Genomic DNA, 57,671 nt, shown 5'->3' with positions numbered 1-57,671 from the left:
TGGCGCCAGATTTTGTGGCTGTGCGCGTCGTAAGCCGACAACAACAATATTTTCACCGCGACTTCACTTTTACCGGGACTCCGCGACCTGGTTCTGAGGGTGCAGTCGCTCGGCGTCTTTTAAGATGACGGCATCCAGCCCGGCCTGCAACAATAATTGGGCGGCCACGCAGCTGCGCCGCCCACCGTCATCGGCAACCACGTAGGTGGGGCCGGCTTTTAGCTCGGGAAGCGCCTGACGCAGCCTGCCCAAGGGGATATTGCGACTTTCTGGCACCAGGCCCATTCGCCGCTCCAAAGGCAGACGAACATCCAGCAGAATGGCGCCGGAGGGTTCAGCGGCCAACTTCTGCCACTCTTGCGCATCAACGACGCGCATCATCGGTTCTTGCAGCAAAGCCTGGAAATCCGCCTTTTCCAACTTCATCAGAGTGCCGTCCGTGAGCATTTCCACGCTGGCGTTGCGGGTAGTTTCCCCAACCAGCGCCTCTTCACCAAAATATTCACCGGGGCCCAGCTCCGCGAGCACCACTCCGCCCTTGTCCTTAACCAGCGCGGAGCCACTTTCCAGGACGTAAAAATAGTCGCCCGGCTCGCCCTCTCGCACCACCAGCTGACCCGCCTTGATTTCCTCGGGGACAAAACGCACGAACAACTGCTGAATGTTGCCGGGGGGCACTCGAGCAAACAACGGTGCTTCCAACAGGCAGGACATCCAGTCGTGCTCGTCCGCCCCGCTGGTTTTCTTTTCAACCGGTTCCTGACTCTTTTGGTCGTGGCTCTCGCTCCAGGCCATAACCAGATCGACAAAATCCTGTCCAAGACGTAACAGGCGAACGTCTGTAGTGGCAACCGCGGAGACTTGCGTGGGTAAGGTGTTGTTGAGCGGCACACGGCTGGCTTCGCTGCCGGCTTCGCGCGGCTCGCGCTCAAAATTTGCCGACACTAGGTCAACCTGACCTTCGAGCAAGTACAGGCTTTCGGAAAGCGATTTACCGCGCGGAAAAATGATTTTGCCTTTCGGTACGTCGCGAACTTGGGCTTTGTCCAGCACCTTATGCAGGTACTCTTCCGAGAGAGTATCAAAGGGACTAAAGAAGCTCAGCTGGTCGCGGGTAATGGTCATAGCATACCTTTTAGACACTGGGTGTTGGAGTAAGGCTGGGGTTGGTTGCCGGTCGCTGCGGACAACTGCATACAGTACTGCTTGAACCGAGACACGACAACGGGCGAAATGTGCCGCCCGTCGCAAGCTCGAGTTTTAGAGGTAAAAATCCGTCAATGACGATCAGAAAAAGCGCGGAATGTTTAAACCGATCGTGAAGATGTTGTCGCCGGGACCCGTATCGTGAGCGACCCCCAGATCCATTGTCCAGCGGGTGGCACCTACTCGGAAACGGGCGCCGGCAGCTATCAGAGGGTCGTAGCGATCATCGTCCGAGTACTCCATGATCAAAACCGGGCCATTGACGGTTTTCACTGTTGCCGCCAACCCCCAGGTGGCGTAGGTGTCCCGGGCATCCGGTTCGTGTCGAGCGCCGGTATTCAGGTGCAGCGTCAGATTTTCCAAGGCTTGAAAGCTGGCGGGAATGTTGATGTAGTATTCCTCAAAATCTCTCGCCAAGCGGTTGTACATAAACCCGGCATCAAACGCCAGTGCGGGTCCACGGCCCGTGTCCAACCAGACAGTCTTGTATTCCAGGCCCATATAGGCCAACTCGCTCCCCTCGAGGTTGTAAACCAACGGCAGCGTCCACTCAGAGCCGCCGGTAAAATTACACATCGGACTCAAAGTAGCGGTATTGGTGGAATCAACACGGCTTATCCACGATTCCATTCCACAACTACCACCGGGGGCGATACCTGCATCATCCACCGCGAAGTGCCCGCCGTTGGCCCAAGCCAAATTCGCTCCAAGGCAAGCCGCGGCCGCCAGGCACAATACTTTTATGTGTTTCATTATTATTCCTCTATCACTACACCTAGGGCTTACTACACCAACGGGTGCGGGTAGCCGTAAAACTGTTTCAGGACTTGATACAAATAGCACGCATCTTGGCTGCCGGCCAGTTCCCGGATCGAATGCATGGCGAAAGTGGGTACGCCCACATCCAGCGTTTTCACCCCTATCTCGGCTGCCGTAACCGGCCCTATAGTACTGCCGCACTCCATGTCGGTACGGGAAACGAACGTTTGCACTGGCACCGACACTTGGCGGCACAGTTCCCGGAACAGGGCGCTGGTGGCACTGTTGGTGGCGTAGCGTTGATTGGCATTAACCTTAATGACCGGGCCAGCATTCAAAAGCGGCCCATGGTTTTCATCATGCCGGTCTGAAAAATTGGGATGCACGCCGTGGGCATTGTCGGCGGAGATCATCAAGGAGCGATCGAGCACCCGAACGCGACTATCCGGGTCCGGTAACAAACGCTCAAGAAACTGCTGAAGCATAGGGCCTTTGGCACCGCAGGAGGACGCGCTGCCCACTTCCTCATGATCGTTGCAGACCAGCAAGCTGGTAACCTCTGGATCAGCCTCAAGCAGGCTGCGCAGGCCCACGTAACAGCTGAGCAAATTGTCCAGCCGAGCGCTGGCAATAAAATCTTGTTTCAAGCCCACCAGTGCGGGTGCCTGAGTGTCGTACAGGCTAATTTCATAATCCAACACCTCGGCCACGGTTAGCTCTGGGTGTTGGCTGCGCAGCTGATCGTGCAGCAACGCGCGGAAGTCCGGTGCCTTGTCGCCGCCACTTAACTGCAACAGCAAAGGGGGTAACTCTTTTTGCGGGTTAATGCAGCGCTGCCGGTTGGCCTCCCGGTCTAGATGGATGGCGAGACTGGGCACTACGGCCACAGGTGCGACAAAATCCACCAGGGCACTGGCAATTCGATCATCGTCACCTCGAAAGCTAACCCGCCCAGCCATCGATAGATCCCGATCAAACCAAGGCGCCATCAAAACGCCGCCGTACACTTCCACTCCCAACTGAGCGTAGTTTTGCCGGGTAAGTTCGGGCTGAGGTTTGACTTTCAAGCAGGGACTGTCGGTGTGGGCGCCCACCATGCGAATGCCCGTTTCAAGCATTGGGCGCTTGCCGTAGACGAAGGCGATCACTGAGGAGTCATTGCGCGTGAGCCAGTAGCGACCGCCCGCTTGCAAGTTCCAGGCATCGCCCTCGCGCAACTCGGTGAAGCCTGCAAGGCTGAGCTGTTGGACAATAGTGTCAGTAGCATGAAAGGGCGTGGGAGAAGCTTGTAGAAAGCTCAAAAGATCGGTATTAAAGGACTGAGTATCCATGACATCTTTGCTCATAAAACTACCTTTGGCTGTGACTGACCAGCGCGCCGCCCCAGTTGGGCAAAGCGACGCCGCAATCAGCTCCGAATTCGGGTGCGTTTTTTCCAGGAAACCGTGTCTCGCAAGTACACAGGACGGGCCTCTTGTACAGGCACCGCTTCTCCTCGGGTAAAGGCTTCGACAGCAAGACGAGCAATGTCTTCCGCCGCCGGATAGCACGCTTGCTCTATGGTGTGTGGATCCAAAGAACGGAGCTCGTCGTAATGCCAGCCCTGCCCTATTCCGTCAAACGCCTCCTCCCAGTCGTTCATGGCTGAGGCCGCAGAGGCGGGCGAGATCACTTGCTCTTCAATAACCTGCTCGGGAGTCTGCTGCCCAGAGCACGCCCGATAGACGCTCCAATAAACTTCATTCATTCTAGCATCCAGGGACGTGAGCACAGGCCGAACCGCCGCGTCGGGATTCCGCCGCCAGTAGCCCGCAGCCATGGCAGCGAGGGTAGACACCGGGATGACGGGGAGGCGGCGCGCGAACGCCAGCCCCTGGACCACGCCCAGACCGATGCGCAGGCCGGTAAATGATCCAGGCCCACGTCCAAACGCAATGGCGTCCAGATTTTCCAAGCCACAATGACATTGGTGCAGCAGCTCTTCCACCATGGGCAACAGACGCTGAGTATGGCTTTTTGCCGCCAACTCAAACAGTCCAGTGACGGTGCCGTTCGCACTCAGAGCTACAGAGCAGGCATCCGTTGAGGTATCTATGGCGAGAATATGGGTCATGAAGGAAGTGGGCCCAAGGCTAATGAAATTGGCGACCATTTTGCCAGAATTCCACTAGCGGATATAGCACTGGTACCCAAAACACAAAACCCCCGGTGCGTGAGTACCGGGGGTTTTTAATCAACGCTGTTTACCCTAGTGTCAACTCTGGGGTAAAAGCGCTGGACTGGCCTTACCTTTTCGCCGCGCGGCGTTTGGCCGTGGCCTTACGAGCGGTCTTCTTGCGCGCGCTGGTTTTGCGCGCAGGCGCTCGCTTAGCGGTAGCTGCCGTGCTCGTACGCTTTTTAGCGGTCTTTTTCCGAGCCTTGCCCTTGGCCTTAGCCTGAGCCTTTTTCTCTGCAGCCTTAGCTTTTGCGGCGGCTTTGCGTTCGGCGGCGGCAATTTTTGCATTGGCTTTCTTCTCTGCGGCTTTAGCCTTAGCGTTGAGCTTCTTCTCGGCCGCCTTCACCTTGCGATCATCTGCTTTGGTGCGGCTCTTTTTCCAGCGTTGCTCAAATGCGGCTTTAGCTTTCGCCAAGTCTTTCTCGGCGCGTTCAGCCAGGTTCGCGCGCAGGGCTTCAACCTTAGCCTTGGTAGCCTCTTCAACGGCTTTAGCGGCTGCCAGAGTCTTAGCTTTGGCCAGACTCGCCTTGGCCTCGGCAACTTTGGAGCGCACGGCTTTAGCTTTCTGAGCGGCTTTAGCCACGGCATTAGTGGCTGTTTTGGCTTTGCGCTTGTCCACGGCTTTACCGGAACTGGCCGCTTTGGCTTTGGCGCTAGCCGCTTTTTTACGCGCGGCATCCACGTCCTTAGCCTGAGCCTGAACGTCTTTTTGCAATTTTTCGAGGGTGGCTTGTGCCTTGATTACGGCGGGGTCGGCGGGTTGGGCTACGGTGCGTTTAGTGTTTGCTCGCTTGGCTGTGGCTTTGCGAGGCGCTTTTTTTGCAACGCGCTTTTTCGTAACTCTGGCCATAAGAATGTTCTCCTCAACTTCCTATCATGATAGGTCATGCGCTGATCCGTGCATGCATACAACCAACATGCACGCTAAGCACATGGTTCACTCAAACCATAGCACACTTTTTGTGCAGCAAGGCTTCGTAGCGCATATTATTTAAAAAATTATCTCAATGCACGTTTTTGCGGCCGTTTTTTCAAAATTTTTTGGATTTTTCCAAAAGTTTTTTCTGTTTTTCGGCTGAATCGAAAGCTAAACAACAGAAACAACAACGGTAGGCGTGCGCACCGTTAAAAAAATCGGCACTTTAAACCACGCTTTCGAAGATTTTTTTCCAACCGAAATCCAACAGGAGAAAGAACTCAAAACACGGACAAATGAGCAGGGTAAAACTACGCCTGCGAACAGCAGAAACAAAAACAGGCCCCGTGGGGCCTGTTTGAGTACGTCAGTTTTTATCAGTTATTTAGCGCAATGCGGCTTTCATCCGCTCACGAATTTCATCGACGTTACCTACGCCTGAAATTCGGGTGTAGGTGGGGGCATTGGGTGCACCCTCCTGCTCAAGAGAGCGATAAAAGTTAACCAGCGGTTTGGTCTGCTCGTGATACACAGCGAGGCGTTTGCGCACGGTTTCTTCTTTGTCATCTTCGCGCTGAACCAGCGGTTCACCGGTAACGTCGTCCTTTCCGGGTTCGCGCGGAGGCTGATGCGCCACGTGATAAACACGTCCAGAGCCCTCATGTACTCGACGCCCACTCAGGCGTTCGACTATTTCCTCATCACCCACATCAATCTCGACCACGTAGTCAATCTTAATACCGGATTCTCTCAGTGCTTCCGCTTGCGGAATGGTGCGAGGAAAACCATCGAACAAGAAGCCGTGCTCACAGTCGGGCGCCTGAATACGCTCTTTTACCAAGGCGATGATCAAATCATCGGAGACCAAGCCCCCAGAAGCCATTACATCTTTGGCCTTCAATCCCAGAGGCGTGCCTGCTTTTACAGCAGCCCGTAACATGTCACCGGTGGAGATCTGTGGAATACCGAACTCCTCCATAATCAGCTTTGCCTGGGTGCCCTTTCCGGCACCGGGGGCGCCTAACAAAATAATTCTCATATTGGGTAACTCCTCTCTGGGATTCGATCGTTGCTAAGCCCACCGACGCTTTGCTGACCCGTTCCGAAAAACCAGGTCCAAACTAGGCCGGTCTTTGTATGGATGCCAAAAAACGGGCGCAGTGGGCAACAACAGGCAGACTGAGAGCCCTGTCCAACAGCTCTATCCGGCAGCCCTGTGACGGACAGCGAACCGAGTTAGTGAACCGATGGTGACTAAGCAAAAGGGGGCGGAAAAAAGGGCATACCATACACGGCCCGCCAAACGAGCACAACACGGCTGCCTCGCAGAGCCGGAAGACCGGCATAACTTATTGTTTTTAAAGGAGTTTACTAAAACATATGGACAATCGGCAAAGCCCGATCTCAGACTTCAGGGAACCCAAAGGCCCTTTACCTGATCCACATGTGTATGCGCGGAATTAGCCTCCTTATACTATGTTTAATATAAGGACTTACCGCGAGGGGCTTACAGCAGGGGGTTGGAGACATCCGCTTCGCGGCCCTTTCCGCGCCAAGCTCGACAAGGATATTTGGCACTCACTGATAGTTAAAAGAGGTTTTGTATGAAGGTCAGTAACCTGATACAGCATTGGGAACAACATGCCGGCGGTGGACTCACGGAAGCAAGTTACTCGGTTCGCCTGCCTCTGGAGGATGCCGCCAAATTGGCTGCTCTGCACGAAATGTTTCCCAAAAAGCGTACGGAAGAATTGATTACCGATTTATTGCACGCGGCCCTGAATGAGCTTGAGGGCGGCCTTCCCTACGTACCGGGATCGCGCATCATCTCGGAAGACGAACAAGGCGATCCACTTTACGAAGATGAGGGACAAACACCGCGCCTTCTTGCTTTGAGTCAAAAACATTTACGCCGGCTGAAAGCGGAGCAGATGAAATCCGAGGAAACAGCGGAAGCAAGCTAAGCGCTGTTCGCGCGTCTTCTGTCCGAAAGAGGTACCCGCAACCCAGGTGAGATCGAACGCATGGTGGCTTCTGTAGAACTGGATGAGTTTGATCGCAGGATACTGCGCGCTTTACAAGCTAACGCCGATCACTCCATGGCCGACCTGGGCGGCCTGATCGGTCTCTCCCACACTCCTTGCTGGCGGCGCTTGAAGCGGCTTGAGGCAGAGGGCGTTATCCAGAAAAAAGTGACTCTCTTGGACCCCAGCAACCTGGACTTGGATGTGATTGTGCACGCACAGGTCAGAATGAAAGATCACCAACCCAACGTCCTGGAGGCCTTCGAAGCTCAAATTCAGACACTACCCCACGTGCTTGAATGCTACGCGCTCAGTGGCGATTATGATTATGGCCTGAAAATCGTGGTCAAAAGTGTGGAGCACTATGAGCGCTTGTTGAAACGGAACCTTTTGCCGTTACCCAATGTGGCCTCTATCAACTCCACCTTCGCCCTTCGGCAAGTCAAATACTCGACTCAGTTACCACTGTGATTCAAGCGTCCACTTCAGCGTACCACTCGCCACTTTCATAGATAATGTCGGACACCAAGTCACTTGGCGGCCGTGCGCCGCATTCGATGGTGATATCGGCGTAGCGGCGGTAGAGCGCACGACGCTCATCGTACAACTGTGCCAGGGTTTGGCCATGCGGCGCCGCAATGCCCCGCGCCGCGTAGTTAGTCACACGCATTTGCAACTCATCCAGCGGTACATCCAGAAAAACCACCCGCCCATAGGTCCGGAGGTGATTCATACCGGCGTCGCTATACACCGCGCTGCCACCAGTGGCAATGACGTGATTGGGAAAATCCGTGGCCAACAGAACCTGCTCCTCTATATTTCGCAGGGCCTGAAAGTCCGCGTTGTTGATGATTTCCTGCAACGGCTGACCTTCTCGCTCCTGGATAAGCAAATCTGTGTCTACAAAACCCTTTACCAACTCCTTGGCCAGGAGAATCCCCACCGTGCTTTTGCCGGAACCGGGCATGCCAATCAGAATTAAGCTGTCGCCTCTGGGATTCATCGCAGGACCTCCAATTACAATATGCTATTTATGCAGTTTCAGGCTTATCTTGGTCAGGCGGGCATCATCCATCGCCAGCACAACGAACTCCACTTGCCCCAAGCGCACCCGGTCACCCACCACCGGCTGCTTGTACTTATTATAGATGTAGCGGGCGATACTCCAGTTCGCTTTGTCTTCTGGAACCGAAAAGCCATACAAGGTGCCCAAATCCGCGAGCTTGGCTCGAGGCGTTACGGCAAACTCACCAAAGAACGCCAGGGCGGACAGCCGTTCCGGCTCCTCGACGCCCACGAAGGCCTTGTCCAGCGCGACCAAGTCCGCCGCAGTCGCCAGTAAGTAGACATGATCACCCGGTTTAAAAGCGTGTCCCTGCCCTAATGGCAGGGGCTGATCATCACGCAACACACACAAAAGAGACGTTTGCGCTGGCAGTGAAAGGTTATCGGTGCTCAAGCGCAGTGCCGGGCTACCGTCGGCAATTTTGTAGCCGACAAATTCGTAGCCTACCTGACCCGGCACACCAAGTTCCACCCGTTGCACCCTCGATGAGCTCGAAGGAACATCCAGGTTTAACCAGCGAGCCATGGGCGCCACAGTCCAACCCTGCAGGACCAGGGATATGAGCACCATAAAAAACGCGATATTGAAGAAGAAGGGCCAGTGCTCAAAGCCGGCCAGCCAGGGAAACATGGCCAGTACAATCGGCACAGCGCCTCGAAGCCCAACCCAGCTGATAAACGTCTTCTCCTGCCAGGAGAACTGGAACGGCAGTAAACAGAGCCAGACGGCAACGGGGCGCGCCACAAAGATCAGAAACAAACTCACCAAGAGCGCACTGGGTGCGTAGGCCAGCAGCTCCCGCGGTGAAACCAGCAACCCCAGCATTAAAAACAGGCTAATTTGAGCCAGCCAGGCAATGCCATCGTGAAAGCGCTGAATATTGTACAGCCCGCGAGAGACCCGATTACCCACGACCAACCCGGCGAGATACACCGCCAAAAAGCCACTAGCCTGAGCCACAGCCGCGAGGCCATAAATGGTAATACCGCCAAACAGTGCGAGCAGAGGATAGAGCCCGGGGCTAAGGGCCAAACGCCCAACACCGTAGGCGAGCAGTCGGCCGCCCGCGAGGCCAATCAGAGCGCCCAGCCCCATCTGCCAGCCAAATTGGCCAAACATTGTCCAACTGACGCCGTCCTCCCCACTGATCATGAATTCGATCATGATAATGGTCAGAAAGATGGCCATGGGATCGTTGAGCCCGGACTCGATCTCCAATGTGGCGCCAACCCGTTTTTTAAGCGCCAGCCCCTGCATGTTGAGTACGGAAAAAACCGCAGCGGCGTCCGTTGAACCGACGATCGCTCCAATCAGAAACCCCTGCTCCCACTTCAGTCCCAGCATCCAAGCCGCGAAGGCACCACACAAAGCGGCGGTGGCAATTACGCCCAAGGTTGCCAAGGTCAAAGCGGGTTTAAGGCCAACCCGGAAGTTGTGGCTGTCCGTGCGCAAGCCACCATCAAACAGAATTACGGCCAGGGCCAGTGTCGCCAAAAGATAAGCCGACTGTACGTCGTCATACTGCAAGCCGCCCAGGCCATCAACCCCCGCCAGCATGCCGATAATTAGGAATACCAGCAGCAGTGGCATCCCCACACGCGGCGATAGGCTGCTGGCCAGAACGCTGACGAGAAACAGCGCTCCGCCGAATAAAATGACTTGATTCAGGAGATCCATGACACAAATAGTACTATAGATTCACTTCTGCCGCTGCAGTGAAACGCCCCGAAAGCCGGAGCAGACGCGGCCTCGGTAACGCAGAGGACAGAATCCTGTTATGATTCCGGTTTCGCCGGCCCCTACCCATAAGTTGTGTTCATGTTCGACAAAAATGCCCTACAGCAGCTCACCGCACTAAAATCCAGTTTGCAATCGCAAAAGAATCTCTCTCAGGGTCTGGTTCGTACCACGACCAAGCGTTTCGCGTTTGTCAGACTCGATGACGGCAAAGATGCCTTTCTCGCGCCGGACGAAGCGCAAAAGGTCCTGCCCGGAGATCGGGTGGAAGTGTCGCTGACCACCAACAAAAAAGATCAACTTGAAGCTACCCTGGAAAAATTGCTCGACAGTGAATTCTCGCGCTTTGTGGGCCGCTACCGTGTGCGCGGCAAGGCGCACTTTATAGAGCCCGATTTCCCCCAGTTTAATCGTTGGCTTTTTGTCGCGCCGCAAGACCGGGGCGAATACCGCCACGGTGATTACGTGCAAGGTAAATTGACCCGGCACCCTTTTAAAAATGACGGCAAAGGGCAGGTAAAACCGACCGCCCCGCTTGGCAGCCCGGGCGAACCCGGCGTTGAAGCCCGCTACCTGACGGCGAAATTCGAACTGCCTACCGAGTGGTCCGTACGAGCCCAGGAGCAAGCCCAGGCCATTAATCTCACGCCCATTGTTCTGGCGGAGGAACAGGAAGATCTTACTCACCTGCCCTTCGTGACCATAGACTCGGAAAATACACGGGATATGGACGACGCCGTGTATCTGGAAGCAACAGAGTCCGGTTGGCATCTAAAAGTCGCCATCGCCGATCCGACCCGTTTCATTGCTCCTGGAACACCCCTGGACCAGGAAGCTCAACGGCGCGCCAGCACCGTGTATTTGCTGGGGCAAAGCATCACCATGCTGCCAACGGAGTTGTCCCATGACACCTTTTCCCTGGTCCCGGATCAGCAACGCCCGGCACTGATTTGCACCCTGCATGTTGGGCAGGATGGCAGCATCGGCGAATTCAGTTTCACCGAAGCCATGATACGCTCTCACCACAAACTCAACTATCAAAGTGTTTCCGAGTGGCTGGAGAATCCAGAGTGCTCAACCGTGCCTGCCCCTGTGCTGGCAATGCTGAAAGAGTTGCAGGCGTTTGCAGCAACCCGCGCTCAACATCGCCAGGATCACGCCCTGGTAATGGAAGATCGGGCCGATTACTACTACATACTGAACGACCAGAAGAAAATCGAACGCATTGAAAAGCGCGAACGCACACCGGCGCACCGCATTGTTGAAGAGGCCATGCTCGCCACCAATATTTGTGCGGGAAAACTTCTCACGCAACACCCCGGCCTGGGTATATTTTCCAATCACGTAGGGTTTCGCCCCGAACGCCTGGAGGATGCCCTCAGTCTGCTTGAAGAGGATTCCCCGGAATACTCTGTTGGCGACTTACAGAACCTCCCCGATTTTCAACGTCTATTGCAGGATCTGCGCCTGAACCCGGACGGAGACGAGAGCTTCACCCAATTGCTGCCGATTTTGCAACGGATGCTTCAGGCCAGTGCTTTGTCACTCGATTCCAGCGAGCATTTTGGTTTGGGGTTTCAGCATTACGCCACGGTCACCTCACCTATTCGGCGCTATCACGATTTTCATAATCATTTGGCGATTAAGCAAATACTGCACGGCAACCTGGAGCCCCGTATCGACCCAGCATTGGTGGAGTCTTTACAGCAGCAACTGACCAAGGGCCGTCAGGCTTGCCGGCAACAGGAACAGTGGTTAGCGTGCGAATACTACCGTGACAAAATCGGTAGTGTGCACCTGGGTACCATTGGACTGGTGACCTCCAACGGCGTGGGCGTGCGCTTGGACGAGTCCGGTTTCGAAGGCTTTGTTATGCTCGCCTCTAAAGATGCACCCAAGCCACGCTTTGACGCCCGCCGCCTGAGCCTGACCCTTGACGATCAGCGTTATCAGCTGGATCAAAAACTGATGGTGGTGATTAGCGAAGTGGATTTAGAGCAGCGCCGTATATCCTTGGAGCTGGTAGACCCGCAGATGGCCGAACGACTGAAGGCTTGGCACCCAGAGACATAAACGACTACTGATAACTCGCACAGGAAGTGGCCGATGCGAAGCCCACAACACAAACCCATTGAAAATATTGTCATTGTTGGGGGCGGCACCGCTGGCTGGATGACGGCTGCGGCGTTGGCCAATTTTCTGCGTGAACGGCCAGTCTCAATTACCCTGATCGAATCTTCCCAGATCGGTACCGTGGGCGTCGGTGAAGCCACGCTGCCGGGCATCCGCGACTTTAACAATAGCCTGGGCATCGATGAGCTGGATTTCGTAAAAAAAACCCAGGCGACTTTCAAACTCGGCATCGAGTTTGTTGACTGGTGCAAGCTCAACACGCGCTTTTTTCATCCGTTCGCGGATTACGGTTTACCTTTGGGCGGCGCGGATTTTCATCACCTTTGGCACAAACTTCAAACGCTGGAACAACCCCACTCCATCGAAGAATACTCGCTGCCGGCGATCATGGCGCAATTGGGCCGCTTCGCACAGCCCAATCCAAATCCGCCCACACCTTTGGCCCGGTACAACTACGCGTTTCATTTCGATGCTGGACTGTACGCGCAGTATTTAAGCAACTGGGCGACTGAGCGAGGCGTGCTCAAGCAAGATGGTGTGATTGAGCAGGTTTCCCTAGAGCCGGACACAGGATTTATTCAGTCCGTTACATTGGACAACGGCGAGTCTTTTACAGCCGATTTGTTTGTGGATTGTTCTGGGTTTCGAGGCCTTCTGATAGAAGAAGCCCTGCAGACCGGCTACGAAACTTGGACCCACTGGTTGCCCTGTGATCGTGCTCTAGCCGTGCCCAGCGAGTCCGGAGCCGAACCACCCGCGCCCTTTACCCGCTCCACCGCCCGTGAGGCGGGTTGGCAGTGGCGCATACCCCTGCAACACCGCACCGGTAACGGCTATGTGTATTGCAGCGATTTAATCAGTGAAGATGAAGCCTGTCAGACGTTGCTGTCACACCTGCCCGGTAAAGCACTCAATGATCCCAAACCGCTCAGATTCACTACTGGCATGCGCAAAAAGTTCTGGCACAAAAACTGTGTCGCCATCGGTCTGGCTTCCGGCTTCTTGGAACCGTTGGAATCCACCAGTATTTCTTTAATACAGACGGCCATCTCCCGGCTGTTGTATTTCTTCCCGGACCAAAGCTTCAATCCGGCCTGCATCGAAGAGGCTAACCGCCAATCCCGAAACGAATACGAACGCATCCGGGATTTCATTATTCTCCATTACAAAGGCACACAGCGGGACGACACACCGCTGTGGCGCCTTACCCGTGACATGTCCGTGCCCGACACGCTTGCGCATAAGGTCGCCCTATTCAAGGACCGAGGGTATCTGGTGAGCTACGAAGGAGAGTCTTTTGAAGAGGCCAGTTGGGTCACCATGTATCACGGCTTCGGCATACTGCCACAACACTATGACCCGAGAGCGGACTGGATTGACGAGGCGCAATTAAAACAACAGCTGGCACAAATGCGCACGGCCATTCGCGCCGCCGCCGAGCAGGCGCCCACGCACCAGGAATTCATCCGCCGCCATTGCTCAGCTGATGACTCCTGAGCCGCGGCTAACGGTTCAGCACACCGCGTAAATAGTTGCGAACATAAGCCGCCACTCGTGGTGTCATCTTGCCCAAGGGGCCGCGACGCTCAGGAGGAATATGCTCAGCGGACTGCTGTTCGCGTTCAAACACGTAGTGATCGAACATACTCTTCCAAGCGGCTACCTTTTCCGGCGGCAAACTGGACGTGGTAAGAGTCGAATGTACCAGTGCATCGAAGGGCGACCCTACTCCCGGCACTGAGTCTTCCCACCAGTAATTGATCAGAATATTGAAATCTTCCGTTGCCTCTACGTTGTGCCACCACAATGAAGGTATATAAATCGCGTCGCCCGGCTCAAGCTCAGCTACTTTGGCCGCCGCCAGCGCTTGTCTAAAGCGCGGAAAACGCTCAAAGTCCGGCTCCTTTACCGACACCATGCTGATAGGCTGTCCCGCCGGCGTGAAGTCAATAGGACCTACATACAGGTTGGACACTTGCTCGGGAGGAAACAGGGTGAACTTACGCCGGCCCGCAACCACGCAGGCGATGTTGTCAGACGTATCAAAATGAGCAGAAATGGTGACCTGATTACCCAGCCAAATGTTGGGAATAATTGCTTTATCCACCAACGGCGAAGGATTTTCGTGGGCAAATCCCGGCAGGGAATCTGCGACTGAGGTAGCACCCACATAGAGTGCCGGAGGCCGTTCCTCCCCGCTCAGGGACAGGATGCGATTTAACGTGGGCCTGAGTTCGGCCTGCACCTGTTGGAAGTTCATTCCGCTCAGGTCGCGGTTATAAAAAAACCGACCTTCGATGGATGGCTCACCCACCCAGGAGAGTACCGGTCTGCCGCTGTCAAACTGGGATACATAGCGTGCTGCGGATTCAGCAGACTTCAGGCTCTGGCGGGTCACCGGCCAGTCCTTCACATGCCCCCTGAGTATCGCTGGCTCATAGCGCGGCACAATTTCCTGTTCAAACATTTCCCGAGTGACATTGTGCCACTCTTTTACTCTCGGCAAGGACATAACAACATCAAAGTCTGGATTAATCTGGCACCAGGCATTTCCTGGCGAAAAACGATGCGTCGCCAAGCAACGCTCCCAGCCATGGTACCAGCTCAAAAAGTAAAGAAGTGTTGATGGACTGATGACTTACGGTAAAGGTTCACCTCACATCCCTCACCATGCCCGCATGTCGAGTAGCGTAACGGTGTCGGCCCACCATCAGAGGCAGGCGCTTAGCGGTAGTAGCAATTTTTCCGAATAAATTCTCCATGGCTCGGTAGCGGCTCCATAGCCGATTGTAGGGACTTTTTCATCTCCGCCAGGCTTTTTCTGACGTAGTTCATGTCAAAGGTGTCCACTCTGGGATCGTACATTTCCGGGTAAATATTGTTGCCGGAATAGAGCGCGAGCCAACTGGCCGGTTGAAAAATTTCCCAACGGTACTTCACCAAATGACCGCGCTGTTTAAACAGTTTCATTTTATGGGCCAGGGGCTCGGGAATCTCCATGGTACGGCAGTGATTCCACAAAGGCGCATCGGTACGGGCGGTGGCGTGGTAGTGCAAAATAATAAAGTCCCGAACCCGTTCATACTCCAAACGGGTCATATCATTGAACTCATCAATGCACCCCTGGGGCATGCTTTTGTCCGGAAACAACAGCCGAATTTTTTCAATGGCGGTTTCCACCAGCGCAATGGCGGTGCTTTCCAGAGGTTCAAGAAAGCCGGAGGCCAGGCCAACGGATATACAGTTCTTGTTCCAGGCTTTTTTTCGACGCCCCGGTACAAAGCGGAACATTTTCGGATCACTGCTCAAAGGGCCGTCGATGTTGCGCATAAGGACTTCCGTGGCCTCATCGTCACTGATGTACTCGCTGCAATACACATGGCCATTCCCCTGTCGGTGCTGTAGCGGGATGTTCCATTGCCAGCCCGCCTCATGAGCTGTAGATACCGTGTAGGGGTGCGGCTCGCCCACGGATTCGCTCTGCACGGCTACGGCACTGTCGGTGGGCAGCCACTGGCTCCAATCTTCATAGCCCGTCTTTAAAGCACCTTCAATCAATAAAGCTTTAAAGCCCGAGCAGTCGATAAACAAGTCCCCTGCCAGGGGCGCATCGTGCCCCTCCAAGGTCACAGAATCGATAAAGCCATTATCGGGATTCAGATTTACGTTGGAGACCTTGGCGTCCACTCGGCGCACACCCTTGTCAATCGCAAAATCACGCATCAGATGGCCAAACAAGGTAGCGTCGAAATGCAGAGCCCAATCAAATACTGAAAGGCTCGACGGCGGATTGGGACTGGGCGTGGTGAACTTATCGTGCATTGCCAAGGTGGTGCCGAGGCAATAATCATCGAGTGGGGTCTGATCACCCATCTCGCGCATTTTTAGCCAGAAATGGTGGAACTGAACCTGCCGAACCTCTTGGCCGTATACGCCAAAAGGGTGGAAATAAGAGTGGCCTTTCTGATGCCAGTTGTCGAAGCGAATTCCCAGTTTGCAAGTGCCCTGGGTGGCCCGAAGCACGTCAAAATCGGTCATGCCCAGGCGGCCGTAAAATCGCCGAATGGTGGCGTTGGTGGCTTCGCCCACACCGACGGTGCCGATCTCAGAGGACTCCACCAAGGTGATTTTTAGACGTTTGCCAAATAAGTTGGACAAACTGGCCGCGACCATCCACCCGGCTGTACCGCCACCTACAATTACAACGCTTTCTACTGGATTATTGGACATATTCTTATCCCTGTAGCAAAAACGAAAAAAACCGCCGGAGACTCGCCTTGCAGCGTAACTTCCGGCGGCTTCACCTAAACCAAAACGCGGTTCAGGCTTTCACACGGCTTAGAACCGAGCTCGAACACCCAGAGAGTAACGCGGCTCAAAGTAACTCTGAAACGCCAACTGATCGTCCCACTCGAAGTAGTACTCTTCGATTTCGCCGGTAATGTTAGAGCCGTGGAAGAAGACACTAATATTATCGTTGATATCGTAGGTAGCAGAAAGGTCGATGTAATTGGTGGCTTTCTGATACACGTTCAGAGCACCCCACGCGGCACCAGTCGCAGCCAGACGTTCACTGCGATAGTTGTGCGCAATACGCGCCTGGAAGCGATTGCTCTCGTACCACAAAGAGAAGTTAAACTGCTCTTTCGAGTTGTCCGGGAAGGGGTTGGTATTGCCTTGAATATCTTCCCCTTCACCCTCACTGGGCGAATAGGTAAAGTTGGTATCTATACCGAAGTCAGCAATCCACCCATCCAGGAAGTCGCCAAACGCGATCTTCGCGCCCAACTCAATACCTTCCAGGGTACCACCACTGCCTTGCCCGGTCGTGTTAATGGGTACAGATCGACGCACCACACCATCGGCGTCGGGCTGCTCCATCTGCACAGTCTGACCTTCGGTAAAACTGTCGATCTCAACCCGGAACAAACCAACGTTTAACATAGACGCCGGCCCGACATACCACTCGAGAGAGAGGTCATAGTTGTCTGAACGCCAGGGATCCAACTGTGGGTTACCGCTCAAGCTACCACCAGAGACGATAAAGTCACCTTCAGTGGGGCTGCCTTCGGCTGAATCGATGGTGTAGTTCAGCACCAAACCGTCACCGTACTGGTTCAGGTTCAAGGGAACCATGGCCTGCGTGTAGGCTGCACGCAGTACCAAGTCATCGGTCAGGTTGTAAGCCAGGTTAACGGAGGGAAGCACATCAGTGTAGCTGCGGGCAGTGAATACATCACCGGCGTCTTCGTTCAAGTTACCGAACGGAATACCGGGACCAGCGATGTTTTGCTGAACCAGAAGGTCAGTTTCAATCACCTTGACGCCGACGTTACCCGTCAAAGCACCAACCTCAAAGTTACCCTGCAAGTAGTAGGACAACTCTTCCATTTCTACGTAAAAGGTAGAGCCCGGTACCGGAACTCGGCTACCTTCACCGAAAGTGCGCTCCATAAAGGCGACGGGATCATCATAGTCACGCGGATCTGTGGCCCAAACGCCGGGGATGCCGGTCACGGACCCAAAGTCGTCAACCCAAATAGCGTTGTTGTTTTCATCCAGACGGGTATTGCCCAGCGCGATGTAGGGAACAAACTCGCCATCCACTGTCTCGCCTGCGCTGCACACGTCTGACTCCAACTCAACGTCGGTGGCCAACCACTGAGCTTCACACTCGGTGTTATTGGCCGGTGCCATATAGTTCCAACGAGAGTAATCCGCCGTACGGGTGCTCAGGCGGACACCGGCGTCCACACTGGTAAAGAAATTGTTTTCAATTTCATAGCTACCCGCAAGGCTCAATGCCGTTAGCGTACCTTTGGCGTCTTCGTTGTTCTCGGACGCGTAGGCACCAACATTGTAGCTATCGAGGTTGCTCATATAGTCGGCAGTGGTGTTACCCGCGCCCAAGCCGCCAGCCAGCTGACGGTCAAAACCGCTCCAATGGGGGTGAGAACCGCTGGTATCGTATGTGATGTGCGGGTTTTCAGAGTAACCCAGAGGATTGATGGCCTGGAAGCAACCACCTTCATCACCGACAATCTCCTCGCCGTTGGTGCACTGCTCACCGGGTACAAAATTGGTGGTGCGACCCAAGGTGGAGGAGGCGTTGGTCAGATCACCTTCGTTGAAGGCCATGCGACGAGTCTGCTCGGCACTACCAAACACACCACGGAATGTCGCTGTGAACGGACCACCATTGTCGTAATCCAATTGGACATTGACGTTGCGCGACGTGTTATCGAAGACGTCGTTCTGAGTCAACGATGCCAAACGCTTGGGTGCCATCTCGCCAACCTGCCAAGTGTGGAAATCGTTTCCGTCCAACTCTTCGCCCGTATCACGCGAAGCCGTGGGATAGGACCAATCATTACCTTGCCATTTGTTGGTGGCAGCAACGCCCACTTTACGGTTGTACTCCTCACGGTTCGCATAGAACCAGTCACTGGTCAGGGTCCAACCTTCACCTAGGTCGGCCTGAAACGATGCATTTAGCCCGATACGCTCACGCTCTGTAACCTGATGCCAGGCCAGTATGCCTTCCTGTGACAGGTAGCTGCGACCCTGATCTACCAGGTCAACACCGCCCAGGTTGGCCAGCGGATCTCCTGTGATATTGCCGATCACATTCCCATCGTTGCTACGACCAGTCCAGCCCGCCGCACCCCCAGCGTCCGGACTACCCGCGCTAACGCCAGCGTAAGTATTGGCGAGATTTACGTTGGAGTATGTACCCGCGAGCATGAAGCCAACGCGGTTGTTTTGCCAGTTAACCAGACCGGAAATCATCGGATCGAACTCACCCGTCTCTTCGCCCGTGCTGACTTCAAAACTGCCTGCAGCCGTGAGGCCTTCATCAAAATCGAACGGTCGGTAGGTTTTCAGATCCACAGTACCGGTAATACCGGCACGGTTCAGGTCGGCGGTGGCCGACTTATAGACGTCCGCGCCACGGAACAACTGTGAAGGGATTTCGTTGAAGTTGGGTTGAACAGAAACAACGGAGCTTGAGCCCAGGAACTGCTCGCCGTTGAGTTGGGTTACCACTTGGGGCAAACCACGAATGTTTACCGATGAACCTTCACCCGCACTGCGGCGAATCTGAACGCCGGAAATCCGCTGCAAAGAGTCAGAAATGGTGACGTCGGGTAGCTTACCGATGTCTTCAGCGGTGATGGCGTCCACTACGGTCGCCGCGTCACGCTTGGTGTTGATGGATGTCTCAATTGAGGCACGGATACCGCGTACAACAACCTCTTCGAGCATCTCATCGGTTTGTGCAACCGCTGTGGTACTGAGGCCCGACATTGCATAAGACGCCACAGCCACGGCCATGAGCTTTCTTTTGAAACGAGTTTTATTGGGGTTCATGAAACTCTCCTTTGTTATAGCAAAATTATTATCTTCCGCACAAAGACCGGCTTCGTGAGACGAACCGTGCTTGGCACTGAAGTAATAGCTTTAACCAGTACCGGCTAACTGCAGTTATCTGCGAAGCTGTGGAGCTGCCGCATATGCTCTCCCGAACCCACTCATCTCAGGCATGTCCGAGGTGGCAATGGCCTACCCAGCAGCTGATACTGATGCTTATATGTGCGCTTTCAGTAAAGAAAGCCTGGGCGCGATCGTGTTACTATTTGTAACACCACCCTTCTCGCACCCCTGTCATCCCCAAGCTGGTTACTCAAAGCGCTGGACCCACTGGCCACCAATCTCGAGTCGGCTTAACCAGAAAACCCAAAACTTGCCATCGAAATGTAACCGATAACAGTTTGGCCGGAGCATAGTACGGTAAAAGCTCAAAGGCAACAGCCTCCAAACGTCTTTACATTCTCAACGCGCGGTATCAGTGCGGCCTTCGCCATGACGCGGTGCGCATTTGCAGCCTGAATCAGGAACGTGTTTGTGGTAACCGATTACAAAAGGGTTCGATTAACTACAGGGTTAGAACGTCGAGGCAATGGATGGGAGAGGAATGTCTCTGCGGTAAGGTGGGTGGAGTCAGGCGGGATTCACTCGGCACTTCCCTGCGCCTCGCCCTTCGGGCAGCTGCGCTGTGCAAAATGGCTGTCCTGACATTTTGTCACTCGGCACTTCCCTGTGCCTCGCCCTTCGGGCAGCTGCGCTGTGCAAAATGGCTGTCCTGCCATTTTGTCACCCGGCACTTCCCTGTGCCTCGCCCTTCGGGCAGCTGCGCTGTGCAAAATGGCTGTCCTGCCATTTTGTGAACCGCTTCAGCGAGTCTCACCCAACCAGGCACCGACAAACATAAAAAAACCCCTGCACCTTACGGCACAGGGGTTTTTTTATGTTTGGTGGAGCCTAGCGGGATCGAACCGCTGACCTCAACACTGCCAGTGTTGCGCTCTCCCAGCTGAGCTAAGGCCCCACAGATGCTTCCTTGGAAGCGGGGCGCATTGTATCACTCCCCCGAGGGCTGTCAAGAACCAATATCCCTTTTAATAGCCCAGCTTCCACACCACCGGACAGCTAACTTTTAGTTTAAAATCAGTAGGTTACAAACCCTATTCGGACCTTTCTTCCGCCAGTTGCTCGTAGGCCTTTTCCAGCTTTTTTTGCTGTTTCTTGCCCACACCACCCAGCGCATTGATCGCATGGCGCAAGCGGGCGCGGCTCATATCCGGCCCCAGCAGGGTCATGGAGTCCATCACTGAGAAAGAGGCCGTAGTCCCGGCGATGGCGACGAACAATGGCGCCAACAGCTCCTTGAGTTTGATCGCCATTTGCCCGGAAAGCGTCTTTAACTCCTCAAAAATCGCATCCCGCTCCCAGGTACGTAGCGCCTCCAGGCGCCAAAGCGCGAATTGCAGGACTCTTTTCTGGTCGTCCAAATCCAGTTTGTTGGACGAAAAATCCGTTTCCGTTACAGGCAGCATGCCGGACGCCAGAAAACTCGTCAGCGGCGCAAAGTCGCTCAGCGTCTCCATGCGAGGCTGCGCATGCGGTAATACTTTCATCAGGTTGTCGCGGTTCAACGCCCAATCCTGGAGCCGGTTTGCCAGTTGTTCGGTGCTCAGATTCTCCCGGATCCACAAGCCATTGAGCCAGGAAAGCTTTTCCACGTCGAAGATCGGCCCGCCCAAGGACACGCGGTTAATGTCGAAATGAGCCAACATTTCCGCCAGGGAAAACTTTTCCCGCTCATCGGGCATGGACCAACCCATACGTCCCAGGTAATTGAGTACGGCCTCGGGCAAGTAGCCCATGCGCTGATAGTAGAGAATGCTGGTGGGGTTTTTGCGCTTGCTGAGCTTGGATTTGTCCGGGTTGCGCAGCAGCGGCAAATGGCACAGCGTTGGCGCCTCCCAGCCAAAGTATTCGTACAACTTCAAGTGCTTGGGTGCGGAATTGATCCATTCCTCACCGCGAATCACATGAGTAATGGCCATTAGGTGGTCATCCACCACGTTAGCCAGGTGATAGGTAGGCATGCCGTCGGCCTTGAGCAGCACCTGCATATCCACCTGCGACCATTCAATCTCAATATCGCCGCGCAGCATGTCGGGTATGCGACAGCTGCCGCTTTCAGGGATTTTCATGCGGATCACATGGGGCTCTCCCGCCGCCAGGCGCGCCTGCACTTCATCTTGTGACAGTGCCAGTCCGCGCCCGTCGTATTTGGGGGTTTCTCCCCGAGCCTGCTGTTCGCGACGCATTTCGTCCAGCTCCTCGGCGCTGGCGAAGCAATAAAAGGCGTGGCCTTTTTCGACAAGCTCCTCGGCATACTGCCGGTAGCTGCTCATGCGCTCACTTTGCCGATAGGGACCATAGTCACCCCCAACATCGGGGCCCTCATCCCACTCCAGCCCCAACCAGCGCAAGCTATCCAGTATCGCCTGCTCGGATTCCGCCGTGCTCCGAGTCTGATCGGTGTCCTCTATGCGCAATACAAACTGACCGCCGTGCTGACGTGCAAAGCACTGGTTGAACAAAGCAATGTAGGCGGTTCCCACGTGGGGATCACCAGTAGGAGACGGTGCAATACGAGTGCGAACGGTCATAGACTTTGACTTCCAATCAGGGGATTAACAGGTGTTTGCGGCGGTGTGTACCGAAAGGCGGGCTATTGTATACCAACTGCAAATCACAACCCATAGCGCCGTTCAAGGGAGAAACGAACCGCCCCACGTGCGCTGCTTGACGACAAACTTGTCCCACTTTGAGCATTTTTACGCCACAGGGGATTCAGACCACCCGCTTTTTTGGTAGTATTACCGGTCATTTTCTACAATAACCTTCCTACGACTATGGGACTCCAACATGTTGGTAGAGGCTCCTATCTCCCTCGGCGAACTGATCGACAAAATCACCATTCTCGAGATCAAGCAGGTCAATATCAGTGATCCGGAAAAACGCCGCAACGTTGATCACGAATTGAACATCCTGGACGCCAAGGTGGGAGAGCTGCTCGACGCAGTTGAGAAGGCGACGTTGCAGCCGCTTAAGGCGGGGCTGAAGTCCATTAACGAAGCCCTATGGGATATTGAAGATCGTATCCGTGACTGTGAGCGTGAAAGCGATTTCGGGCCCACGTTTATCGAACTGGCTCGATCTGTCTACTTCACCAATGACAAACGAGCCCAGGCAAAAAAAGAGATCAACCTGACTTTTGGCTCAGAGTTGATTGAGGAAAAATCCTACCAGGACTACCAGTAACTGGCGGATAACCGGTACTGGCAATCTCTTTGGGACCCGATAAGGACTACTGCTGTAGCGTGCCCATGAAAATCCTGCTGATCAAAATGTCGTCAATGGGGGATCTGTTCCACACCTTCCCTGCCCTGACTGACCTTAAAGCCCATCACCCCGACGCCGAGATTGATTGGCTGGTCGAGGAGAGCTTTGCCGAAATTGCCGCCTGGCACCCGGCCGTAAACCGGGTCATTCCCATCAACTTACGCCAGTGGATGAAACATAAGCGCCGGGAGGACTTGCGAGCCTTCAAGGCCTGGCGCCATGAACTGCAGCAAAAACAGTACGATCTGGTACTGGATGCTCAAGGTCTGTTAAAAAGTGCCGTGATTACTCGCTTCGCCAACGCCAGCGAAAGTCACGGTTACCACACCGACTCAGCCCGTGAAGCCATCGCCAGTTGGTTCTATCAGGTTAAGCATCACGTCAACAAAGATGAACACGCCGTACTAAGAACTCGGAAGCTATTCGCCTCAACCTTCGGTTACCCTCTTGAAGAGAGCTTTCGCTTTGGTATCCAGGAGCATTTCACCGGCGGCAGTGCCGACTCGAAACAATTGATCTTTATTCCCGGCAGCAGTTGGCGCACCAAACTGTGGTCACTAGAGGCGTGGCAGGGCCTGACCGTTCTGGCCACGGAGCAGGGCTACCAAGTTGAAATTATCTGGGGTAGTGACGATGAGCGGCAAATGGCGGACTGCATCGCCACCAGCCACCCTCAAGCTTGGCGCTCAGCAGAACGGCAGAGCATTACCCGGGTGGCAGAAAAACTGGTGAGCGCGGCAGGCGTTGTGGGCATGGATACGGGCTTTTCCCACCTTTCTGGCGCACTGGAAACCCCTACCGTCGCGCTCTATGGGCCCACCTCCCCCACCAAGGTTGGACTGATTGGCGATCACACTGTGAATATGACGCTGACACCCGCCCTGCCCTGCATGCCCTGTCACAAACGACAGTGCCGTTTCCTACCGGCGGACAGCGCTGAAACTCCGCCGTGCATGAAAGACATAGACCCTTCTCACGTGTGGCAAGCCCTGCAGGAGAAAATGTCGTGAGCGCACCCAAGAACATGGGCGTGGTGATTACCACCTACAATGCCCCTGAGTGGCTGGAGAAGGTACTGCTTGGGTATGAGACCCAAACCGCCAAGCAGTTTCGAGTAATCATTGCCGACGACGGTTCAGGCCCGGAAACCCAGGCGGTTATTGATCGTTTTAAAGCGCGGGGCAAGCTCACGATAGATCACGTATGGCACCCAGATAATGGCTTTCAGAAATGCGTCATTCTCAATAAAGCGATTGCCGAAACCCCTTGCGACTACCTTATTTTTACGGACGGCGACTGTATTCCAGAGCCCAAGTTCGTCGAAATTCATCAGCAAATGGCGACTCCTGGAGTGTTTTTGTCCGGAGGGTATATCAAGTTAACGCTTTCGGTTTCTCAAGGGATTACCGAAGAGGATATCGCTAAAGGCCGCGCATTCGAACGACACTGGCTGATGCAGCGCGGTCAGCCAGCCAATTCCAAACTGTGGAAACTGGTCAAAACGCCTTGGCTGAAAAGCTTATTGAATCGTCTGACTCCCGCGGGCGCCACCTGGAACGGCATGAACAGCTCCACCTGGACTGACGCCCTCAAAGCGGTGAACGGTTTCAATGAAGATATGCAGTACGGGGGCTTGGACAGAGAACTGGGCGAGCGGCTCTGCAACTATGGCCTCAAGCCTCGTCAGGTCCGTTACAGCGTATCCTGCCTGCACTTGGATCACCCGCGTAGTTACGACACCCCGGAAACCTGGGAAAAGAACTACGCCATTCGTCGTGAAGTCAGGAAAACGGGGCGTAGCTGGACACCCAATGGCATCGTCAAATAGGCACCTCACCTCAGACGCGCTGATCAGGCTTCGCTACTACACCTTTGGATGGAACCAACCCCCGATATAAATCGAGCACTTTATCGGCCGATGCGGCCGAAGAAAACTCGCGAAGCAACCTTTGCTTACCCTGACGCCCCAGCCTCCTACGTTTAGCGGCATCATCGCTCAAGGCGAGAATCGCCTCGGTTAGAGCTACAACCGAACCAGGCTCAAACCACACTCCTGTTTCGTTATCTATCACCAGATCTGTGGGACCGGGGATATTGGCGCAAATGACAGGTAACTCTTCCGCCATAGCCTCCTTCACTGCCCGAGGAAGTCCATCGCGAAGCGAAGGCAACACATAGATATCGGCTTGCTTCAAGAACTTTGCAATACCCCGATGAAAGCCTAGGAAGTGGATGCGCGACGCCGCTGGCCCGCGTTCAGCGAGGTGCCGGGAGGACTTGTCGTAACTACCAAGGTAAATTAAATGAATCTCGGGGCGCGCCGTTTTGTGCATCGCTTCCAACAGTAAATTCACACCCTTATGGGGCCTTCCTTTGGCATCGGCCACACAGATTACGGCGATAGACCCATCCGGGAGATCTGGGAAGCTACCGTCGGACGCCTCAACCTCCTGACTCCATTCAGGTTCATAGCCTTTGTAGTCCAAAAGCAAGTGCTCGACGGGGAAGAAGTTCTGTAGATATTCATAGATGGCAGTGTTGACACAAATCACCCGGTCAACGCGCGGATTAAGAATGCCTGCCCAATAGCTGATATCGGTCTTTCGAATTTTCGCCAAAGTACCTCGATAGGCCACTATCTTGACGGGCAAAAAGTAAGTCGCCCAGATAGCGTTAGCCAGTGACCTGCTATCTACGGCATGAACTATTGAAATACGCTCAGCGATGACCAGTTGTCGAACCTGCCTAATAAAGCGCACATTCACCTTGGATGCGTAAGGCCGGGATTCTACAAATACGCCCGCTTGCTCCAGTTTTACCACGCCCGGCGATGTCGCAGCCGTAAGCACCTTGATATTGACCCCTTTTGACCTAAGAGCTAAAACGAGAGCCAGCTCCGCTTGATCAAGGTTTCTTTTAATAAACAAGACATTCAACTGGGGTTCTGAGACCCCAGTTCGCTGCAACGTAGCCAACGATACTATTCCTTCTTAAACCGTAAAGTCATCCGATCGCTCTCGCCGACATCCAAATAGTGCTCACGCTGCTCATCGCCTAACCGCAGACTAGGCGGTAAAGTCCACACACCGTAAGGATGCTGTCGCGTATCCTTGGGGTTGGCGTTTACTTCAGAGCGGCCGTCGAAGCTAAGGCCTGCGGCTTCCGCCAGAGCGATGACCGCGGATTCCGAAACATAGCCTTCCGGTGCAGAAGCATCCGGGTCGGCACCTTCCGGTGCGCGGTGCTGCACCACACCCAAAACACCGCCAGGCTTAAGTACCTCCGCGAAAGCTTCGAACATGGACTCAGCCGTGCCGGCATTGATCCAACCGTGAATATTGCGGAAGGTCAGCACCTTGTCGGCGCTTTCGGGTTCGCCCAGTACCGGGCTCTCTGGGTCATAAAATTGAATTTCAATTTCGCCAAAAAGCTCAGACTGCTCATTCTTGCGCTCCTGCATGCCCTGCGCATGAGCCACAAAATACCCCGGCAAACCGTCGATGCTCGGATCCGGCGTCGCGGCCACATACTGCCCGTGCGCAAACAACAGCGGAGCCAAAATTTCTGTGTACCAGCCGTTGCCAGGATTAATCTCAATCACCCGGTCATCCACGGACACCCCGAAAAAACTGAGCGTTTCCAGCGGATTACGGTATTGATCGCGGTGTTTATGGGCCTCTGATCGGTGATCTCCGGCTAGAATTGGCGGTAACCAGAGCTCTAACTCATCTTCTGTGGGCACTTCAGCAGCGTCCCGCTCGTAGCCCGGCTGACAGGCAGAAATCAGCAGTGCTACCATCAGCACTACGGCAGGCTTGAATGAATTCATGGTGGTTCTCCCCTGGAAATTCGCTTACTCGATAGCGAAATTATAATACTCGCAAATAGATTGCCACTGTACGCGATTTGCGTCCTGTTTTACATTGGATTTCTGCAGAGAATCCCGCTGAGAACGCACGATAGGAATCGGCTTGCTACCCGGGTCGGAAGAGCGTCGCGTTGTCGTGCCGGCCAGATAAGACATAGCCTTAAACCAAAGGTCATCCGCTCTTGGGGCCAGTTTCAGAAACAGTTCAGGATTATCCACATCTTCATGCAAACCGCCCGGCGGATACAGCACACCACCATAACCGATGGGCAGCAGCCGTTGATCGCTAACCCCCTGGCGGGTCTCCACTGGCCACTGCTTGTAGGGTAAAAGTGCGCCTCCATCTAAGGCGATACTGCGGCACTCGTGGGCAATAACCGACTGAGGATGGCGTAGGTGATCACGATACAAACGCACTAGCCAACTTTTCCCGTACATCAAATCATCATCGCAGGTAACAATCAGCCTTCCAGGGAAGGCGGCACGAGCGTGCACCAGCTTTCTATGCGAACAATCCAACCCCGCAAAGCGGATCTGAAACACCCCCCCCTCCAGGCGAGCGAGAGAATCGGGTATCTGCCCGCGCAACCTATCGTTTAGCCACAATACCACTTTCTCGGGCTTATGGGTCTGAGCCAGGAGGCTGCGAATCGTCAAGTGTACGGTGGCCAATCGTGAAGGGATGGAGGTAAGGGAGACAATGACCGGTAGCGGCATTCCTTCAATGGAATTAAGCCGCACGGGGCTCAACGGCTGCAGCAAGCAGGCGTTAAACAGTGAGCTCGGGTACTCTTTCAGCTTCATCAGTGCTTTTCCTTGCGCTATGGTTCACCAGCGTTGCGCCGACTGCTGGTCGGTATCCCGGGCTTCCACCCAGAGTTCACCCGAGGACGTCTGTTCTTTCTTCCAGAACGGTGCCCGGGTTTTCAAGTAGTCCATTATAAACTCAGCGGCAGAAAAGGCAGCCGCCCTGTGCGGACTGGTAGCGCCCACAAAAACAATTTGCTCTCCAAGCCTTAGCGCACCGACCCGATGAATCACCCGTACCCGCTCAATAGGCCAACGTTCTTTCGCCTGCTGGACTATGTCCTGCAAAGATTTTTCCGTCATCCCCGGGTAATGTTCAAGGTGCAGTCCGGTGACTTCACGACCGTCGTTGCGCGCCCGCACTCGCCCCACAAAAAACACGGCAGCACCTGCGTCAGTGTCGCCACTGATAAGCGCTGCGTACTCTGCGCCTACATCAAAATCTTGTGTTTGTACCGCGATCTCATTCACCGGATTTAGCCTCCAGTTACCGGAGGCATAAAGGCCACTTCGTCGCCACTGTTAACGACATGGTCCAGTTTGACCAGGGTTTGGTTCACCGCCAATAACAGGGATTCAAGACCCAAGTAGGGCTGCCAGTCGGGGTGCTCTTCCAACAAATGCGCGCGCAGCTCCGCCAGATTACGAATGCCTTCGGCGTTCACCGATACCGACTCGCAACCCAGTTGGTCCCGAAGCTGGGCAAAAAACAGGACTGTGATCATGCGGTTTCCCCCCGCTTATAATGGCCCCGGCGACCACCGGATTTTTCCAGCAACTGCACCTGCTCAATGACCATCTCCATATCCACGGCTTTACACATGTCGTAAACCGTAAGCGCCGCCACACTGGCGGCGGTAAGGGCTTCCATTTCCACCCCGGTTTGGCCAGTCAATTTGCAATAGCTGGTAATGGTCAGGCCGGCTGGCTGGTCGTGGAGGTCAAACTCCACCGCCACTTTGCTGAGTGCCAGTGGATGGCACAGGGGGATAAGATCGGAGCATTTCTTGGCAGCTTGTATACCCGCGATGCGCGCAACAGCTAAAACATCGCCTTTTTTAAGCGCATTATCGCGAATCAGTTCCAGGGTTTCCGGGCGCATCACAATACGTGCCTGCGCCCATGCTTCCCTTACGGTGGCCGGTTTGTCGGAAACATCGACCATGCTGGCTTTGCCATGGTCATCGGTGTGGCTTAGGGTCATGAAAAATCCATCGTAATCGTCATTGCGCCAACTGGCTACCGCTGTGCGAGGCTGCGCAGTACATATTTCAAAATACCACCGTGCTGGAAGTAACTGAATTCATTGGGAGTATCAATGCGTACTCGAACCTCAAACGTCTGCTGTTTGCCGTCCGGCGACTCCGCCGTCACCGTCAGCGTTTTGCTGTCCGCGTTCACGGCGGGAATGGAAAAACTTTCCTTCCCGGTTAAGCCGAGCGACTCCGCCGAATCACCTTCATTGAATTGCAAAGGCAGTATGCCCATACCCACCAAGTTAGAGCGGTGAATGCGCTCGTAGCTTTCGGCGATAACAGCGCGCACACCCAACAACGCCGGCCCTTTGGCGGCCCAATCCCGGGAGGACCCGGAGCCGTATTCCTTGCCAGCCAAAACGACCAAGGGCGTACCGTCCTCGCGATACCGCTGTGCGGCGTCGTAAATGCTGATGACCTCATCTTCCGGCAAGTAGGTCGTCCAACAAGCCTCGGTGCCGGGAGCCATTTCATTTTTCAGGCGTACATTGGCAAAGGTACCGCGCATCATCACTTCGTGGTTACCGCGCCGGGAGCCGTAGGAGTTAAAATCCTTGGGCTCTACGCCCTGCTCCTGCAAGTATTGGCCCGCCGGGCTGTCGGGCATAATGGCGCCGGCTGGGGAAATATGGTCCGTTGTGATGCTGTCACCCACTTTGACCAGACAACGTGCTTTTTCGATGGGCTTTATATCGTCTACGTCCGCGCTGATGCCGTCAAAAAATGGCGGGCGACGCACATAGTCGGAATCCGGCCATCCATACAACTGGCTGTCTTCTACGGGTAGGTTGCGCCAGTTATCGTCACCCGTGTAAACGTCGGCGTACTTATCGGCGAACATTTCCGGTTGTACGTTATCTGCAATGGCCTGATGAATCTCTTCAGTGCTGGGCCAAATATCCTTCAGATACACCGGCTTGCGTTCTTGATCCAAGCCCACAGGGTCTTTCGTTAAATCAATGTTCATGGTGCCCGCCAAAGCGTAAGCCACCACCAAGGGCGGCGATGCCAGGTAGTTGGTGCGGACTTCCGGGTGGATTCGGCCTTCAAAGTTGCGGTTGCCTGACAACACGGACGCTACCGTCAAATCACCTTTATGTATGGCTTCGGAGATTTCCTGAGGCAAGGGTCCGGAGTTACCGATGCAGGTCGTGCAACCGTACCCCACCAGGTAAAAGCCCAACGCTTCCAAGTCTTCCGTCAATCCGGCTTTATTCAGGTAATCGGTCACCACTTTGGAGCCGGGCGCCAAACTGGTTTTTACCCAGGGATGCGTTTTGAGCCCGCGCTCGCGAGCTTTTCTCGCCACCAAACCCGCCGCCATTAACACTGCGGGGTTGGAGGTGTTGGTGCAACTAGTGATCGCGGCGATGACCACCGCGCCGTGACGCAGGAAAAAATCTTCACCTTGGTAGGTTACGGGAACGGCGCCCTGCTCGGCCGGCGAAACACTGCCCACGGCCGCGCTGCCACCCTCCGCGGCATAGTGTTGTTCCGTGGTGCTGGCGATCATGGCATCATGCCGCGCCTCCCGCTCATCCATCAATTTGTGAAATGCGCTTTTGCTGTCTTGCAGAGTAATTCGATCCTGAGGCCGTTTGGGGCCGGCAATGCAAGGCTCTACGTCGTTCAGATCCAGCTCCAGCACGGTGCTGTAATTGGCATCAATACTGGCGTCGTCGTGCCACAGCCCCATGGCTTTCATATAGGTTTTAACGAGTTCGACTTGCTCCTCGGAGCGACCGGTAAATTTCAGGTAGTCGAGGGTTTGCTGATCCACCGGGAAAATGCCGCAAGTGGCACCGTACTCAGGCGCCATATTGCCAATGGTGGCCCGATCCGCAAGGGTCAAATGCTTGAGGCCGGGACCAAAAAACTCCACAAATTTTCCCACCACCCCCAGCTCTCGCAGCATCTGCGTAACCGTTAGTACCAGGTCCGTGGCGGTGGCGCCCTCGGGTAGTTCGCCATTGAGTTTGAAACCCACCACCTGAGGAATCAGCATCGAAATGGGCTGCCCCAACATGGCCGCTTCGGCTTCAATACCGCCTACGCCCCAGCCCAGAACACCCAAACCATTAATCATGGTGGTGTGGGAATCGGTGCCCACCAACGTATCGGGATACACCTCCGGCATGTCGTCGCCATCGCGAACAAAAACACTGCGCGCCAAATATTCCAGGTTCACCTGATGCACAATGCCAGTGCCCGGCGGAACCACTTTAAAATTATCAAAAGCTTTTTGCCCCCAGCGCAGGAACTGATACCGCTCCCGATTGCGCTGTACTTCAACCGCGGTGTTTTTTTCAAAAGCATCGCTTGCGCCATAAAAATCCACCATCACCGAGTGATCAATCACCAACTCAACTGGCGAAAGCGGATTAATTTGTTGCGGCTTGCCACCGAGTTCGGTCACGGCGTCGCGCATGGCGGCTAGATCCACAATGGCCGGCACGCCGGTAAAATCCTGCAGCACCACGCGCGCCGGCACAAATGCGATTTCTTGGGAAGGAGTTGCCTGCGGGTCCCAGCCCGCCAAGGCATCTATATCCGACTCACTCACGGCGGGAGAGTCCGCATGGCGGAGCAGGTTTTCCAGGAGAACTTTCAGGGAGTACGGCAGCTTATCGACGGCGTATTTTTCCGCAACGCGCGTGAAAGGATAATAGCGGTAATCTTTGCCGTTGACCGACAGAGTTTCGGTCACTTGATAGGACTGAGTCATAACTGCCTCTCGCTTGTCGTTCCCGGTTAGCGTTCGTTAATTAGGTAAAGAGACGCGCCTGGCAAGCCCAGCGCACCCCTAAACCTAATCACTATACTATCACTATACGGTGCTTCGACAATGCCAAGGCACAAAGCTTAAATGGGAAGCTTAAAAACTGTACACCAGATTCACGTAAGTCGTGGTATCCGTGCGCTCCTTTCCCGGTGCCACGTCCGTGTCACTGGTCAGGTTAAAACCGACTTTCATTTGGAAAGCGTTGTTGATGCGCGTACTGAGTGATGTGTCAGAAGTGGTGCGGGTGTTGTCTGGGCCGGTCTCAACACTAAGCACTTGTCGAAAGTCCGCACTCTCCGTCCACTGCCAATCAAATTTCAAGGCGCCGCGAGCAATAACACTGCTTTCAGCTACCGTACTACCATCGCTAAGGCGCTGATCAGCCCAGTAATAACCGGGACCAATTTCCGCATCCAGCTGAGTCCGAGAGCCGTCGTGCAACCGGGCACCATAACCCACCGATACGGTGGTGTAGGTACTGTAGGCCGCAAACTCATCATCCACATGGGAGCCGTACACAAACAAAGTGGAATGCTCGCGCGCCAGGCGATACCCGCCACGCGCCGACACCGACACTCGCTCGGCTGTTTTTACCGTAGCCGTGGAGCCATCTGCCTGCTGGATCTGATCTTCTTTAAACAGTACGCCCAAGGTGTAACGATTGCTCCAGTTGGGTGTATTGTGCTCAGCATCAATTTTGCCTTGAATGGTAGTGGTTTCGGTGTTGCCTGAGGTGGCAATTGCACCCACTTCAGCGGACACTTTCCAAGGACGCTGATCTTTTTCAGCCATAGCCAGGGGAGCGGCGAGACTCGTCGCCAAAAGTGTGGTCAAAAGGGTAAACCGCATATGCACATCCTTAAAGGTCAATAGCCGATTTATAGCCTAGGTCTCGCGCTCTACAGAGCAACGAGAGACTGGTATGGCACGGAAACGATCATTGCGCCAAAGTACCGTTATTGTACACGAGCAGAAATGTCGTGCCAGGCGACCTACATCAAGAGTCCGCTGACTCGCTCTGAATGCGGGTTAATGTTAGAATTCACAAACTTTGCACTCAGTAGTCCCGCTCATGTCAGCCTTCTCTCCACGCCCCATAAACCGCCGTTTTTGTGCCGCTCCCATGATGTCCTGGTCGGACACGCACTGTCGTTATTTTTGGCGCCTGTTAAGTAAAAATGCGCCCTTGTATAGCGAAATGGTGACCACGGGTGCACTGATACACGGCGACCGTGAGCGCTTTTTGTACTACCACCCCGCCGAACACCCACTGGCCTTACAGCTGGGTGGCAGCAACCCCAAGGAATTGGCCGAGTGTGCACGTATGGCCGAAGATGCCGGCTACGACGAAGTGAATCTCAATTGTGGTTGTCCCAGTGAGCGGGTCCAGAACAATATGATCGGCGCCTGTTTAATGACCGAACCGGGTTTAGTCGCCGAATGTGTTGCGGCCATGAAAGCGGCCGTTCAAATCCCGGTGACGGTAAAGAACCGCATCGGTGTCGATGACATGGATGACTACGACGGCCTGCGCCAATTTGTGGATACGGTGGCGAGCGCGGGCTGTGAAACGTTTATTGTGCACGCTCGCAAAGCGTGGCTAAAAGGCTTGAGCCCCAAAGAGAACCGCGACATCCCACCTTTGCAATACGACAAAGTCATTCAGCTCAAGCGCGAGCGGCCGGATTTGGAAATTGTCATTAACGGCGGCATTACCACCTTGGAGCAGTGCCAGACCCTGCTCGAAGACTTAGACGGCGTCATGGTGGGCCGGGAGGCTTACGCCAACCCCTACCTGCTGTCCCAAGTCGACCAACAGTTGTACGGTTGTGAATCCGAAATCTCAACTCGACTGGAAGTGTTGGACGCGTTTACGGAGTACGTCACCAGCGAACTTGCGCGTGACGTACCTTTAAAATACATGACACGGCATATCTTGGGATTGTTTCAGGGTGTCCCCGGTGCGCGGCAGTTCCGGCGCACCATAAGCGAGCACACCCACAAGCCTGGAGCCGGTCTTGAAGTACTTGCCGCCGCCAGGCGAGCAGTCGCCGCCTAGCAATGCTCCCGATCGGGAGAATCACCATATTTCAAGGGCTTACCCGCTACCCCCAGCGCTCAAACTCCGTGAAAAAGGGCCTCAAAAGGAGTACAATGGGCGCGAAATAGTGAGACCATTGACCAACTAACCTTTCGTGAATAGGAATAGCATTGTGACTACTAAACTCGAACAGCTGAAAAAGATGACCGATGTGGTGGCTGATACCGGCGATATTGAAGCGATTAAGCTTTACAAGCCTCAGGATGCCACCACCAACCCATCACTGCTTTTGAAAGCTGCGCAAATTCCCGCCTATAACGAGCTGGTAGGAAAATCCGTTGAAGCCGGTAAAAAAGAAGGCAAAACCAGCGCCGAACAAATCAGCTACGCCAGCGATCACCTGGCTGTGGCCATCGGTACCGAGATCCTGAAATTGGTCCCGGGCCGTATTTCCACCGAAGTGGACGCACGCTTGTCGTTTGACACCAAAGCGAGCATTGACAAGGCCCACCACCTGATCGATCTGTACGAGAAAAACGGTATCGATAAGTCCCGTGTTTTGATTAAGCTGGCCTCCACCTGGGAAGGCATCCGTGCCGCTGAAGTACTGCAAAAAGAAGGCATCGACTGCAACCTGACTCTGCTGTTCAGCTTTAATCAAGCCGCCGCCTGTGCCGACGCTGGCGCTTTCCTGATCTCGCCTTTCGTGGGCCGGATTCTGGACTGGTACAAGAAGAGCACCGGCAAAACCGAATACGCTCCGGACGAAGATCCCGGCGTGGTTTCTGTACGCCAGATCTACAACTACTTCAAGCAGCACAACTACTCCACCGTCGTGATGGGTGCCAGCTTCCGCAACACTGGCGAAATTGAAGCCCTGGCCGGCTGTGATCGCCTGACCATCAGCCCGCAACTGCTGAAAGAGCTGAACGATGACACCGGCACTCTGGAACGCCGCCTGTCGCCTTCTGACACTGGCGAGAAAATTGCCAAAGTCATCGACACTGAGTCCAGCTTCCGTTTTGCGCTGAATGACGACGCCATGGCCACTGAAAAACTGGCTGAAGGCATCCGCACTTTTGCCCAGGATCAGATCAAACTCGAAACCCTGTTGAAAGAACGTGCTTAATCGAATTTCACAGTTTTTTGAAAAGCATCTGCAGCACGAGGACGGCTCTGAGGAGCTGTCCTTCGAGCAAAAACAGTTGGCAGTGGCGGCTTTGCTTATTGAAGTCGCCGTTGCCGATTATAATCTGGAAGACAGTGAACTCGCCTCTCTGCGCGCCATCCTGGAGCGCAAATTCAAGCTAAGTTCCGAACGATTGGACGAACTCAGAGAATTGGCTCTGGCCGAGCAAAGTGACGCCACCTCCTTGTATCAATTTACCCACCTAATCAACGATGAGTGCAGTGCTAAAGAAAAGTACTGCCTGATTGAAGCCATGTGGGAAATCGCCTACGCGGACGGAAGCCTGCACAAGTACCAGGAAGCACTGATTCGCAAAGTGGCGGAACTGATTTACGTGTCCCACAGCCAGTTTATTCGTGCCCGCAACACCGTTAGGGACAACCAGTCTCCCAGCGCATAGCGATTAACCGAATCCCATAAAAAAAACGCGGCCAGGAATCCTGACCGCGTTTTTTTTGTAACGATTTCTAAGATTCGGGCGAGCTAGAGCCCGCCCGTGTCCCCACTTAAGCTCTAACGAGAGGACCGTCTTCCTCGTCAGGTGAAGACTCACCAGCCGCCAAACGACGCGCGACCAGATCTTTCTCGATCTCGTTCATCTTGTCGTTGGTCAGCGGGTACCAGGCCATGACGGCGACGCAGACAATACCGAAAGCGGCGGGCAGGAAGCTCATGATCATAACGATACCAGTGAGCGACTCTTCCGTTTGCTGTACGTTGGCCTCAAAACCGTACCAACCGAGCGCCCAGCCCGTAAAGGCACCACCCAGCGCCAAGCCAAGTTTCAGGGCGAACAGCGAAGCGGCCATCACCAAACCGGTAATCCGGCGACCGTGTTTCCATTCGCCGAAGTCGGCCGCGTCGGTGTACATAGCCCACTGCAGCACCGATACCGGCCCCCACACAAAACTAATAATGAAATTAGCCAGGAACATCATAATGACCGCGTTGGGCGGCAAGACAAAGAACAGCAGCGACATCACGGCGCTGATTCCCATGCACGCCATGTAGGTGCGTTTCTTATCGAAGCGACGGGCGATCATCTTGGTGCAAATAACACCCAGAATAGTCACCACCATGCCCGAGGTCATAAAGGCCGAAGTCAATACCGCAACCGTTGGCTCCCAGGTCCAGCCAAACAAGGTCACCGTTTGCTCTTCGACGTAGTAACGCATGTAAAAGGTGGCCGCGGTGCTGCGCATAACAATAAAGATCAGCTGAAAAACCGTCGCAATGGCAATCAGTCTCCAGGCAACGTTGGCCATCAAATCTTTGATGTCCTGCTTGGCCGCCATTTTTTGATTGGCCGGCGGCTGTACACGCTCATTGGTGGTTATAAAGGTGATGAACAAAAAGATCACAACCAGAGCGCCCAGGAAAGCCATGGTCAACTGCCAGCCCAGCTGCGGGTTGTCTCCACCACCAAAGTAGTCCACCAACACCAACGCCGAGGCCTGCACAATCAAACCACCGAAGAAGGCACCCACAAAGCGGAAGGAAGACAGCTCAACCCGCTCCATGGAGTTGGGCGTAATGACACCCATCAAAGAGGAGTAAGGCACGTTTACCAGGGTGTACATCACCATCAACAGGTTGTACGTGATGTAGGCGTAGACCAGCTTGCCCGTGACCTCGAAGTCGGGGGTGCTGAACGCCATGATCCCCATACCCGCTAGAGGCACCGCAAAGAAGAACACAAACGGACGAAATTTACCCCAACGGGTATGAGCCCGGTCGGCAAAGGCGCCGATCAGCGGGTCATTGATGGCGTCGAACAGTCGCGATACCAAAAACATGGTGCCCACCGCTGCCGCCGGCAAGCCGACCACATCGGTATAGAAGATCATCAGGTAGGTAACAAAAATCTGAAAGTAGATGTTGGAGGCTGCATCGCCCAGGCCGTAGCCAACTTTTTCTACCAACCCGAGCGGCTTAAGCTTCTTTTCAACCGCTGCACTTGAGACGTTTGTAGATTCCATAATTCATTATCTTATTTAAGTTAGTCAAAAAATGGGCATCAGGCTCAGAAGGCCCAACCGGGCCACGCGCGAACATCCGAACTCGTACCTGTTCAACCTGACTCTGCTCACCCCGCCACCAGAGTGCAAGGCCGAGGGGCACCAGCGCGCAGCGGAAGGTAAGCGAGTGTAACCGCTGCCGCAAGGCTGTGCATAGAGCACGGGGGCTCAGTGTCAGGCTTGCCGTACCGACGGTCCAAGGGGGCGACGGCACGGCAATATAGTTAATATAACTATAAGACCGGCAGTATAAACCCACCGCCGCCCATAAATCCAGATTTTGGCGCCGCACCGAGAGAGAATCAAAACAAAATTCACACGCCACGAATTGCTCAAAAGGCGCGTCCTTGCTACCATTGCCAGCCTTTGGGCAGACCCAGCGCCGCGTTGGCGCCACGTCATCCCCTGCCCCCTATCCGACCCCTTTGCTTAATCCTGAAGAGCCGCCTATGTCCGTTGATTTTCGCTCTGCGAGCCTGTCCCAGCTGGCCCACCCCGAAGCTTTTATTCACCGCCATATAGGCCCGGACAGCGAGCAAACCCAGGCCATGCTCGCCCAGCTGGGCGTGAACAGCTTGAGCGAGCTGATGGACAAGTGCCTGCCAACGCAGATTCGAAGCTCAGAGCCCCTCGAACTAGGCGCTCCCACCACCGAGCATCAGGCGCTGGCCGAGCTGAAAAGCATCGCCGCCAAGAACAAGCGCTTTAAAAGCTACATCGGCATGGGCTACTACGACACCCAAGTGCCGCCGGTCATTGTGCGCAACGTGCTGGAAAACCCCGGCTGGTACACCGCCTACACCCCCTATCAGCCGGAAATCGCCCAGGGCCGGCTTGAGGCGCTCCTGAACTTCCAACAGATGATCATGGACCTGACCGGCATGGAGATGGCCAACGCCTCCATGCTCGACGAAGGCACGGCTGCCGCCGAAGCCATGACCATGTGCAAGCGCCAGAACAAGCGCAACAAGTCCGATGTATTCTTTGTGGACGTGGACACCCACCCGCAAACTCTGGCCGTGGTAGAAACCCGCGCCCGCTACTTCGGTTTTGAGATCATCGTTGGTCAGCCCGAAGACCTGCCCAACACCGACTGCTTCGGTGCCCTGCTGCAACACCCAGGTTCCACCGGCCGACTTCAGGACCTGACCGCCATTATCGAGCAGGCCCACGCCAAGCAAACCCTGGTCACTGTAGCCACGGACCTGATGGCCCTAATGCTGCTCAAATCCCCCGGCCAAATGGGCGCCGACGTGGTGGTAGGCAGCAACCAACGCTTTGGCGTGCCCATGGGTTTTGGCGGCCCCCATGCAGGCTTTTTTGCCTTCCGCGAAGCCTACAAACGCTCAGCGCCCGGACGCATTATCGGCGTGTCCGTGGACAAGCGCGGTAAAACCGCCCTGCGCATGGCCATGCAAACCCGCGAGCAACACATTCGCCGCGAGAAGGCCAACTCCAACATTTGCACCTCCCAGGTGCTGCTGGCGGTGATCAGCGTCTGCTACGCCATCTACCACGGGCCCGAGGGGCTGAAACGCATTGCCGAGCGCATTCACCGCCTAACCCGGCTGGTGGCCGAAGGTCTGAAGATCAAAGGCTTCGAACTGGCCTATAACCAGTACTTTGATACCGTCACGGTAAAACTGGGCAGCGAGAAAAAGCAAAACGGCATCTTCCAAGCCGCCCTCACCCACGAAATCAACGTGCGCAAAGTGGGCGAGGACTCTATAGGCATCAGCCTGGACGAGACCACTACCCTGGAGGATATCAACCTCCTGCTGAACGTCTTCTGCGCCGGTGACCACGCGCTGGATCTTCCCGCGCTGGACGCCGATCTGGCGCGCGGCGACTTCCCCGATGCCATCCCCATGCCCTTGGAGCGTCAGGATGCCGTGCTCACCCACCCGGTGTTCAACAGCTATCACAGCGAAACCGATATGCTGCGCTACTTGCGCCGCCTGGAGGGCCGGGACATCGCCCTGAATCACTCGATGATTCCCTTGGGCTCCTGCACCATGAAACTCAACGCCACGGCGGAAATGATTCCGGTTACCTGGCCGGAGTTTTCCCAACTGCATCCCTTTGCGCCCATCGATCAGGCCCAGGGATACCGCCAGTTGTTTGAAGAGCTGGAGCAGATGCTGCGCACCTGCACCGGCTACGATGCCATCAGCCTGCAACCCAACGCAGGGTCTCAGGGCGAATACGCCGGTCTGGTCGCCATCAGCAAATACTTTGAGAGCCGGGGCGAGCACGAGCGCGATATTTGTCTGATTCCCGCCTCAGCCCACGGCACCAACCCCGCCTCCGCGCAAATGGTGGGCATGAAAGTGGTGGTAGTCGCCTGCGACAAGCAGGGCAACGTGGACCTGCGGGATCTGGAAGCGAAAATCGCCCAGCACGGCGAGCGCATCGCCTGCATTATGATCACCTACCCGTCCACCCACGGCGTGTTTGAAGAGGGCGTGACTCAGCTGTGCGAGATGATTCACGCCATCGGTGCCCAGGTATACCTGGACGGTGCGAACATGAACGCCCTGGTGGGCCTGGCCGCACCGGGCAAGTTCGGTAGCGACGTATCGCACCTGAACCTGCACAAAACCTTCTGCATTCCCCACGGCGGCGGTGGTCCGGGCATGGGCCCCATCGGTGTGGGTGAGCATTTGGCGCCCTTCCTGCCCGGCCACCCAGTGCAGGGCGTGCCCGGCACAGACCCCGCCAACGGCACCATCTCCGCCGCGCCCTGGGGTTCCGCCAGCATCCTGCCCATCAGTTGGATGTACATCAAAATGATGGGCGCCCAAGGCATGCGCCAGGCCAGCGAGTACGCCATCCTCAACGCCAACTACGTGGCCAGCAAACTCGCCGACCACTACCCTATTCTGTACAAAGGCAGCCAGGGCTTTGTGGCCCACGAATGTTTGCTGGATTTGCGCCCCATGAAAGAAAGCAGCGGCGTGACCGAAGAAGACATCGCCAAGCGCCTGATGGACTTCGGCTTCCACGCCCCCACCATGTCCTTCCCAGTGGCCGGCACCCTAATGATCGAACCCACAGAATCCGAATCCAAACCGGAACTGGATCGTTTTATTGGAGCCATGATCGCCATCCGCCAGGAAATCGCTCAGCTGGAAGGCGGAGAAGTAACCTTGGAAGAAAGTCCACTGCGCAATGCACCGCATACGCAAGACGAGGTCCTGGAAGCCGAATGGCCACACCCCTACACCCGCGAAACCGCCGCCCGACCCGCACCCTGGCTCAAAGAGCACAAGGTGTGGCCGACGGTGAATCGCATTGACAATGTGTATGGGGATCGGAATTTGGTGTGCAGTTGCCCGAGTATTGAGGAGTATCAGTAGAGCCTAAGCCAAAGGGGTTCGTCCGCATCCTAACCCGGCGCAAGGCCGGGTTTTTATCCAAAAAGCAGCGGTTGCCTTAATCTGCAGCTAGGTGAATGACAAAACTCTTCATTGTGACGGTACCTTCAATATCATTGTTGACACCGCCCGCACTGTTTTCAATATCACCACGCAGAACCTGAAGGCCCACCTTCCCAGCATCATCACCGCCCGTCAGATTCAAGGCGTCGTTGTCTTCGGGCATGGTGCACTCATAAGTGAAAGTGGTTGATCCAATGTCCTGGTTGTTTGTTGCGCAGGTCCACGCACCGTGCCAAGGATCAGTGCTTTCCTGGACGTAAGCCTGCAATACGATGCCGCCTGGGTCGCCACCATTGTCAAGAATGGACTGTGAGATTTCCAGCTCGAATACGAAGTGGCTGCCGCGCAGATCCAGAGGGCCGTCCACTGTGTGGTTGGCAATGTACAAGCATCGTGCATCTGCATCCCAGCTCTGGGGGCATTCTACTCTCGTGAAGTCAGGGATTATAACCAGCACATCATCGTCGTCGCGATACTCCAGAGTGGATTCGAAACCATCGTTGTTCCAGCGTGAGTCGCCCATGCTGAAAACGAGCGTATTGCTGTCATCGTCGTTGGTGCCGCCGTCATCATCGTTAGTATCGTCACCACTGGTATCGTCATTGCCGGTATCGTCACCGCCGGTATCATCATCATTGGCATCGTCGTTATCGTCGGGGGCATTAGTGTAGTGAATGACAAAACTCTTCATGGTGATGGTGCCTTCAATGTCATTGTTGACACCGCCCGCACTGTTTTCAATGTCACCACGCAGAATCTGAAGGCCTACCTTCCCGACATCTCCGCCGCCCGCCAGATTCAGGGCGTCGTTGTCTTCGGGCATGGTGCACTCGTAAGTAAAAGTGGTTGACTCAATGTTTTGGTTATTTGTCGCACAGGTCCAAGCACCTTCCCAGGGGGCAGTGCTTTCCTGAACGTAAGCCACCAAGACGATGCCACCTGGGTCGCCGCCATTGTCAAGAATGGACTGGGAGATTTCCAGCTCGAATACGAACTGGCTGCCACGCAAATCCAGAGGGCCGTCCACTGTGTGGTTGGCAACGTACATGCATCGTGCATTTGAATCCCAGCTCTGTGGGCACTCTACTCTCGTGAAGTCAGGGATGATGACCAGTACATCTTCGTCGTCGCGATACTCCAGGGTGGATTCGCGACCATCATTGTTCCAGCGCGAATCGCCCATATTGAAAACGAGAGTATTGCGGTCATCGCTGTTGGTGCCGTCAGCGTCATCAGTGTTGTCGTCATCCGTGTTGTCATCATCGGTGTTGTCGTCCCCGCCACCGTTCGAGTCGTCAGCGTCAACGGGGTTGTCGTCAGCGCCATCGTTGGCATCGTCAATGTCATCGCTGGGGTCGTCAGTGTCATCACTGGAGTCGTCAGTGTCATCACTGGAGTCATCAGTGTCAGCGGGAGGCGGATTCTGGACGTCGGGGCCCGAGCCGTTACTGCTGCCGCCGCAGGCGGAGAGCAAAAAAACGGTTAAAAACGCAATCAGTAATTTTTGTAACATTGGGTAAGTCCTCTGTTTATTGTTGTTGGAGATTCCTTCACTAGATACCGTGCGTGAATTTTCCTGGGATGAAATCGCCATAATTACCGCCAAGGCTGGCCGTAATCGCCTGTTTGGCATCATGCTACTGCCTCGTCTGGAAAGCCGCATACCCAAAATTGAGTATAAATTGAAGGAGCCCGAGTGACCGTTACGGGCCAGTTCGCGCCTTTGTTGGACGAAAGTTTATTGTCCAGGGGTGTGGAGATGAGCCGGATAGGTTATGGCATTTACAAACCAGGAATGGCCGTTGCCATGGACACTCCCATCCGTGCGAAAGGGGTATTGGCCAACAATGAAGGTAGGCCGGTAGGGGTTTAGCTACAAGTTATAAGTAGCCGCCAGCACGATTGTATTTACATGACGCCCTTCCGCCATTGGACTGTTGGCGATTCTGGACAAGCGTGAAGCGATGATCACACCAAAAAGCCGCCACTTATCGCTGAATCGCCAGTAGTCACTCAGGATTGGAGCTGGCGCTCTACCCTTGCGGCAACCAGTTGGCATGCGCGCGATAGAACTGCTAGTGCATCTTCCCGGAGGCATAAACGGATGCCCATATCACCAGCGCGATACCGGCACCGAAATAAAGCGACTCCAATGACGCGCCTTGCTCAACCGCGTGCTCTAGGAAAAGGATAGTCATTACAACCACAGACACATGGATGATGGTGATCTTAAGATCCTGAAAATCCTTGATATTCAAAATATTGAGAAACGTACTCTCAGTCGCCTTAATGGGCGTGATAAACAACCGGAAAAGACTGACCGCCACCAAATGCAGGGTAATGGCGATAAGCGTAATATCGAGCAATTTGAGCAGAGTCACGACCAGGTTTTTCCCCTGATCGGTGGTTTCGGGGACGTTCATGAACACTCCCACCACCGTATTAAACAAGAGGTTAATACTGACAAGATACAGGAGAGCAGCCGACACAGCCGTGACAATGACGGCAACTACCACCGCAAACCGACTACTTTGAAACAACTTTTCCATCATCCCAACCTACGGTTATTCGGACCGAATCAATATAATACGCCAATCACCGAATTTAGGCACGATCCAGCAGCAACCATCGTTCAATCACTCATACTCGTCATGGCGCCGGTTCCACAGGGTTATAATGAAGTTTTTATCGACCATCCCAGACTTGGCCAGATGCCGTACCGTCCTCCGGCGGATTGAAAACCTCTACAGCCATGACCTGATAGGTGGGGTCATCGCTCGCATCGAAGTTGTTCATGTCCGGAATAATCCAGCCAGACTCGGCCCACGCCTGCACGTGGTCGGCGAAGATGATCTTCTGGTCTTCACCAAGCGGACGTTGCTCAGCGGGTTTGCTCCAGTATTGGTAGAAAGTGGACGGCGCGTTGATTGAGGGCTTTTCCTCCCGCACGGAACGGTAAGTAGAATACTCAATGCCATCGCTGACGAAAGTCGTGCCATATTCAGCGTTTTGGCTGGGGTCATAGGTCCACCGTTGCAGAACGTAGTACTCCACCAGGTGTGCCGGATCTGATGTGGACATAGTCTCGTCGTAGCCCCAGCCATACAAGGTGATGTAGCTAGCACCGCTGTCCTCGTCGAAGCGATAACCAATAACCCTATCTTCATCACCGTAATGCCAGCCAGGGCCGCCTACGTAATTGTAGCCACCGCCTTCCCAGCTAACACTGAAGTCACCCTCTGGGCTCAAGGTTAATGACGCAGCGCCACCGTCCTTCCAATGGGTGAAGAAAAAATCACCAACGTGACCGGTTGCATGATGCTGGGTAATTTCAGTGGTTTCGGAGAATCTTTGAGTGTAGGCCTCGAACTTGTCGATGTTACTAACGGCCGGCGCCGCAGCAGCATCATTCATTGTTTCTGCGTCGTCTTGCTCCGCTGCACAGCTTGCGAGACCGCATACCGTCAGTAAAATCGTAGTCTTTTGGAAAATGTTTTTCAAAATTTGATCCTCCTTTTATGTATAAGATTCACACTTTCAACGAAGCGATGAACCTTTTGTAATTTGAGGTAATTCAATCAACGGTAGTCGTTGTGGCGCCATTTGATTAAAGCACTTATTCACACCAAATCCAAATGGCTAAGAGTTAAAACAGGCACGCAACTTGTCAATTGGGGCAGCACGCTGGCTGCCCCAATGGTGAGAAATACGAGTTAAGTAAGATTTAACGAATTGCAGAATACTCTGTGGCGGTCATAAAAACGGAGTCGATATGCTTAACAATCGGTCCATCTTCTCTCGATTCTTTATACGCCTTCTGCCAGTCGGGATCGTCTATAAACGCCTGCCAACTTTGAGCCGCGGCTTCACGGCTTTTGTGCTCAAGGATATAGATCAGCGTGTTGCCTGATTTATCAGGATCGCTGGGCACCCAATAGCCTACATTTCGCATTCCATGCTTTTCAAACAGCCCGGCCGTGTGGTTAGTGAATCTCTCATTCAAGGCAGGGAGTTTTCCTTCGTGGGTCGTGTAGGTTCTCAGTTCAAAGACAGTAGCCGAGTCCGCTTGCGCGATCACAGCCAGGGAAAAAAGTAGGCAGACTGAGAGAGTCTGAGTTAGTGCGCTAATTTTCATTGTTGTCATTCCTCTCGGTTTATTATGTCTAAAAAGTGGGTTCGCCCACATTATTGGCCTCAGTGCCCTGCTGCAGCACTTCACCAGTGTCCGCCTACGGCCAATTGGCGCTCCTGAGTGTAATCAGGAAAAAGAACGCCGCTGCCTCGAATGAAAGTGCTGGCACCTAAAACATCATAACAGTGGGGATCTTTATAGTTCAAAAATGCGGAAAAAGCCACTGGCGGGCGGCGATTAACCTCTTTAGGGTCACCATCGGGGCGGGGGAAATTTAGGATCGGGGCGCCCACGCCGCATACAGCCAGTAGCGCGGACGATCAGCTGGCGAACGGGGAGGACCTGTCAGTAACGGCGTGCTGCGGGAGACTGCAATATCAGCGCAGCCAGCTGATTTTGGCGATGGCAGAGGGTTTTGTTGAATATCGACTTCAGCTGCGCGCGCACCGTGTGGGTAGAGCGGTTGTCGCGTTCGGCGATAAATTGCGGGTCTAACCCCTGGGCGATATCGACGGCGACGCGGGCCTCACTGTCGGTCAGGTTGTACATTGCGATCAATGCATTCTGGTCGATGGTAAGGGCCTGCTCGGGGTCGTAGATGTAGAGTGCCACGTGGGCGGGACAGGGCCAGAGTTTGGCGACGTTTGCCGAGGGTGCTATCGGCGTGAGCATACAGCGCAGGGTCGGTTGGCCTGGGCGTCGGATATTCAGTGCGGCCTCCCGAGCGAGGGTGCCGCTCACCTGAGTTACTTCTGTGAAGGCCGCGTGAAAGCGTTGCTGCACTGCGGGCTCCGCAAGCACCAGGCGTTGGTTGACGATATCCAACTCGCCCTGCTGTATTAAGTGTTCACAAGCCTGGGAGACATGTACAACCCGGCCCGCCTTATCAAACAGGATAAACGGCAGCGCGCGCATCTCGGCGGCCGCGGCCGCGCCCCACACAGGCGCCGCCTGATGCTGTGACTGCCTGCTTAAGCGCAACGTCTGGCGCATATGGGGCAACAGGCCGTTGACCAATTGAGTCGCGCGCTGTGAATAGGGCCCCTGCCCGTGGGTTCGCTGAACCAGCAGCTGCACCTTGTACTCTTCAGTTTGGTAGACGGTGCCGCAGATACCGTGATGAATATCCAGATGACGGGCCCAGTCATTAAAAAACTCGGTCTGGTAGAACGCCGGTTGGCGGCAGCTGAAGTCGTGAAAAGTCGAATAGAGTTGGCCCCGGGGTTTCTGTGCCAGCTCGAGTCGCCAGGGGCAGGTATTAACGTAGTGTTCGATGTAGCGCTGATGGTCCCGGTCGTCGATGTTGACCTTGGTGCTGTGCAGCACCTCGTCGGCACTTTTGTTGAGCACCAGCAGGCGAGCGGAGCGCGAGTCGGTGGCGTGTATCAGCTCTCCCAGAAAGTGCTGCCATTGACCGGCGTCGAGTGCGCTGCTGTAGAGCTTATCCAGTAGCGGTTCCTGGCGGGTTTCGAAGCGCTGTTCCAGTTGAGTGTCATTCATTGGGTGTTAGAATCAGCCAGAAAAGTTTGTTTTAACGTCAAATTTATCGTAAATGTAGAGGATTTACCAATGGGTGTCTAAATCCTCTCGGATCGCGGGACCGATTGTGCACCAAAAATAACATACGGAGGTCGATATGAATTCTGCTGCACCTATAGCCAATGTCGCAGCACAGCTGCACAGCAAAGTCGTTGGCGAGGAAGGAGAGCTAATCCTTTTTCTGCACGGCTGGAGCTGCCAGGGCAGCGATTGGGATGCCGTTTTGGCAGCGCTGGGGGACGAGCGACACATGATGGTGTTGGATCTGCCAGGGCATGGCAAATCCGCCGATGTCGACTGGGCTGACTGGACCATCGTCGGCTTGGCCCGGCTTGTCGTTGCCGCAGCGCAGAGAGCGGGGGCCGACCGACTGACGCTGGTGGGCCATTCCATGGGCGGTACCGTAGCCCTGGAGGCCGCCAGATTGTGGGCTCAAAACGGCGGCCAGCTTGGGGGCGTAGTGCTAGTGGATACGTTTGGCTTGCCCTATGGCGACATGGATGCTGAAACTATCGCCAGCATTGAGACGCCCTTTCAGCAGGATTTTGTCGGGGCCATGCACTATCTGGTCGATAACACCACCGTGCCCGAGTTGGACGAGGCCACGAGGGACTGGATCAAACAGCGTATGGCCAGCGCTGACCCGGAAAAGATGTTACCTATCTGGGCCGATCTGCTGCGCTGGTCACCGGATGCGGCCTTTGCCGAATTGCACTGCCCTATTCACGCTATCAATGGTGAACATATTTCCGAACCGGCCCGTAACCGCTGTGCGGGGAATGTGATGGAGCAGGTAATTCCCGGCAGCCACCACTTCCCACAGTTCGAGCAACCAAAGGACTTTACGCGGACACTGCGCTCGCTCCTGGCCTGAGGTTCCCGGCGGCGACTCCCTCGCCGCCGATTATCTGACACCTCACCGCAGGCAACTCTGACGCCTGCAGATGGGCATATCGGTGGTTAATCCGGCATGCTCACGAACAGCGGATACAGGACGTTGTCATGCCAGGGGAAGCCCAGGAGGTCGTTTCTGCCCCAGCAGAGCAGCCCATTCTCAGTGATGCCACAGCTGTGCGCCCAGCTGCTGGTAAGCTGGCTGAAGGTATGATTGCCGTAAACGGGCCCGGGCGCCACCCGTATACCCCCATCCGTGCCCTCACCCCAGCTGCCTTCGTGATTCAGGCCCCAGCAGACAACCGAACCATCGGCGTGTCGGCCGCAGGTGTGGTAGCCGCCGGCGCTGATTTCAACAAACTCATGGCCGATGGCCTGTTGTCGCGGCGTCAGGCGCGGCCCCTCCCAGGGGTCTTCGGTGATGAATTCACGGCCCCAGCAGTAAATTTTTCCTTCGGCGTCCATCGCGCAAGAGTAGCGGTTGCCAAGTGAGAGAGACTCAAAGCGAAGATCGGTTTCCAGCGGTGTCGCTTCATAACGGTTTTCGGTGGTGTTATCACCAATCTGGCCCCAGCCGTTTCTTCCCCAGCAATAGGCTTCGCCCCCTGCTGTGAGTGCGCAGGTATGAAGCCAGCCCGCATCGAGATGAACGAATGGAGGTGGGTCGCCATCTACCGCTCGCGGCGCCGAGACAGATGATGTATCACTCGGTGCGCCGGACTGGCCGTCCCTGTTCCCGCCCCAACAATAGGCTGTCCCGTCACTGGTCAGTCCACAGCGGTGAGACTGGCCGGAAACGATTTGCTCAAACTTGGGGGCAGATGCTACCAGCGTCGCGCTTGAAGGGGGCGGGTTGTTCGTCGGGTTACCAATTGAGTAGGTGTCTCCCTCTGCCGTCAGGCCAAACAAAGTGGTGCTGCCTACAGCCAATTCGACGAAAGGCATACCGCCCGCCACAACCGCCGGCTGACTGCCAGAGCTCCAGCAGTAGGCAGTTCCGCTGGCGTCAATGGCGCAGGTGGAGTGCCCGGTGGTGGCGCCCCAGACCTTCTCAAACTCAGCCGGATTGTAGATGCCCATGGAAAATTCGATCGCGTCCCAATCGCCGGATTCGGCGTTGGCCGGCTCAGCACGCACCCTATACAGTCCTGGGTCGTCAGGAATGGTCCAGGCTCCGGAGTCGGCGATTCCGTCAGAGTCGGTCTCAACCAGGGTGTGCTCAATGTCATGCCCCGCGCTGGGGGAGCTTAGCGCTGTGAATAGTACCTGATATCCGGCCGCCGGGTCGTCGAAGCGGTCAGTCAAGCGAATCGCAGGTGAATCGTGAGACTCATGATTGACTGTACCCCATTGCCAGATCGGCACGACCTTATTGGCCCTGGTGGGTTCACCCGGCTCACTCAGCCCTCCCACTTCGTAGAAATCAAGAGACCGCACTGCGATAGGGTCACTGATGTCGGTGTTTGCCGGCGGTTGGGCGAGCTGAATGGCAACGGTGCCGATACTGCTAAGATCTTCTCCTCGCTCGGTCAGATCAAGCTCAATACGTTGAGTCTCGGTATCGGAGTCTTCCAGTGTGATGAAGCCACCGTAGCTGTCTCCGCTGTTGCCCAGCAAAATTAACTGAATCCCAAGATTGTTGTCATCCAGGTAAGACTGGGGGATATCGAGCACCAGGGTTGCTCTTGCGTCAACAAAATTCAAGCCTACATCGAACTCGTACCGGGCCTGCAGGCGCCAATTGTCGGTATCCCAGTCTTTGGGGTTGAGAATCAGGGCCTCATGCTCGCCATCGTGGGCGATACGCAGATAGTCGGTTTCCAAAGTAGTGGTATTGCCCGTGGCATTGATATGCCAACCGTCAATGCCCTCGACAAAACGGAAGCTGAGATCGCCTTCTTCAGGTAATGCTGGGAGGCCATAGCCGTTCCCGCTCCCGTTTCCGTCGTCATCGCCGTTCTCATCACCGTTTCCATCGTCGGTCCCGTTGTCGTTCTCATCATCGGTTCCGTTGTCGGTCCCGTTGTCGTTCTCATCATCGGTCCCGTTGTCGGTCCCGTTGTCGTTCTCATCGCCGGTCCCGTTGTCGGTCCCATCGTCGATCCCGTTCCCATTTCCATTATTGTATTCGTTACCGCTCGGATCTCCCCCGCTGTTCCCACCGCCACTGTCGCTTCCGCCGCAGGCCACCAGGCCCAGAACGAATAGAACAATGATCAGCGCCCATAAGGGGCGTAACCAATTTTTAGATTTTTCTACCATTGTGGCCTCCCACAGATTTCTATGCGTGAGCAAGACAATCATTGAGGACAACCTTCATACTCAGTGCTGATACAGCAGGAGCCGCGGCTATCACTATCTTCCCTGTAATCAGGGCTCCGGGGCTCGGGATCGACAACGTCACCGTTGGGCAGGGTGATCGCGGTGTCATCCCGACCCGACCAGTCCTCCACGACCCGCTCGAGTCCAATATCGTCGGTTTCAGCGTACAGGTCCGAACAACTGTCAAATAAACTCCAAGTAAACCAATACCGTTGATCGGATGCTTCCCTTACACCGTCGCAATACAATACCGGATAATCATCGGCGCAAAATTGAAATGCCGCCGAATCACCTATGTCTACATCCTCTCCCTGACCCTCATCAGCCGTCGCGATACGAACTCGCCGTGAACCGCCTTCATTGTCAGTCACCTCGATTTCGATAGTGCGGTCCATACTCTCAAAGCAGGGGAGATCGTCAATTGTCAGCCGGTCAATCCGGCGCGACGGCCTGTCATTGAACCTTTCACAATCATTACCAATGCATTCTGCGGTCATGGGAAAGGGACCGCTCTCCTGTCCGTTGCGGATTTCATAGTAAACCGGTGCATCGGGAATATAGCCATCTATGTCGTAAGAGTTAATCGTGTACTCATTCCAGCGCACTTCGCTGTATTCGCTCGTACAAATGCCAACCCGAGTCTGGGAAACATAGGAGACTGGAAGCTGATTCTCGGCATTTTCGCCCTTGAGCACGAACCGGGTAATGCAGCCATAGCGGTCGCCGATGTCTAGCACCATGCCCGAACCCACCAAACCACCGGGCTCAATCCAGGTGTACAAGCCCACGTGGATGTATTCCCCACCCTGGGACTGCCCGACGCTGTTATTGCGAGCTCTGCCGCTAAAGGCAAAGGTATCGGCTAATCCCTGTGCGCCAGTCATGCTGCCTTCGTAGTGAGTACGGCCATCCGCCTGCTGTGTCATGGTCACCGTGACGTCGTTCCAGTCGTCCATGCAACTGGTATCGAGGGGGGCCAAGTTCCCTACCCACTGACCGTGGGTCACGGCATGAAAGGTTTGGTCCTCAGGCAGAGGAACCGCCTCGGCAACACTGGCATCTAGGTGGGCCTGGGCGGTTTCCGCATCCACTAAGGCTACGCCAGGCCGGACCTGCCCGAGTGCATCGGCCAGTGTAAATTCGTCCCGAAAGTCCAGATTCTGCGGAAGGTCTTTGGCTTCCGGGATCAGCCGGATTCCGGTGTCCGGGTCGAGGTCATCGTCCAGACTTTGCAACAGCCGGGCAATGTTGATTGCTCGACTCAACTCTTCTTCATCAGCACTCTCGACCAAATCGTAGGGGGTCACAACCGCCGCACCGGGAGCCACACCGATGGATGTCTCACCAATAAAAAAGGTAACGATTTCTCCGGGCTCATACTCAAACCGTCCTTGCTCATCAGTGGTGCCGGTGCCACTGTCCGTTTTGTAGGTGAGCCCTTCCACCGGGCTATCGATGAATACGCCAGTTCCTTCACCGGAGCTGGAGTCAGAGTTAGATTCAGAGTTAGGTTCAGAATTAGATTCAGGGTTAGGGTCAGAGTCCCCGCTACTACTGCCCGAGCAGGCCACCAGCAGGCCTAAACAGATCAGCAAGAAGGCGACGCCCAAGCCTTGTCGGCGAATGTCGTTGTTCTTTTTCATGTCACACCTCTTGTGCTGTCTACGTCTAATTATGGGTATCAAAGAGGGAGTGTTGGCCCGCGCTCAACGGCCGAAATGCCTGATTAGAAGCTGCGCGACAGTGTTCTCTTTCTTAACCGTGTAATTAGGCTACCGAGCCGGGGGGACGGCGCGCATCACCCATATGGGTTATTTTGACGACAATTTCCAGAGGTCGGGGTACAGAAAGGGGGAGGCGCCCGAAGGAGGCGGTGCCCCGACGAGGGCTAGGGAAGGCCTGGACGAAGTTGAGCGCGTTACACTCACCTGGATGGACTGGTTGAACAAACTTAGGCGGCTCGGCTCAATGGACCGTGTTTCACCGGCTGCCAATTCTCAAAAGCCAATGAGAGCGCCCCGCTTGAAAACTGGGGCGCTCTCGCCACCGTAACAAAGAATCAGCACCTAGGACTCAATGCCTTAGACCGCTCACGCCGGTTCGGTGACAGCGGCTTGGCTCGCCAGATATTCCTCGTAGTTACCTTGGAAGTCGATCAGCTGCCTGTCCTTGATCTCAATCACCCGGGTAGCCAGCGATGAGACGAACTCTCGATCGTGGCTGACAAAAATCAGCGTACCCTCATAATGCTCGAGCGCGAGGTTGAGGGCTTCAATGGATTCCATGTCCAGGTGGTTGGTTGGCTCGTCCATGATCAAGACATTGGTGTCCTGCATCATGAGCTTGCCGAACAGCAGGCGGTTTTTTTCGCCACCGGAGCAGACGGCCGCCTTTTTGTTAAAGTCGTCTGCGGAGAACAGTAGCCGGCCCAAAGTGGCACGTACGATCTGATCGTCATGATTGGGCTTACGCCACTGGCTCATCCACTCGAACAGGGTCAGCTCACAATCAAAGTCAGCGCTGCTGTCTTGTGGGCAATAACCGAGCGTGGCGCTTTCCGCCCACTGAATTTTCCCAACGTTGGCTGGGAGCTCGTTCATCAAGCAGCGCAGTAGAGTGGTCTTGCCCACACCGTTTTCACCGATAATCGCCAAGCGCGTGCCGGCCTCCAAGATCAAATTACCGCCCTTGAACAGCACCTCGCCGCCAAAGCCGTGGCTCAGTTTTTCAAGGGTCAGTGCCTGGCGATGCAGCTTTTTGTCCTGCTTGAAGCGAATAAACGGGCTGATGCGGCTGGTGGGCTTCACTTCGTCGAGCTTAATCTTCTCCACGCGCTTTGCCCGCGACGTCGCCTGCTTGGCCTTGGAAGCGTTTGCAGAAAAGCGGCTGACGAATTGCTGAAGATCGGCGATTTCCGCTTTTTTCTTGGCATTTTCCGAGTGCAGGCGCTCGCGGGCCTGAGTCGACGCAATCATGAAGTCATCATAGTTACCGGGGTATACACGCAGCTCGCCGTAGTCGATGTCGGCCATATGGGTACAAACGGCATTCAGGAAGTGGCGATCGTGAGAGATAATCACCATGGTGCTCTCGCGCTCGTTGAGCAGGCCTTCCAGCCAGCGGATGGTGTTGATATCCAAGTTGTTGGTGGGCTCGTCCAGCAGCAGAATATCCGGGTCAGAAAACAGGGCTTGTACCAGCAACACGCGCAACTTCAAGCCGGGTGCCACTTCGCTCATGGGGCCGAACAGCAAGTCCTGCGGTATGCCAGCGCCCAACAGCAAGTCGCCTGCTCGGCTTTCGGCGCTATAGCCGTCCATTTCGGCGAAATTAACCTCTAATTCAGCCACCTTCATGCCATCTTCTTCGGTCATTTCCGGCAGGCTATAGATACGATCGCGCTCCTGCTTGACTTCCCACAGCTCTCGGTGGCCCATAATGACGGTGTCGATAACCGAATATGCCTCAAACGCGAACTGATCCTGGGAGAGCTTGCCGATACGCACATTGGGCCCGAGAGAGACGTTGCCGGCGGAAGGCGCCAGGCTACCGTCAAGAATCTTCATAAAGGTGGATTTACCACACCCGTTGGCGCCAATCAGGCCATAGCGTTTGCCTTCGCCAAATTTAACGGAAATGTTTTCAAATAGGGGCTTGGCACCAAATTGCATGGTGATATTTGCGGTCGTAATCAAGAGAATATCCTGGAAATAAGCGTGTTGAGGTATGCGGGGGCCGTACTATACGCGAACCCGGGCCCCGAAGCACAGGTTCCCAGGGGTGTCTTGTGGTTATTTTGTGACCCGGCGCTAAACCAGCCGCCGCTCTCGACGTCGCAGCAGCCGCCACTGGTGAGGGCAGCTTCCTGCTAACGTGCGTTGCTACGCCGTCCACTCTCGATTCTGCAATACAACACGATAGCCATCGATGTCCTCAAATGTTCTACCAGCCACATCCCAGTAACCATTGTAGGACTGCACCGGTGTGAACCCAGCCTCAACCATTTTCTGGCAAGAGACGCGCCAGACTTTCTCATCCTCGATATAGAAAATTAGCAAATTGTCTTTGGTCGGTGCCTTGCCAACCTTCGCGCCTTTGTGGTGGGTGAACTCAAGGTGATAGTTGTGCTGCTCATGGCCGATAATTGACCCGTCAAACCCATTGTGCCCTTCGAATCTACCTAGCAACTTAAAGCCCAGCCCATTCACATACATCTCAGTGATTTGACTTAGGTTATCAGTTGGCCTTGCAACTCGTAATTTCGCTAATTTAGGGATCATCTATACGTCCGCCCCAGGCGCTTTTTGAGCCGGGGCTTCAGCAGGGCAACCAACAGCGCTAGGCCGACAATAACCGCAATCTCCAAGCCGATCAGCACCCCGACGGCGTAGAACAACACCGGCAACGCCAACACCTCCAGGTATTCCACCCAAGTGCGGGGCAACAGCACCAAAAACAGCAGCCACAGTGGCGCGACAAGCCAGAGCCCGAAAGTGCGCAACTGCGCGCGCGCCTGCTGCTCAAGCTCTGCTTCCGACATCCCTTCGTCGTTGCCCGAAACCTGCGCCAGTTTCTGCGTCAGGGTATCAAGCTCTTCATCGCTCAGTGAGCCCTTGTCCAGCAACGCCTGAATATCGCGGTTCAGCTCCTGATCGTCCGCGTCCAGATAAGTCGAGGTTTCGATCACTATGTCGTCGCTGAGCAAATACGGACCCTGGAAGGTGACGCTGGCCATAATCAGCGCTGCCACCAAAATCAATAGTTGTCGTTTGAATAAAGTCATACATTGTCCGATACGCAGTTGCTGTTATCTATCCCGAATCCAATTACTTAGTGCGACGCTTAACACGTCCCGTTAACGCTGAACGGTTTCTTAACTGTCATTGCCGAACAGCCAGTACAATCCCATAATAGATGATGCGGGAAATGCTGTTTCATGATTTGCAGAATCCACTACCGCGTTCTTTATAGTTAAATTTTCGTACTGGCGACTTTTCAGCGCTTCATACAGCCTACGCGAATCGATTACCATATCAAGAGTAAAACCCTCCCCCTTAAGCACTTCCAAGGATCCCACTGACAAGTATACGTTCGCTTTCAAATCACTATTCGCTTTAGCATACTCCTGCTCTAAGCGAAAAATATACTCGTCATCAAACCATAACGCAGGGCTAGCTAATACGTAATTCTCAAACGTATCAGGATACGTCAGAAGTACATAAGCGCCCCACAACCCTCCAAGTGAAACACCCACATAGGTTCTTTGATTTTTATCCGTGCTGTACGTACTGTCTATATAATTGAACACGTCGTTAGAAATGAAACGATGGTAAAGATCAGCCTCCCCCGATTTCCTTTTCCAATTCTTAGGGCTTGTCGGCGTATAATCTCTAAGCCTGGAGGTATCTCTGTCCATACTCAGGTCTCTAGAAATCCCTACGACAATGACTTCTTGCATTTTTTCTGTCGCCATAGGGACTTGAACGGAACCCGCTACAACAGGGAACGTGTACCATGAATCGGTCAAATATATCACTGGATAATTAACGTTTTCCGAGTAATCTTCAGGTAGCTTTATGTACAACTCGTACTCGCGTTTCGTATTCTCGTCTCTTAATATTTTAGACTCCGTATTCGGCATTTGATACGGGGAAGCCGACGCTACAGCGCATGCAAACATGGTGCAGGCAACAACAATTTTCATCAAAATCATAAAAATCCGATTTTCATTTGTATGATAGGTATCTCTTCCAACTGCAAACGCAGGGCTAAGCCTCCAGGCCGGAACGGCGCATCGGCTTCAGCGCCACGTTAGAAATGAATCTCGCTCTGACGCCCATAGCCTCTCGTAGGCATAAAATAGCAGCGCTGCCTGCAGCCTCTTTGCCTATGCGCCGAAGATAACGCGTGGGACCGCCATTCCAACGTGTACGCCCATGTGCGCAAACATGGCGGCCTCCAGCCCACGGCGCTGAAAGAACATGCCAAAGATAAAGCCAGGCACCGCGTTAAGAATCAGCGTCCGCAAAATGATGGGCGTAGTAAGCTCGCCCACCATTAGACCAACGGCCGGCAAGTGGCCGATGCCGAAAAGTATTGCGGCCAGTATGTTACCTAGTACAAGGGCGATACCTAGATGGCGCCGACCGAGAACCAGAAAGATCAGCCAAGCCACCAGACTCATAACACCCCACCGCAACAAGACCTCTTCTACTATTCCTCCGTAGGTCAAGGCTGCCAGCAAGTAGTTGAGCGTCATTGGGGTGCCGAGCAGATAGAGTGTATCCGGCAAGTACGGCTGAAAAACCACAGCTTCGACAGCCACGATCAGCACACCAACTCCAAACCCGACCGGTAAGGCAAATTTAGCCTGCGAAGCCAGTATTGAACGAGGACTATTCCCGTCTACCAGGCCTTCGATGGCCGGCGCGCGAAGATTAACCTTGGGAGCCACCCAGGCGCCCAAAGCGGCCACCACAGAAACCAGCACTAGGCTTTGAATGGCAGCCGACAATATGAGCACCGCCCGTGGCGGTAGCTCAGCGTCCAGGTGCTCAACCATTCCCGGCACCTGTAACGCGATAAGCACAATACCCGGCAGCGAAATCCCAACCAGTAAACCGATAAGCTGTGTTCGTTTTCCCAACTTCATTTGCTTTGTATCCAACCCCTACATTTTGTTTAAAACGGCAACCAGAAATGCAATTCCACCTGGATTAGGCACAACCGATTTTTCACAAGAAAATTAAGCCCACTATTACCGGGATTTCCCGCATTCTAACTGCCGCAATTACGCGCTTGTCGCGGGGATTATTTTGTTAGCCTCGCCTGATTCTGAGCACTCCTGATTGCCTAATGAAAACCTCTGAAGCGTCTTGTGAATTCGGCTTTTTAGCCATTCAGGCCCTTCGTCCGTCATGTCGTTGTGCAGCGCTTCGGGCAACTCCACAATACATATTCCGAGCGATGCCTGCTCATCTTTAGTCGGAATAACACCCGCATCTGCGGGAAAATCGCCAGCCCGGAAAGAGAGGATGCGCACTCCCTCAACTTTCGGGAGTGGGACCCTCCGGTGATCCAGAGTGATTAGAGCATCGACCATCGAAGCGTCCTGATTCGCTAGCCAAGCTGAAATATCACCGCCGTTGGAGTGGCCAATAAGAGTGAGTCTATTGAAATCGTAGTCTGGACGCCGCTTCTTCATACTAGCGGCAACTACCCTGAGCGTTTCCGCGCCTCTCTGCCAGTTTTCTATCCTAGTTTGATAAAGATCACCAGATGTTGAAAGCGGTGGATCTCCGGGAACCTCATGACGCACGGCAAGCACCAGATATCCTTGCTCGACGTAGGAATTGACGGCGAATTCGTAATTTGTATGTGGAACGCCATATCCGGCGCTCAGTATAGCTACTGGACACTTGGATTGGGATGCGCAGCCTCTTTGATCCTTAGCCTCATAGACCTCGACAGGTATTTCTCTGTCCCTTGATTTATCGACGATATATATCGCCTCTGCATTAAGAGTGAGAGAACACAAGGAGAAAGCAATGGAAAGTATTGTCCTCAACAGGTTTACTCCTTTGGCTAACGACGCGTAGTCTGGCACACGACGGACAAGCAACCAGAGCCCTAGTAGACCCGCGAAAGCTTCTATTAGTGAGCGTGTTTGGATCTGCTTCATCAGTTACCTCGACGTATAACGCCCCAAGCAGGGGATATTTTGCGTTTTGAGCGCAGCGAAGCAAAATATGTCCCGCTTCCTTGGATTCTTAGGGCTCCAACGGAACAACAACCGCGAACTTTCCTTGAAGCCTTTGTCCTCGCATACGAGAACACCAAAATTTATATAAAGGGTACCCAATCAACCCCGCGATTATAAGCCTCGCAAAGCCCCACACCGCTCCAAAGCCCATAACGATTCCGTAAAATGCAATTTGCTCAGTGATGCTGGTAACCTCCGGTTCAGAAGCGATTGCGGCCACAACCGCTCCGACCAAAGCCCACGCAAATCCTGCAAAGACTATGACCCTAAGATAGGAAGCAAGACCCAGCTCTGCCCTTACGCTATCAGAGTATAGCTCGCCCTCTGATTTAACGTTCTTCAGTTCCATTTATACTCCCTTGGTCCTAGCCCTAACGTTCCGCACATGGGCGCGAGTTTACGAGCGTCCCGCCGCCCGCTTGCGGCGGTGTATTGGCACGCATTGGTATAATTACGTTTGCCACCATAAGCTCAAAAAAATTGAACCAATAAAACCGATAACGCATATACGACTAACCCATAGCAATGAATTTAGATCACACTCTTCTGGAAGCGGATTAGGACTTAGTATAAAAATCCAGTACTTTATGATAACTAGCGGGTTCATTGACAAAGAAAGGAAACCTGGGCTGCCAAGTTTTTCATACAACTCCGGCTCTTTTTTCTCCATGGCTGAAAAGAGAATCCCATCTGAAATAACGCTCAAAATGAAGAATAGTAAAACAATGGCCATATCTTTAGCACTTATAACGCCCGCACATGGGGCGATTGTAACGTAGCGAGGAACGAGCGTAGTGTAAGCCGTCC

At 54.5% G+C, this 57,671-nt stretch carries 51 protein-coding genes and 1 tRNA gene (1 of these 52 running past the window's edge); 14 read left to right on the top strand and 38 right to left on the bottom strand.

The window, feature by feature from the left end:
* The 7 genes from RBH33_RS10705 to adk form a co-directional block, all read right to left on the bottom strand.
* Positions 1-56, bottom strand: the 5' portion of a protein-coding gene (locus RBH33_RS10705; protein ID WP_306732183.1) for a tRNA-queuosine alpha-mannosyltransferase domain-containing protein. It extends 1,069 nt beyond the left edge of the window; the window shows 56 of its 1,125 coding nt (coding positions 1-56); the start codon lies at positions 54-56; its stop codon lies beyond the left edge, outside the window.
* 13 nt (positions 57-69) lie between these two features.
* On the bottom strand, positions 70-1,125 hold the full coding sequence (locus tag RBH33_RS10700) for a cyclic nucleotide-binding domain-containing protein (protein WP_306732182.1): 1,056 nt from the start codon (positions 1,123-1,125) through the stop codon (positions 70-72).
* Between the two features lie 162 nt (positions 1,126-1,287).
* The gene (locus tag RBH33_RS10695; RefSeq protein WP_306732181.1) at positions 1,288-1,959 is read right to left on the bottom strand and encodes a hypothetical protein; all 672 of its coding nucleotides are present in this window, start codon (positions 1,957-1,959) and stop codon (positions 1,288-1,290) included.
* A 32-nt stretch (positions 1,960-1,991) separates the two neighbouring features.
* Positions 1,992-3,311 (bottom strand): M18 family aminopeptidase, encoded by a 1,320-nt coding sequence (locus RBH33_RS10690; RefSeq protein WP_306732180.1) that lies wholly within the window; start codon positions 3,309-3,311, stop codon positions 1,992-1,994.
* A gap of 62 nt (positions 3,312-3,373) precedes the next feature.
* Positions 3,374-4,117 carry a tRNA (adenosine(37)-N6)-threonylcarbamoyltransferase complex dimerization subunit type 1 TsaB gene (gene tsaB, locus RBH33_RS10685; RefSeq protein WP_306732179.1) on the bottom strand — a complete coding sequence of 248 codons (744 nt, stop codon included), beginning with the start codon at positions 4,115-4,117 and terminating at the stop codon, positions 3,374-3,376.
* A 133-nt stretch (positions 4,118-4,250) separates the two neighbouring features.
* Positions 4,251-5,030, bottom strand: a complete 780-nt coding sequence (locus RBH33_RS10680; RefSeq protein WP_306732178.1) for a hypothetical protein — start codon at positions 5,028-5,030, stop codon at positions 4,251-4,253.
* Between the two features lie 451 nt (positions 5,031-5,481).
* Positions 5,482-6,135 (bottom strand): adenylate kinase, encoded by a 654-nt coding sequence (adk, locus tag RBH33_RS10675; protein ID WP_306732177.1) that lies wholly within the window; start codon positions 6,133-6,135, stop codon positions 5,482-5,484.
* Between the two features lie 565 nt (positions 6,136-6,700).
* On the opposite strand from adk, the gene RBH33_RS10670 reads away from it, so the two are divergent.
* Positions 6,701-7,060, top strand: a complete 360-nt coding sequence (locus RBH33_RS10670) for a hypothetical protein (RefSeq protein ID WP_306732176.1) — start codon at positions 6,701-6,703, stop codon at positions 7,058-7,060.
* Between the two features lie 60 nt (positions 7,061-7,120).
* Positions 7,121-7,591: an Lrp/AsnC family transcriptional regulator gene (locus RBH33_RS10665; protein WP_306732175.1), complete on the top strand. Its 471-nt coding sequence runs from the start codon at positions 7,121-7,123 to the stop codon at positions 7,589-7,591.
* A gap of 1 nt (position 7,592) precedes the next feature.
* On the opposite strand, the gene RBH33_RS10660 is transcribed toward RBH33_RS10665, so the two are convergent.
* Both RBH33_RS10660 and RBH33_RS10655 read right to left on the bottom strand, forming a co-directional pair.
* Positions 7,593-8,123 (bottom strand): shikimate kinase, encoded by a 531-nt coding sequence (locus RBH33_RS10660; RefSeq protein WP_306732174.1) that lies wholly within the window; start codon positions 8,121-8,123, stop codon positions 7,593-7,595.
* Between the two features lie 24 nt (positions 8,124-8,147).
* A complete protein-coding gene (locus tag RBH33_RS10655; RefSeq protein WP_306732173.1) occupies positions 8,148-9,863 on the bottom strand; it encodes a potassium/proton antiporter in 1,716 nt (571 codons plus the stop codon).
* 141 nt (positions 9,864-10,004) lie between these two features.
* Between RBH33_RS10655 and RBH33_RS10650 the strand changes: the two genes are divergently transcribed.
* On the top strand, positions 10,005-11,996 hold the full coding sequence (locus RBH33_RS10650) for a VacB/RNase II family 3'-5' exoribonuclease (RefSeq protein WP_306732172.1): 1,992 nt from the start codon (positions 10,005-10,007) through the stop codon (positions 11,994-11,996).
* Positions 11,997-12,029: 33 nt separating this feature from the next.
* Complete coding sequence (locus tag RBH33_RS10645) at positions 12,030-13,553, top strand: tryptophan halogenase family protein (RefSeq protein ID WP_306732171.1); 1,524 nt, start codon at positions 12,030-12,032, stop codon at positions 13,551-13,553.
* A 7-nt stretch (positions 13,554-13,560) separates the two neighbouring features.
* Here RBH33_RS10645 and RBH33_RS10640 read toward each other — a convergent pair whose 3' ends face one another.
* The 5 genes from RBH33_RS10640 to gltX form a co-directional block, all read right to left on the bottom strand.
* Positions 13,561-14,634 (bottom strand): cupin-like domain-containing protein, encoded by a 1,074-nt coding sequence (locus tag RBH33_RS10640; RefSeq protein ID WP_306732170.1) that lies wholly within the window; start codon positions 14,632-14,634, stop codon positions 13,561-13,563.
* Between the two features lie 146 nt (positions 14,635-14,780).
* Positions 14,781-16,286, bottom strand: coding sequence for a tryptophan halogenase family protein (locus tag RBH33_RS10635; RefSeq protein WP_306732169.1), 1,506 nt, complete (start codon positions 16,284-16,286; stop codon positions 14,781-14,783).
* Positions 16,287-16,394: 108 nt separating this feature from the next.
* Positions 16,395-19,427 (bottom strand): TonB-dependent receptor, encoded by a 3,033-nt coding sequence (locus tag RBH33_RS10630; protein WP_306732168.1) that lies wholly within the window; start codon positions 19,425-19,427, stop codon positions 16,395-16,397.
* A 942-nt stretch (positions 19,428-20,369) separates the two neighbouring features.
* A tRNA-Ala gene (locus RBH33_RS10625) sits at positions 20,370-20,445 on the bottom strand.
* A 136-nt stretch (positions 20,446-20,581) separates the two neighbouring features.
* Positions 20,582-22,078 (bottom strand): glutamate--tRNA ligase, encoded by a 1,497-nt coding sequence (gltX, locus tag RBH33_RS10620; protein WP_306732167.1) that lies wholly within the window; start codon positions 22,076-22,078, stop codon positions 20,582-20,584.
* Between the two features lie 259 nt (positions 22,079-22,337).
* Between gltX and RBH33_RS10615 the strand changes: the two genes are divergently transcribed.
* The 3 genes from RBH33_RS10615 (at position 22,338) to RBH33_RS10605 (ending at position 24,642) form a co-directional block, all read left to right on the top strand.
* Entirely contained in the window at positions 22,338-22,733 is a 396-nt protein-coding gene (locus tag RBH33_RS10615; RefSeq protein ID WP_306732166.1) for a DUF6165 family protein, read from the top strand.
* Between the two features lie 65 nt (positions 22,734-22,798).
* Positions 22,799-23,824: a lipopolysaccharide heptosyltransferase I gene (gene waaC / locus RBH33_RS10610; RefSeq protein ID WP_306732165.1), complete on the top strand. Its 1,026-nt coding sequence runs from the start codon at positions 22,799-22,801 to the stop codon at positions 23,822-23,824.
* A complete protein-coding gene (locus RBH33_RS10605; protein WP_306732164.1) occupies positions 23,821-24,642 on the top strand; it encodes a glycosyltransferase family 2 protein in 822 nt (273 codons plus the stop codon). The genes waaC and RBH33_RS10605 overlap by 4 nt, the downstream gene beginning before the upstream one ends.
* Before the next feature lie 10 nt (positions 24,643-24,652).
* On the opposite strand, the gene RBH33_RS10600 is transcribed toward RBH33_RS10605, so the two are convergent.
* From RBH33_RS10600 to RBH33_RS10565, 8 genes are all read right to left on the bottom strand, one after another.
* Positions 24,653-25,750 carry a glycosyltransferase family 4 protein gene (locus tag RBH33_RS10600; protein WP_306732163.1) on the bottom strand — a complete coding sequence of 366 codons (1,098 nt, stop codon included), beginning with the start codon at positions 25,748-25,750 and terminating at the stop codon, positions 24,653-24,655.
* 44 nt (positions 25,751-25,794) lie between these two features.
* Complete coding sequence (locus RBH33_RS10595; protein ID WP_306732162.1) at positions 25,795-26,643, bottom strand: class I SAM-dependent methyltransferase; 849 nt, start codon at positions 26,641-26,643, stop codon at positions 25,795-25,797.
* Positions 26,644-26,667: 24 nt separating this feature from the next.
* Positions 26,668-27,486 carry a glycosyltransferase family A protein gene (locus RBH33_RS10590; protein WP_306732161.1) on the bottom strand — a complete coding sequence of 273 codons (819 nt, stop codon included), beginning with the start codon at positions 27,484-27,486 and terminating at the stop codon, positions 26,668-26,670.
* A gap of 24 nt (positions 27,487-27,510) precedes the next feature.
* Positions 27,511-27,960, bottom strand: coding sequence for a molybdopterin synthase catalytic subunit MoaE (gene moaE, locus RBH33_RS10585; RefSeq protein ID WP_306732160.1), 450 nt, complete (start codon positions 27,958-27,960; stop codon positions 27,511-27,513).
* Positions 27,961-27,965: 5 nt separating this feature from the next.
* Positions 27,966-28,214, bottom strand: coding sequence for a molybdopterin converting factor subunit 1 (gene moaD, locus RBH33_RS10580; RefSeq protein ID WP_306732159.1), 249 nt, complete (start codon positions 28,212-28,214; stop codon positions 27,966-27,968).
* Positions 28,211-28,693, bottom strand: coding sequence for a cyclic pyranopterin monophosphate synthase MoaC (gene moaC / locus RBH33_RS10575; protein ID WP_306732158.1), 483 nt, complete (start codon positions 28,691-28,693; stop codon positions 28,211-28,213). Before moaC ends, moaD begins: the two co-directional genes overlap by 4 nt.
* A gap of 35 nt (positions 28,694-28,728) precedes the next feature.
* Positions 28,729-31,470, bottom strand: a complete 2,742-nt coding sequence (acnA, locus tag RBH33_RS10570; RefSeq protein WP_306732157.1) for an aconitate hydratase AcnA — start codon at positions 31,468-31,470, stop codon at positions 28,729-28,731.
* A gap of 150 nt (positions 31,471-31,620) precedes the next feature.
* Entirely contained in the window at positions 31,621-32,376 is a 756-nt protein-coding gene (locus RBH33_RS10565) for a DUF481 domain-containing protein (RefSeq protein ID WP_306732156.1), read from the bottom strand.
* A gap of 223 nt (positions 32,377-32,599) precedes the next feature.
* Between RBH33_RS10565 and dusA the strand changes: the two genes are divergently transcribed.
* The 3 genes from dusA to RBH33_RS10550 all read left to right on the top strand — a co-directional run bounded on the left by dusA (position 32,600) and on the right by RBH33_RS10550 (position 35,157).
* Complete coding sequence (dusA, locus tag RBH33_RS10560; protein WP_306732155.1) at positions 32,600-33,586, top strand: tRNA dihydrouridine(20/20a) synthase DusA; 987 nt, start codon at positions 32,600-32,602, stop codon at positions 33,584-33,586.
* A 154-nt stretch (positions 33,587-33,740) separates the two neighbouring features.
* Positions 33,741-34,697, top strand: a complete 957-nt coding sequence (gene tal / locus RBH33_RS10555; RefSeq protein WP_306732154.1) for a transaldolase — start codon at positions 33,741-33,743, stop codon at positions 34,695-34,697.
* On the top strand, positions 34,690-35,157 hold the full coding sequence (locus RBH33_RS10550; protein ID WP_306732153.1) for a tellurite resistance TerB family protein: 468 nt from the start codon (positions 34,690-34,692) through the stop codon (positions 35,155-35,157). The genes tal and RBH33_RS10550 overlap by 8 nt, the downstream gene beginning before the upstream one ends.
* Before the next feature lie 106 nt (positions 35,158-35,263).
* Here the strand turns inward: RBH33_RS10550 and RBH33_RS10545 are convergent, their stop codons facing one another.
* Positions 35,264-36,736 (bottom strand): MFS transporter, encoded by a 1,473-nt coding sequence (locus RBH33_RS10545; RefSeq protein WP_306732152.1) that lies wholly within the window; start codon positions 36,734-36,736, stop codon positions 35,264-35,266.
* A gap of 488 nt (positions 36,737-37,224) precedes the next feature.
* On the opposite strand from RBH33_RS10545, the gene gcvP reads away from it, so the two are divergent.
* Complete coding sequence (gene gcvP / locus RBH33_RS10540) at positions 37,225-40,134, top strand: aminomethyl-transferring glycine dehydrogenase (protein ID WP_306732151.1); 2,910 nt, start codon at positions 37,225-37,227, stop codon at positions 40,132-40,134.
* Positions 40,135-40,210: 76 nt separating this feature from the next.
* Here the strand turns inward: gcvP and RBH33_RS10535 are convergent, their stop codons facing one another.
* Complete coding sequence (locus RBH33_RS10535) at positions 40,211-41,728, bottom strand: hypothetical protein (protein WP_306732150.1); 1,518 nt, start codon at positions 41,726-41,728, stop codon at positions 40,211-40,213.
* A gap of 49 nt (positions 41,729-41,777) precedes the next feature.
* Here RBH33_RS10535 and RBH33_RS10530 point away from each other — a divergent pair, with 49 nt between their 5' ends.
* Entirely contained in the window at positions 41,778-41,915 is a 138-nt protein-coding gene (locus RBH33_RS10530; RefSeq protein WP_306732149.1) for a hypothetical protein, read from the top strand.
* Positions 41,912-42,088, top strand: coding sequence for a hypothetical protein (locus RBH33_RS10525; protein WP_306732148.1), 177 nt, complete (start codon positions 41,912-41,914; stop codon positions 42,086-42,088). The genes RBH33_RS10530 and RBH33_RS10525 overlap by 4 nt, the downstream gene beginning before the upstream one ends.
* Before the next feature lie 202 nt (positions 42,089-42,290).
* On the opposite strand, the gene RBH33_RS10520 is transcribed toward RBH33_RS10525, so the two are convergent.
* From RBH33_RS10520 to RBH33_RS10505, 4 genes are all read right to left on the bottom strand, one after another.
* The gene (locus tag RBH33_RS10520) at positions 42,291-42,764 is read right to left on the bottom strand and encodes a YqhA family protein (RefSeq protein WP_306732147.1); all 474 of its coding nucleotides are present in this window, start codon (positions 42,762-42,764) and stop codon (positions 42,291-42,293) included.
* A 136-nt stretch (positions 42,765-42,900) separates the two neighbouring features.
* A complete protein-coding gene (locus RBH33_RS10515; protein WP_306732146.1) occupies positions 42,901-43,716 on the bottom strand; it encodes a glycoside hydrolase family 11 protein in 816 nt (271 codons plus the stop codon).
* Positions 43,717-43,939: 223 nt separating this feature from the next.
* Positions 43,940-44,350 carry an NIPSNAP family protein gene (locus RBH33_RS10510; protein WP_306732145.1) on the bottom strand — a complete coding sequence of 137 codons (411 nt, stop codon included), beginning with the start codon at positions 44,348-44,350 and terminating at the stop codon, positions 43,940-43,942.
* 342 nt (positions 44,351-44,692) lie between these two features.
* Complete coding sequence (locus tag RBH33_RS10505) at positions 44,693-45,847, bottom strand: helix-turn-helix transcriptional regulator (protein WP_306732144.1); 1,155 nt, start codon at positions 45,845-45,847, stop codon at positions 44,693-44,695.
* Positions 45,848-45,983: 136 nt separating this feature from the next.
* On the opposite strand from RBH33_RS10505, the gene RBH33_RS10500 reads away from it, so the two are divergent.
* The gene (locus RBH33_RS10500) at positions 45,984-46,760 is read left to right on the top strand and encodes an alpha/beta fold hydrolase (RefSeq protein ID WP_306732143.1); all 777 of its coding nucleotides are present in this window, start codon (positions 45,984-45,986) and stop codon (positions 46,758-46,760) included.
* 86 nt (positions 46,761-46,846) lie between these two features.
* Here the strand turns inward: RBH33_RS10500 and RBH33_RS10495 are convergent, their stop codons facing one another.
* From RBH33_RS10495 to RBH33_RS10450, 10 genes are all read right to left on the bottom strand, one after another.
* Positions 46,847-49,042: a hypothetical protein gene (locus tag RBH33_RS10495; protein WP_306732142.1), complete on the bottom strand. Its 2,196-nt coding sequence runs from the start codon at positions 49,040-49,042 to the stop codon at positions 46,847-46,849.
* Positions 49,043-49,080: 38 nt separating this feature from the next.
* A complete protein-coding gene (locus RBH33_RS10490) occupies positions 49,081-50,745 on the bottom strand; it encodes a hypothetical protein (protein WP_306732141.1) in 1,665 nt (554 codons plus the stop codon).
* Positions 50,746-51,192: 447 nt separating this feature from the next.
* Entirely contained in the window at positions 51,193-52,797 is a 1,605-nt protein-coding gene (locus tag RBH33_RS10485; RefSeq protein WP_306732140.1) for an ABC-F family ATPase, read from the bottom strand.
* A gap of 186 nt (positions 52,798-52,983) precedes the next feature.
* Positions 52,984-53,382, bottom strand: a complete 399-nt coding sequence (locus RBH33_RS10480; RefSeq protein WP_306732139.1) for a VOC family protein — start codon at positions 53,380-53,382, stop codon at positions 52,984-52,986.
* The gene (locus RBH33_RS10475) at positions 53,379-53,885 is read right to left on the bottom strand and encodes a hypothetical protein (protein WP_306732138.1); all 507 of its coding nucleotides are present in this window, start codon (positions 53,883-53,885) and stop codon (positions 53,379-53,381) included. Before RBH33_RS10475 ends, RBH33_RS10480 begins: the two co-directional genes overlap by 4 nt.
* Before the next feature lie 90 nt (positions 53,886-53,975).
* The gene (locus RBH33_RS10470) at positions 53,976-54,815 is read right to left on the bottom strand and encodes an alpha/beta hydrolase (protein ID WP_306732137.1); all 840 of its coding nucleotides are present in this window, start codon (positions 54,813-54,815) and stop codon (positions 53,976-53,978) included.
* A gap of 174 nt (positions 54,816-54,989) precedes the next feature.
* Positions 54,990-55,754 carry a CPBP family glutamic-type intramembrane protease gene (locus RBH33_RS10465; protein ID WP_306732136.1) on the bottom strand — a complete coding sequence of 255 codons (765 nt, stop codon included), beginning with the start codon at positions 55,752-55,754 and terminating at the stop codon, positions 54,990-54,992.
* A 138-nt stretch (positions 55,755-55,892) separates the two neighbouring features.
* On the bottom strand, positions 55,893-56,783 hold the full coding sequence (locus tag RBH33_RS10460) for an alpha/beta hydrolase (protein ID WP_306732135.1): 891 nt from the start codon (positions 56,781-56,783) through the stop codon (positions 55,893-55,895).
* 88 nt (positions 56,784-56,871) lie between these two features.
* Positions 56,872-57,213, bottom strand: a complete 342-nt coding sequence (locus tag RBH33_RS10455) for a hypothetical protein (RefSeq protein ID WP_306732134.1) — start codon at positions 57,211-57,213, stop codon at positions 56,872-56,874.
* A gap of 102 nt (positions 57,214-57,315) precedes the next feature.
* Positions 57,316-57,671 (bottom strand): hypothetical protein (locus RBH33_RS10450; RefSeq protein ID WP_306732133.1); only part of this gene is annotated, 356 nt, incomplete at its 5' end.

Origin of the sequence: Marinimicrobium hydrolyticum (assembly GCF_030848505.1) — a bacterium.
Classification (GTDB): domain Bacteria; phylum Pseudomonadota; class Gammaproteobacteria; order Pseudomonadales; family Cellvibrionaceae; genus JAVDDU01.
Note: the sequence above shows the minus strand (reverse complement) of the source record. Positions and strands in the feature narration are given on the sequence as shown.

What these genes read in the sequence shown, in the direction of transcription:
- RBH33_RS10545 (WP_306732152.1), bottom strand. Translation starts at nt 36,736, where the DNA reads ATGGAATCTACAAACGTCTCAAGTGCAGCGGTTGAAAAGAAGCTTAAG.
- tsaB (WP_306732179.1), bottom strand. Translation starts at nt 4,117, where the DNA reads ATGGTCGCCAATTTCATTAGCCTTGGGCCCACTTCCTTCATGACCCAT.
- acnA (WP_306732157.1), bottom strand. Translation starts at nt 31,470, where the DNA reads ATGACTCAGTCCTATCAAGTGACCGAAACTCTGTCGGTCAACGGCAAA.
- RBH33_RS10535 (WP_306732150.1), bottom strand. Translation starts at nt 41,728, where the DNA reads ATGTTACAAAAATTACTGATTGCGTTTTTAACCGTTTTTTTGCTCTCC.
- gcvP (WP_306732151.1), top strand. Translation starts at nt 37,225, where the DNA reads ATGTCCGTTGATTTTCGCTCTGCGAGCCTGTCCCAGCTGGCCCACCCC.
- RBH33_RS10455 (WP_306732134.1), bottom strand. Translation starts at nt 57,213, where the DNA reads ATGGAACTGAAGAACGTTAAATCAGAGGGCGAGCTATACTCTGATAGC.
- RBH33_RS10700 (WP_306732182.1), bottom strand. Translation starts at nt 1,125, where the DNA reads ATGACCATTACCCGCGACCAGCTGAGCTTCTTTAGTCCCTTTGATACT.
- RBH33_RS10690 (WP_306732180.1), bottom strand. Translation starts at nt 3,311, where the DNA reads ATGAGCAAAGATGTCATGGATACTCAGTCCTTTAATACCGATCTTTTG.
- RBH33_RS10665 (WP_306732175.1), top strand. Translation starts at nt 7,121, where the DNA reads ATGGTGGCTTCTGTAGAACTGGATGAGTTTGATCGCAGGATACTGCGC.
- waaC (WP_306732165.1), top strand. Translation starts at nt 22,799, where the DNA reads ATGAAAATCCTGCTGATCAAAATGTCGTCAATGGGGGATCTGTTCCAC.
- RBH33_RS10510 (WP_306732145.1), bottom strand. Translation starts at nt 44,350, where the DNA reads ATGAAAATTAGCGCACTAACTCAGACTCTCTCAGTCTGCCTACTTTTT.
- RBH33_RS10480 (WP_306732139.1), bottom strand. Translation starts at nt 53,382, where the DNA reads ATGATCCCTAAATTAGCGAAATTACGAGTTGCAAGGCCAACTGATAAC.
- RBH33_RS10590 (WP_306732161.1), bottom strand. Translation starts at nt 27,486, where the DNA reads ATGAAGCTGAAAGAGTACCCGAGCTCACTGTTTAACGCCTGCTTGCTG.
- RBH33_RS10630 (WP_306732168.1), bottom strand. Translation starts at nt 19,427, where the DNA reads ATGAACCCCAATAAAACTCGTTTCAAAAGAAAGCTCATGGCCGTGGCT.
- moaD (WP_306732159.1), bottom strand. Translation starts at nt 28,214, where the DNA reads ATGATCACAGTCCTGTTTTTTGCCCAGCTTCGGGACCAACTGGGTTGC.
- RBH33_RS10595 (WP_306732162.1), bottom strand. Translation starts at nt 26,643, where the DNA reads ATGAATTCATTCAAGCCTGCCGTAGTGCTGATGGTAGCACTGCTGATT.
- RBH33_RS10495 (WP_306732142.1), bottom strand. Translation starts at nt 49,042, where the DNA reads ATGGTAGAAAAATCTAAAAATTGGTTACGCCCCTTATGGGCGCTGATC.
- RBH33_RS10475 (WP_306732138.1), bottom strand. Translation starts at nt 53,885, where the DNA reads ATGACTTTATTCAAACGACAACTATTGATTTTGGTGGCAGCGCTGATT.
- RBH33_RS10650 (WP_306732172.1), top strand. Translation starts at nt 10,005, where the DNA reads ATGTTCGACAAAAATGCCCTACAGCAGCTCACCGCACTAAAATCCAGT.
- RBH33_RS10635 (WP_306732169.1), bottom strand. Translation starts at nt 16,286, where the DNA reads ATGTCCAATAATCCAGTAGAAAGCGTTGTAATTGTAGGTGGCGGTACA.
- RBH33_RS10670 (WP_306732176.1), top strand. Translation starts at nt 6,701, where the DNA reads ATGAAGGTCAGTAACCTGATACAGCATTGGGAACAACATGCCGGCGGT.
- RBH33_RS10660 (WP_306732174.1), bottom strand. Translation starts at nt 8,123, where the DNA reads ATGAATCCCAGAGGCGACAGCTTAATTCTGATTGGCATGCCCGGTTCC.
- gltX (WP_306732167.1), bottom strand. Translation starts at nt 22,078, where the DNA reads ATGACCGTTCGCACTCGTATTGCACCGTCTCCTACTGGTGATCCCCAC.
- moaC (WP_306732158.1), bottom strand. Translation starts at nt 28,693, where the DNA reads ATGACCCTAAGCCACACCGATGACCATGGCAAAGCCAGCATGGTCGAT.
- RBH33_RS10645 (WP_306732171.1), top strand. Translation starts at nt 12,030, where the DNA reads ATGCGAAGCCCACAACACAAACCCATTGAAAATATTGTCATTGTTGGG.
- RBH33_RS10500 (WP_306732143.1), top strand. Translation starts at nt 45,984, where the DNA reads ATGAATTCTGCTGCACCTATAGCCAATGTCGCAGCACAGCTGCACAGC.
- RBH33_RS10490 (WP_306732141.1), bottom strand. Translation starts at nt 50,745, where the DNA reads ATGAAAAAGAACAACGACATTCGCCGACAAGGCTTGGGCGTCGCCTTC.
- adk (WP_306732177.1), bottom strand. Translation starts at nt 6,135, where the DNA reads ATGAGAATTATTTTGTTAGGCGCCCCCGGTGCCGGAAAGGGCACCCAG.
- dusA (WP_306732155.1), top strand. Translation starts at nt 32,600, where the DNA reads ATGTCAGCCTTCTCTCCACGCCCCATAAACCGCCGTTTTTGTGCCGCT.
- RBH33_RS10520 (WP_306732147.1), bottom strand. Translation starts at nt 42,764, where the DNA reads ATGGAAAAGTTGTTTCAAAGTAGTCGGTTTGCGGTGGTAGTTGCCGTC.
- RBH33_RS10615 (WP_306732166.1), top strand. Translation starts at nt 22,338, where the DNA reads ATGTTGGTAGAGGCTCCTATCTCCCTCGGCGAACTGATCGACAAAATC.
- RBH33_RS10655 (WP_306732173.1), bottom strand. Translation starts at nt 9,863, where the DNA reads ATGGATCTCCTGAATCAAGTCATTTTATTCGGCGGAGCGCTGTTTCTC.
- RBH33_RS10695 (WP_306732181.1), bottom strand. Translation starts at nt 1,959, where the DNA reads ATGAAACACATAAAAGTATTGTGCCTGGCGGCCGCGGCTTGCCTTGGA.
- RBH33_RS10505 (WP_306732144.1), bottom strand. Translation starts at nt 45,847, where the DNA reads ATGAATGACACTCAACTGGAACAGCGCTTCGAAACCCGCCAGGAACCG.
- RBH33_RS10460 (WP_306732135.1), bottom strand. Translation starts at nt 56,783, where the DNA reads ATGAAGCAGATCCAAACACGCTCACTAATAGAAGCTTTCGCGGGTCTA.
- RBH33_RS10565 (WP_306732156.1), bottom strand. Translation starts at nt 32,376, where the DNA reads ATGCGGTTTACCCTTTTGACCACACTTTTGGCGACGAGTCTCGCCGCT.
- RBH33_RS10680 (WP_306732178.1), bottom strand. Translation starts at nt 5,030, where the DNA reads ATGGCCAGAGTTACGAAAAAGCGCGTTGCAAAAAAAGCGCCTCGCAAA.
- RBH33_RS10470 (WP_306732137.1), bottom strand. Translation starts at nt 54,815, where the DNA reads ATGATTTTGATGAAAATTGTTGTTGCCTGCACCATGTTTGCATGCGCT.
- RBH33_RS10465 (WP_306732136.1), bottom strand. Translation starts at nt 55,754, where the DNA reads ATGAAGTTGGGAAAACGAACACAGCTTATCGGTTTACTGGTTGGGATT.